This is a genomic window from Enterobacter cloacae complex sp. GYL001 (assembly GCF_049237125.1).
Classification (GTDB): domain Bacteria; phylum Pseudomonadota; class Gammaproteobacteria; order Enterobacterales; family Enterobacteriaceae; genus Enterobacter; species Enterobacter hormaechei_C.
In genome coordinates this window covers 114,404-171,107 of sequence record NZ_JBMKGW010000006.1, presented here as the reverse complement: position 1 = coordinate 171,107, position 56,704 = coordinate 114,404, and the positions used below count along the sequence as shown (strand labels likewise).

Below are 56,704 nucleotides of genomic sequence, written 5' to 3'. Positions count from 1 at the left end.
GTATCTGCTGATGCGGTACGTGTTCGATACCCTGGGCTACCGGCGTTATGAATGGAAGTGCAACAGCCTGAACGAACCCTCCCGCAAAGCGGCTCTGCGTCTGGGCTTTCAGTTTGAAGGGCGTTTTCGCCAGGCGCTGGTCATTAAAGGCCGAAACCGGGACACCGACTGGTTTTCAATTCTCGACAAAGAGTGGCCAGCGCTGGCGAGCGCGTTTGAAAGCTGGCTTGCCACCGACAATTTTACCGCCGATGGCAAACAGAAAAGCTCCCTGGAAAGCTGGCGAGAGACGCGCGTTTAGCGTCTTTTTTTACGTCCCTGCACCGCCTTAAAGCGCGGGTTAGATTTGCAGATCACGTATAAGCGTCCCTTGCGTTTGACTATCTGGCAATCCGGGTGACGCTGTTTTGCACTGCGTAATGAGTTCAGCACCTGCATGATTAGCCTCGCTTCGCATCAAGAAAGCCACCAAAACGCTTGCGGAAGCGTGCCGCGCTGCCATCCGTCGAGAAGGTCTTCTGCTTCCCGGTATAAAACGGATGTGATTTAGAGGAGACATCAAGGGTAACGTAGGGATACGTTTTCCCCTCCAGCTCAATTTCACGGTCTGTCTTAATTGTTGAGCCGACTTTAAAGTATTCATTAGCCGTGGTGTCGTGAAACACAACGGTGCGATAGGTTGGATGGATATTCGGTTTCATCTCTGGCCTTCATGTATTGTTATAACATAACAAAATACTATCTGAGCTTTGCTGCAAAAACAACCCCTGTCACGCACAGCCTGTTTTTGAAAGGTTGATTCAGATACCTGCCTGAGACTGTCACATGCTATAACTATATCATTTAGCGATAAAAAACTTTTTCTTCTGGCGCGCAAACTCCAGGCCCAAGGTGGGCATATGGAAAGGATAAAGCAGCATGCGAACCCGACATCTGGTCAGCCTGGTAACAGGCATACTGATCTTCTCTGTGCTGGTCCCTGTGTGCCTCAGTATCTGGCTGGCGCATCGTCAGGCAGAGGATAAATTTGTGGACGCTCTGGACAGCTATGCCTCGCGCGTCCTGATCCGTACCGACAGAGTCGTTGCGCAGGCAAAACAGGCGCTCACGCACCTACAGACATTCCACGCCCCACCCTGCACTCCCCCGCATTTACGCGAAATGCGTCGGGTTGAATTCTCATGGCGCTATATTCAGGAAGTGATGTATATCGATAACCTGAAGCCGCTCTGCTCATCCCTTGAACAATCCAGTAATACGGCGATCTTACCGCCCCCGATGCGGATCACCGCAGACGGGTATAGCGCGTGGCTCACCTCGCAAAACGACCTCGGCATTCACCGCTATATGGCCGTTCTGGGGAAAGGACATTATCTGGTGATGGTTGATCCTGCCTCGCTTGTGGATGTTGTCCCGTTTGGTGAAATTTCGATGGATGCCGCCCTGGTGGGCAGTGAAACCCATCGGATATTTGCCAGAAGCAATATTGTCGACCCGTATATTCTTTCTGTCGTTAAGGAGCAGCAGGACGTTACGCGCGTACAATACAACGGCTCGATGTACGTGTTGAAACCTGTACCCGAACTGGGGTTTACGGTGATCGCGTGGGCGTCGTTAAAACCGCTGGCGGAATCCTGGCACCAGCAGCTGATCATCTGGCTACCGGCTGGCATCTTGCTAAGCCTGGCTGCTGCCCTTATTGTCCTGCGCATCCTCCGCCGTTTGTTATCCCCGCGTAACCGCCTGATCGACGCAATCAACAACCGGGAGATCGAGGTTTACTATCAGCCCATCGTGGCGCTGTGCAGTGGAAAACTGGTGGGTGCTGAAGCGCTGATGCGCTGGCCGCAGCCAGATGGCAGTCACCTGTCGCCCAATCTCTTTGTGCCGCTGGCTGAGCAGACGGGGCTTATTTCAACGCTGACGCAGCTGGTGGTGAATAAGGTGTTTGAGGATTTAGGCGCCTGGCTGCATCATCATCCGGAACTGCACATTTCTGTCAACCTTGCGCCATCGGATTTAACGTCCCCCGAGCTGCCTCGCCAGCTGAGTCAGTTGCTCAACAAATGGGGCGTCCACCCGCGCCAGATCGCCCTTGAATTAACCGAGCGCGGCTTTGCCGATCCCGCCGTCAGCGTGCCTGCCATCGCTGCGTTTCGCCGCGCCGGGCACGCTATCTACATTGATGATTTTGGTACGGGTTACTCCAGCCTGAGCTATTTGCAGGACCTGGATGTCGATACCCTGAAGATTGATAAATCCTTTGTGGATGCGCTGGAGTACAAGAACGTGACTCCCCACATCATCGAAATGGCCAAATCGCTTAAACTGGCGATGGTCGCAGAAGGCATTGAAACTGAAGGGCAGATTGAATGGTTGCATCGCCACGGCGTGCAGTACGGCCAGGGCTGGTATTTCAGCAAGGCACTGCCTAAAGAGGATTTCATTCTCTGGGCCGGGCACAACCTGGAGAAGCACATTACTTAAGGTACGATTTGATCACCTGCATCACGACCCCGAGATCGGCCTCGCGCTGCGCTTCCTCTGGCTCTTTCACCACGTGATCGGTTAAATGTCCCTCAATTACTTGCATCATCATGCCGTTTACCGCGCCCCTGATCGCCGCCAGCTGCTGTAACACCTCGGCGCATTCATGATCGCTGTTGAGCATTTTTTCCAGCGCAGCGCTTTGCCCCTGAATTTTTTTCAGGCGGGTCAATAACTTCTTTTTATCACGAACTGTGTGTGACATCGCTTAGCTCCTCTTTGGTGGCGTAAAAAGCATATCACGCTCTACTCCCCCTGGGTATTTTTCTACTGGGGGGTAGTATTATACTACTGGGGGGGAGTAGTATTCTCGGCATGTTTTCCACCCCGGAATGTTCAATGAACGCTTTTTCTTCTCTTCTTCAGCAGGGTAACGCCTGGCTGTTTGTCCCCAGCGCCATCCTGCTTGGCGCGCTCCACGGCCTCGAGCCAGGCCATTCAAAAACAATGATGGCGGCTTTCATTGTGGCGATCCGCGGTACGCTGAAACAGGCTGTGTTGCTTGGGTTGTCCGCAACGCTGTCTCATACGGCGGTCGTCTGGATCATTGCGATGGCAGGATTAGGGTTTGGTCGGGGATGGGATGCAGATACTTCTGAGCCCTGGTTTCACTTGATTTCCGGGGTTCTGATCGTGTTGATCGCCCTGTGGATGGCGTGGCGAACCTGGCAGGAGAGCCAGCCGCATCACCACCATGATGATCATCATCACCATCATGATCATCACGACCACGCGCATCATCACGACCACACGTCTCCTCTGGTTGAAGAGGAGTGGCAGGATGCCCACCAGCGCGCACACGCCCAGGACATTAACCGACGCTTCAACGGTAAAGAGGTCACCACCGGGCAAATCGCGCTATTCGGCCTGACCGGTGGGCTTATCCCCTGTCCGGCCTCCATTACGGTGCTGCTGATCTGCCTGCAACTGAAACATTTCGCGCTCGGCGCCACGCTGGTGTTCAGTTTCAGTATCGGACTGGCGCTCACTCTCGTCGCCTCTGGCGCAATTGCCGCATTAAGCTTGAAACATGCGGCGAAGCGCTGGCCCGGCTTTAGCGCCTTTTCGCGCAAGGCGCCGTGGATCTCAGCGGCACTGATCGCGGTAGTCGGGATTTATATGAGCATTCACGGCGCAAGCGGGATCCTGAGATAAGCATTGCGGCCACGGCAGTGGCCGCACGTGTCGGCTCAGCCGTTCTGCTGCCAGCTAAACGTGTAGCGCAGCCGGCGGTTTTGCAGAATGAAGGCCGGGGCTACGCTCGGGCTCCATGAGTCGTCCCCCCCTACGCCCATGTGAAACGCATCAAGATTCAACCAGCAGCCAGCCTCTTCCCGCAGCAAATGCTGATGCGTTGTCTCATGCAGCTGCCGCTGGCTATAACGGCTCAGGGAGAAATGGAACTGTCCCTGCAACTGATGGGAGCCAAACGTCAGCTCGCGGGTGTCGCAGCGCAAACCGTTCTCCGTCGGGAAGATATACGGCGTCTGCATCTCTTCCAGCGGTAACGCCCAGCGCCCCTGCTGCGCCGCCAGTTTTCTGTCCGGATAGTTCTCCAGCGGGCCTAGCCCCAGCCAGCGCACCGTTTCCGGGATATCCGCCAGCATAACGCTCAGGCCCACGCGAGCGGGCTCCGGAATGTCAGACGCCACCGTCACCTGCACATCACCGTGCAGCACCCCGTGGTCATCAATCCGCCAGAGCTTGCAGCTGATAAACAGCGCTTTACCCTGATGCTCCCAGACGTGCTGCGTGGTCACCACCACCTCACGGGCATGCTGCTCCGCTTCACACTGGAGGAGGCGCGCGGACATCCCATACATCCCTGCCGCTTTCCAGCGTTCCACCCACGCGTTCGGATCGATGCGGGTCGCCTCGCTGACACCAATGTCATTGTCCAGCGGCGCGCGGGTGAAGTTATCCGTTAGCGGGGAACGGAGCGTTTCAGCGCCCTCGTTCCACCACTGGGTCAGGTTTCCGGTGAGACGGCTAAACTGCCAGCGCTGCTGCTGATGAGTAATGTCCAGCGCTTCGTCCTGCACCGTTAGCTGCGGAGGGGTTCCGCCTGCTTTCGGTGGCGCAAGGTACAGCGGAGCCGGGAGCGGCCACTGATCCCAGGCACAACGGTGGCCGGGCGGCGACCACGGCGTGGCCTGCGGCTGAACGATCTCCACGTTGAGCCAGACCTCGCCCGGCTCAGCGTCAAGCTCAGGCAGCGGGATCTCAACGCGCTGCGTCTCCTGAGGCGCAACAGAAAGGGGTGTTTCGCCGGAAGCCAATACCGCACCGTCACGCGCCACTGACCATCGCAGATGCTCGTTGTCAGTATGACGGAACAGATAATCGCTCTGGATATCGACGACCAGCGGAACGGTGCTCACCAGCGTAAAGGTAAAGAACTGCTGGGCACGCTGCGCCTCGTAAAGGGCGGGGTGCGGAGTGCGATCGGGAAACACCAGCCCGTTGAGGCAGAACTGACGGTCGTTGGGCTTATCGCCAAAATCGCCGCCGTAGGCCCAGTATGCCGTGCCGTCTTCCGCTTTTTTCGTCAGCGCCTGATCGACCCAGTCCCAGACAAACCCGCCCTGCAACCGGGGATGGCTGCGGAATGCCTGCCAGTAGCTGGCAAAGCCGCCAAAGCTGTTGCCCATCGCGTGGGCATACTCGCACAGGATCAGCGGACGGGTTTCGTCCGGCATGCCGATCCACTTTTTAATCGACCACTTTGGCACCGCCGGGAACGGCTGATCCTGATCGACGCGGGCATACATCGGGCAGACAATATCGGTAGCGGCCGTACTGGCGCCACCGCCTTCGTACTGCACCGGCCGCGTGGGATCGGCGGTTTTCAGCCAGCGGTACAGCGCATCGTGATTCGCCCCATGCCCGGACTCATTCCCCAGGGACCAGATGATGATGGACGGATGATTCCGGTCCCGCTGCACCATACGCGTTACGCGTTCGCTCATGGCAGGCAACCAGCGCGGATCGTCCGCCAGGCGGCTCATCGGCACCATGCCGTGGGTTTCAATATTCGCCTCATCGACCACGTACAGGCCGTAGCGATCGCAAAGCGTGTACCACAGAGGATGGTTCGGATAATGTGAGCAGCGCACGGCGTTGAAGTTATGCTGCTTCATCAATTCGATGTCGCGGCGCATGGTCGCCTCATCCATCACCTGCCCCTTCTCAGGATGATGTTCGTGACGGTTCACGCCGCGGATCAGCAGCGGTTTGCCGTTAAGCTTCAGCAGGCCGTTGCTGATTTCGACGCGTCTGAAACCGACATCGCAGGCTTCAGTCTCCAGCACGTTACCCTGCGCATCCCGAAGCGACATTGTCAGCCGATAGCATTCCGGTGTTTCAGCGCTCCACAGCACGGGAGCGTTCACGCGGATCGCCACCGTGAGCCGTTCTGCCCAACTGCCGCGTTCGTCCACGATGGCCGATCCGGGCTGCTGCGTGGTTTGCGCGCAGGCTTCGCCGTTACGCCACAGGGTAAACGCCACCTCGCATTCGGCGTAGCGTGAGCCTTCCAGCGCAACGTCAACCTGGAGTATCGCCCGATCGCATTCGGCATTCAGATCGGTCACGATCTGATAATCGGCAATTCGCGTTTCCGGCTTGTGCAGCAGCGAGACGTCACGGAAAATGCCGCTCATCCGCCACATGTCCTGATCTTCCAGGTAGCTTCCGTCGCACCAGCGTAACACCATCACCGCCAGACGGTTCTGCCCCGGTCGCAGCACCGCGCTGAGATCGAACTCCGCAGGCAGACGGCTGTCCTGCGAATAGCCCACCCACTGGCCGTTACACCACAGATGAAAAGCTGAATTCACCCCGTCAAAAATAATGCGGGTTTGCCCGCTGCACAGCCAGGCGTCATTCATCTCAAATGTGAGCGAGTAACAACCAGTTGGGTTTTCAGCCGGAACATACGGCGGGTTCACATTTATCGGATAGGTGACGTTGGTATAGATGGGAGTGTCAAATCCCTCCATCTGCCAGTTCGACGGCACGGGCATCCCAACGGCGTCAGCCAGATCGTCCGTTATCCATGCCTCGGGAACCTGCTCTGGCGCCGGGAAAAAGCTGAATCGCCAGACGCCGTTAAGCAGACGCTTGCTTAGCGAAAGTTTATCCTCGCGGGCGAAGGTTTCATCGCGCCAGCTATGAAAAGGCGCGTGTGTAGCCAGACGATTCCACTGCGTCACGCCCGGGTTTTCCCAGTCACGACGCGCCAGAAGTGCGCTGAGGGTCAGCGGCAATGTAGAAGACATATCAACCTCTTTGCGAAGCGCTCACAATTTCAGCCAACATGCCCTGGTAAACGGTGGCGGTAAAGACTTTGATCGTCACCAGGCGAGCACGATCACAAAAGTGCTAGCTGCGCGCCAGTTTCTCCGCCAGCAGCGCCAGCGTTCTGAGCTGTTGTGCCAGATCTTCACGATCGGCCTGCCGTGCGGCGCGCGGCGCGGTGGAATGACGCACGACCAACGTAACGGGAAGTTGTTCCTGCCAGCGTTCGTCGTGATGGTCAGGTGCCATCAGCCACTCCACGCTGCGCTCACCGGCCTCGCGGAACGCCTGCCGAACGGTGGTGAGCGGAGGTGAAAACCACGCGCTGTCAGCCGTATCATCAAACCCGACAACCGAGATCTGCCCCGGTACCGCAACGCCTTTTTCCGCACAGGCGCGTAAAACGCCAAGCGCCATCTGATCGTTAGCGACGAGGATCGCCTCCGGCAGCTGCGCGCCCGCCAGGAGCTGATGCCCTTTCTCATAGCCCGAGGCCGCGCTCCAGTCGCCCTGCGCCACCGCAAACGCCTCCACGCCGGCCCGGGCCAGCGTGGTTTTCCATCCCGCCAGACGAGCCCGGGCAGAGACAGAACTTTCCGGCCCGGCGAGCAGCGCAATTCGCTGGTGCCCCAGCGAAAGCAGATGCTCTGCCCCCAGGCCAGCGCCCTGTTCGGCATTGAAAACAAGGCTGTTAACCCGAGCTGTGGGGGAAACATCGAGAAAAAGAACCGGGGTCGGCGAGGCCATTTCCTGAAGCATTTCTGCCTGTGCATCTTCCAGCGGAACGTTCACCAGCAGCGCCTCCACGCGCTGCGCCAGTAATTCCTGCAAAGCAGCCTGACACTGCGCGGGTTGCTCCACCATGGAGATGAGTACGCTAGCCCCCTGCTCCACTGCCCGGGATTTTACAGCTGAGGCGATTTGCGACGGCGCATGCAGCGCCAGATCGCTGGTCATTAGCCCCAGCGTGCGGGTACGTTTCCCGGCCAGCTGCTGCGCGCCACGGTTAGGCACATAGTGTAGCGCCGCCATGGCCTGCCGGACCTTTTCCCGCGTACGGGCAGAAACGTGTTCTGCGTCGTTAATCACCCGGGAAACGGTCTGATAGGAAACGCCCGCCACGCGGGCAACGTCATAAAGAGTGATCGCTTTCATACATTCTGGCGTCGTAAAAAGAGAAGTCTCTATTCTGACACAGTTACGCCATCATAGCCTGTGAGCGCTTCGCAAAATTAAACAATCCGCTCCGGCCGCGCGGCTTTCTGAATGCGCGGTCCCTGACGAAACCACGGCAAACAGAGCTGGATCAGCGGGCCGATGGTTAATGCATACAGTACGGTTCCAACGCCAAACGCTCCCCCGAGGAGGTAGCCGACGATCAACACGGTCACCTCGATAGCGGTACGCACGCTGCGGATCGACCAGCCCAGCCGGGCATGTATGCCGGTCATCAGACCGTCGCGCGGGCCTGCGCCAAAACCCGCGCCGATATACATCCCGGTGGCAAGGGCGTTAACCACAATGCCGGAAACCAGCAGGGTGATGCGCACGGGCAGCGAGGTGAGCTCAGGGATCAGCGCCATTGACGCATCGGCCGCCAGACCAATACAAATCACATTACTGATAGTACCCAGTCCCGGCAGCTGACGCAGCGGGATCCACAGCAGCAGCACCGCGGCCCCGGTTAAAATAATCACCGTGCCGATGCTCATCCCGGTCTGGATGGCGACGCCAAGGTGAAAGACATCCCACGGGTCGACACCCAGATCCGAACGAATAAACATCGCGGTTGAAAGCCCGTACAGGCCTAAACCGACATAAAGTTGTACCAGACGACGTACCATTTTCTCTTCTCCGAAGAACCAGGTTCCATCTTCGGTGAAAATGGCACTATGATTAATGTCCAGTTTTCAAATAGTGGACTGCATATGTCATCACGTCGTTTTGGAAGCCAGTCTCTGGTACGCCTGTTAGGGCACTGGCAGCAAGCCTCTTCCCGCACCCCGCTGTGGCGCCAGCTGGCTGACGCGTTACGCCTGTTAATTCTGGATGGCAGGCTGGCGTTAAACACGCGCCTGCCCGGAGAGCGGGAACTGGCCGCCGCTCTGAGCGTAAGCCGCACCACCATCAGCAGCGCGCTGGCGCATCTGCGGGAAGAGGGTTATCTGGAGAGCCGTCACGGCAGCGGTTCGCGGGCGATCCTGCCAGACCGCCGCGCCGTGCCCACGCTTTCTACTGCCAGCGCGGCGCTGGATCTCTCAACCGCCGCACTCAACGCGGGACCAGAGATCCACCAGGCCTACGCCCACGCGCTGACGGCCATCACGCCGAATCTGGCGCTGACCGGGTACGATCAGCTTGGGCTTCCGGTGCTGCGTGAAGCTATCGCCGCCCGCTACACCGCACGCGGTCTGCCCACCCGGGCAGACGAAGTGATGGTGGTGAACGGCGCCGTCAGCGGCTTCGCCCTGATCTTAAGAATGATGACCGGTCCCGGGGATCGCGTGGTGGTGGATCATCCCACCTACCCGCTGGCGATAGCCGCTATTCAGGGGGCGCTATGCCGGCCCGTGGGCGTCTCGCTGCCTGAAACGGGCTGGGATACCGACGGTTTTGCCGCAACGCTTGCCCAGACCGCCCCGCGTCTGGCCTATCTGATGCCGGATTTTCATAATCCAACCGGACGTTGCATGGATGCCGCGACGCGCCAGACCATAACCGACATCGCCGCGCAGACCCGCACCACGCTGGTGGTGGATGAAACCATGGTCGATCTCTGGTTCGATGTTCCCCCGCCGCCGCCGCTGGCCGCCTTTAACCCGGAGGCCACGGTGATGACGCTGGGTTCCGCAGGCAAAAGCTTCTGGGGTGGGCTGCGTCTCGGCTGGATCCGCGCCTCGTCACGCACTATCGCCACCCTCGCGCAAACGCGCGACACGCTGGATCTGGGCTCTCCGGTGCTGGAACAGCTGGCCACGCTGTGGCTTATCGAAAACAGTGCAACCTTCCTGCCTGCCCGGCGGCAAATGCTGGCAGAACGGCGCGACCGCTGCGGCCAGATGCTGCGGGAACATTTCCCCGAATGGCGGTTTCAGGAAGCGGAGGGAGGGCTTTCATACTGGATTGAATTACCCGGCATGCTGGCGACACAGCTGGCGGCACGCGCCGAAACGACAGGCATCATTATGGGCACCGGCACGCGTTTTGGACTATCAGGCGCGTTTGACCGCTACCTGCGTATGCCCTTCTCACTCAGTTCACCAGAACTTGAAGAGGCATTATTGCGGATCAAACCGCTGTGGCGTGCATTAAATAAAAGTGTAGCGCCAGTAAAACGGAGCCTGGTGTAAATTATTCGCCAGAAACAATAAAAACTGCTGACTGTATCGCATGCAGTCAGCAGTTTTCATGAAGAACAACTTAATGTTGAGGTGGAATCGGGAAGCCTTTCAGCGAAATAATGAAATTATCCCCTTCTTTCTTTATTTTTGCACCGGTATCACACCAGTCAGACGCAATACGAAAGAACTCATCACTTCCTACATTCCAGCCAAGACGAACATGTTTCACGTAGCCGGAACGTAACAGATTGCAGGCCTCGTTGTAGTCACTGGCAGTCGATAGTTGTTGTTTCATTTTCTCTTCTTCAGAAGTTTACGTAGTGCTTTGATTTCTTTAGGAGTAAATGGAGTTACGCTCTCTTCTTCCGTATGCTGATTATCAACATCCTCTTCCGATACTCCCGCCTCTTCTACTGCTTCAAATGCCAGCAGCAGCAGTTTCTCTGTGGTCACGCTTAAATTCTCATTATTGTCTTCCGCATAGTGGCGAAGTCTTTCTTTTAGCGCTTCATCAATTTTAACGTTTAAAACCGCAGTAACCATGATTGTCACATCCTTTCGGAACACGTGTTTAATTTAATACACGAAGATAAGTTTGTTATCCAGATATATATTTTTTAGCTTATGACAGAATAAAGGCATCGAAAAATAAAATGACAGTCTATTATTACAGGTTTATGACATTATTATTTCAGTTAAATGAAGGTTGCATTACAAAAAATACAATAGTCACATAATTTAGAAGGTTTATTCAGGGGAACGACTGGAGAGGAGCACAAATGGGTGGGGGCCCTGCCAGCTACATCCCGGCACCCACGTCGTCTGCCCTGGCTGCTTCCTTCCGGACCTGACCTGGTGAACAGAGTAGCGTTGCGGGAGAACCAACAGAGCCCCCATTGAGAGCGTTGATAACCAACGCGCTGGCGCATTATCCCTGTGGAGCACCTCAATTGCAAGCCGCTGGCAACCGGATGCTGGATTATTGCGCAAACTGCCCCGACAATCTTCTTTATCTTCGTATAACATTACCCTTCGCTGATTTCCCGCAGGAGAAACAATGGACGAACATGACACTTTCCCACAGCGAGTGTGGCAAATCGTAGCCTCGATCCCGGAAGGCTGTGTCACGACCTATGGGGAAGTCGCCCGGCTGGCGGGTTCTCCACGCGCGGCGCGTCAGGTAGGCGGCGTGCTAAGGAGGCTACCAGAAGGAAGCACGTTACCGTGGCACCGGGTCGTCAATCGCCATGGCGCCATTTCCCTCACCGGGCCAGACTTGCAGCGCCAGCGTCAGGCTTTACTTTCAGAAGGGGTGCAGGTGTCCGGGGCAGGACAAATTGATATGCAGAAGTATCGCTGGGAGTACTGACGCCCTCTCCCGTCAACATGGAGAGGGCGAAAGAGAATTACAGCTGTGTTGGCGGTGTAGGCAGAGTCGGCTGATTGGTCTGCGTTGCAACAGGCACTTCAGTTTGCTGCACCGGTACCAGGTTCAGGTCGATTTTGGTGCCGCCTTTGTTGACCGCTTCCTGCACGGTATCGGTGATAAAGACCAGCTTATCGTTGATCGTTACCGCCGCGCTCAGGAGGATACGCGCATTGGGTTGCACGTCAGACGGGTTGTACGGCAGCACAAAGCTGAACGGCGCCTGTTTACCCTCTGTACGAACCGCGCGCTGCGCAAGCACTTTAGACGGCGCATCCGCCAGGGAAGCATCAGACAGCGTGACCGTTAAAACCGCATCCGGCGGCAGCGCAACCTTCTGTTTGATCCAGATCGTACCGGAAACATTTGGCTGCTGAATAGCTTGCTGTGAAAGGGTGTTAATCCCGTTTGCGCTTGCTGTTGGCACCGGTACATCGGCACTCTTACCAGCACAGGCGGACAACGCTACCGCAATTGCTACACCACTGAGCATAGGCACGAGTTTCATTGAAGTCTCCTTATCATCAATGCACCAGCGGGATCGATCCCATCTGATGTCGTTTTATTCACATAACGAATACAAGTGTGGCACAAATCACGGATTTATGCCTAATTTCGTCCGGATATTAAGATTATTCTACCCATCGGACCACTTTCATTTCTGGGTTATACTCAGCGTATCTTTCGCCACGGCGTTTATTGAGGACCACTATGAGTCAGGCACTGAACAATCTGCTGACATTACTGAACCTGGAAAAAATAGAAGAAGGGCTATTTCGCGGACAGAGCGAAGATTTAGGCTTACGCCAGGTTTTTGGCGGCCAGGTCGTGGGGCAAGCGCTGTATGCCGCCAAGGAGACCGTCCCGGCAGACCGTCTGGTGCACTCGTTTCACAGCTACTTTTTACGCCCCGGTGATAGCGCTAAACCGATTGTTTACGACGTGGAAGTTCTGCGTGACGGTCAAAGCTTCAGCGCCCGTCGCGTGGCGGCCATCCAGCATGGCAAACCCATCTTCTACATGACCGCCTCGTTCCAGGCGCCAGAGCCGGGCTATGAGCATCAAAAAAAGATGCCGTCTGCCCCGTCGCCGGACGATCTGAAATCGGAAACCGAAATTGCCCGCGCTCTCGCGCATCTGCTGCCGCCGCAGGTAAAAGAGAAGTTTCTGTGCGATAAACCGCTGGAGATCCGCCCGGTCGAATTTCATAACCCAATGAAGGGGCATACCGCTGAGCCCGCCCGCCAGGTGTGGATCCGCGCCAACGGCAGCGTACCCGCAGATTTACGCGTGCATCAGTACCTGCTGGGGTATGCGTCGGATTTCAACTTCCTGCCGGTTGCGCTACAGCCGCACGGTGTGGGCTTCCTCGAAAAAGGGATGCAGGTAGCCACAATTGACCATTCCATGTGGTTCCACCGTCCATTCGATATGAATGAATGGCTGCTTTACAGCGTGGAAAGTACCTCTGCGTCCAGCGCGCGCGGCTTTGTACGCGGGGAGTTTTACACTCAGGATGGCGTGCTGGTGGCTTCTACCGTGCAGGAAGGTGTGATGCGTAATCGCGGATGATGTAAAAAGCCCGGTGGCGCTGCGCTCACCGGGCCTGCGAATTGTGCTTTTTCAGGCCGGGTAAGGCGAAGCCGCCGCCCGGCAAGGCACTCAAATTATGCGTTATAGGCATTCTCGCCGTGGCTGTTGACGTCCAGGCCTTCGCGCTCCTGCTCTTCCGGCACGCGCAGCCCAACGGTCATATCAGCCAGCTTGTAACCGATAAAGGCCACAACACCGGACCAGACAACGGTGATCGCGATGCTTTCCAGCTGTACCAGCATCTGATGCATCATGGTCACGCCTTCTGCGTAACCTACTCCGCCCAGAGATTGGGCAGCAAAGATACCGGTCATGATACAGCCGACGATGCCGCACACACCGTGTACGCCGAATACATCACACGGATCGTCAACGCGCAGAACACGTTTCAGTGCGGTAACGCCCCACAGCCCCGCCAGTCCTGCGACGATACCGATCAGCAGCGCACCGCCCACGCCCACGTAACCGCACGCTGGTGTAATACCTACCAGACCGGCAATCGCCCCGGAACAGGCACCCAGCAGCGATGGCTTGCCGCGAACGGCCCACTCGCCAAATACCCATGAGAGGATAGCGCCGGCGGTTGCCACAACGGTATTCACGAAGGCCAGCGCGGCGATTTCGTTAGCGGCGCTGGCTGAACCTGCGTTGAAGCCGAACCAGCCAAAATAGAGGATGGCGGTGCCGGTAAAGACCATCGGCAGATTGTGCGGCTTGAATGCTTCCTTCCCGAAGCCCACGCGCTTACCAATCAGGTATGCGCCTACCAGACCTGCTACCGCGGCGTTGATGTGCACAACGGTACCGCCCGCAAAGTCCAGCGCGCCATGGGAAGCCAACAGACCACCTCCCCAGACCATATGCGCAATCGGGATATAGGAGAGCGTCAGCCAGACCACCACGAAAATCAGTACCGCAGAGAAGCGGATACGCTCAGCCAGCGCGCCCACAATCAGCCCCACGGTGATGCAGGCGAATGAGCCCTGGAACGCGACATGAATATACTGATAAAAACTGCCCATCACCGCGGTCAGTTCGATATTTTTCAGCATCGCCCAGTTAACGTTGCCGAAGAAGGCGTTGCCCTCCCCGAAGGCCAGCGAGTAACCGTAAACCACCCACAGCACGCACACCAGCGCGAACGTGACGGCAACCTGCGTCAGCATGGAGAGTACGTTCTTGCCGCGGATCAGGCCGCCGTAAAACAGCGCGATCCCCGGAATCGTCATGAACAGCACCAGCGCGGTGCAAATCATCATAAAGGCGTTATCGGCTTTGTCTGCCACAGCAGGTGCAGCCATTGCCAGGCCCGGCAGCAGTGCCAGCGAACCCAGACCTGTTTTCATTGTTGCTTTCTTCATTTTCTCGATCCCTATCACTGTGTGCCAGGAGTTACTTACAACGCCGCTTCGTCAGATTCGCCGGTACGGATGCGAATGACGCGCTGTAGTTCGGCAACGAAAATTTTGCCGTCGCCAATTTTTCCGGTGTAGGCTGCTTTGCTGACGACATCAATCACCTCATCAAGCTGATCGTCGGCAATCGCCACATCAATCTTCACTTTTGGCAGGAAGTTAACGCTGTATTCCGCCCCGCGATAAAGCTCGGCATGACCTTTCTGACGCCCAAAGCCTTTCACTTCGGTGACAGTCAGTCCCTGAATACCCATGGAAGACAGCGCTTCACGCACGTCTTCGAGTTTGAATGGTTTGATTACCACCGTAACCAGCTTCATATATCCCCTCCAGTCAGAATTCGGTAATGGCCGCAGCTAACACGAAAGGGATATTGCAAAGGGTGTGCCAGAAGTGAAAGGTGAGGAGGAAAGCGCCGCGGCGCGCATGCGCCGGGTAGGGATGAAAAAAAACGCACCATGGCAGTGCAGGGTGCGTTTCAGTTTTGCACCAACGGTTAAGTCTGTTAGCGCATTGCCTTGTTATGGTGCATCAGGCGCTGAGTGACTCTTCCTCGCGCGCGCTGGCGGCCAGTTCGTCGCCTGCCAGCTGCAACTGATACATCTGCCAGTAGCGTCCTTTTGCCTCAAGCAGCGCTCTGTGCGTCCCCCGTTCAACGGCCTGGCCACGGTGCAGCACCAGAATGGTATCGGCATCGACGATGGTTGAGAGGCGGTGGGCGATTACCACCAGCGTAGTGCGATCCCGCACGGCAGCCAGCGCCTGCTGGATCGCCTGCTCGGTACCGGAGTCAATGCTTGCGGTCGCTTCATCCAGAATTAACACCTGTGGCGTCTCAATCAGCACGCGCGCCAGCGCAAGAAGTTGCTTTTGCCCGACCGAGAGATTATTGCCCTGCTCACCCAGCCGGGTATGGATCCCCTCGCTTAACCCGCGCGCCAGATCCGCAAGCTGCACCGTTTCCAGCACCTCCCATACCTGCTCAGGCGTGAAAGGTCGTCCCAGCGTCACGTTGGCATAAAAGGTATCCGCCAGTACCACCGGATCCTGCTGCACCATCGCGACGCCCTTACGTAACGCGTTGTGGCTAAGCGCGGCAAGCGGCCGTCCGTCCAGACGGATCTCCCCCTGCGTCAACGGATAGTAGCCCATCAGCAAACTGGCGAGCGTGCTTTTGCCGCTGCCGGTATGCCCAACCAGGGCGACAAAACCGCGCGACGGTACCTCGAGGTTGATATCCTGCAAGACAAGCTGGTCGTCGCGGTAGGCAAACGAGACATGATCAAACGCTATGGATCCACTTTCCAGCGGGCGTTCGTCATCGCCATAGGTCTGACGCGGCCTGTCCATCAGCTCGAATACACGCTCGCCCGCAACCACCGCCTGTTGCAGCATCGATTGCTGCGTGGTGAGTTCAATCAGCGGTTCGTTAAGGCGTCCAAGGTAGCTGATAAATGCGTACAGTACCCCCACCTCGATGGTTCCGCGCGTCGTCAGGCCAAACAGCATCAACAGCCCGCACAGCACCAGCGCAGAGAAGAGGCTCAGCAGCGGGCGTAACAGGAAGCCATCCAGCCGTAACGTCTGCATCCGCGCCATATAGTGCGAGCGGCTGGCTTCTCCCATTCGCTCGCCAAAACGCGCCTGCTGGCGAAACTGCTGGATAACGCTCATGCCGTTGATCACTTCGTTGAAGCCATCATTGATATCTGCGAGGTAAGCGCGCACGCGACGAACAATCGGCGTGCTGTAGCGCTGGTAAATTACCATCACAATCAGCACCGCCGGGAAAATAGCGATCGCCACCAGCGCCATACGCCAGTCCAGGCTGAACATCGCCACCAGCATCGCGCCAATCAACGCGGCACTGCGCAGAACCGTTGCGACAACGGTTACATAGAGGTCGCGGATCACCTCGGTGTCATTGGTGACGCGCGAAATAACCTGCCCGACCGGCTGAGTATCAAACTCGCTCAGCGGCTGGCGCAGCGCGGCATCCATCACATCCGTGCGAAGCTGCTGGACCACGCCCACGGCGGCCCGGTTAAACAGCAGCGACTGCGCATAGTGCAGCCTCGCCGCCGTCAGCTGTAGGCCGACATACGCCACGCCCAGCCCCGCCACCAGCCCCAGCGGCAGATAGTTTTTCGCCACCATATTGTCGATGAAATAACTGATAAGCAGCGGACCGGTCACCTCCGCAATCGCGGCGATCCACAGCAACAGCACGGCGATGGAAAGCGGTTTGCGCCACGGTGAGCCATAGGCCAGCAGCCGTTTTAACGTCGGCCACATCTGTCCAAACTTACGCATCGGCGACCTCCTCATCCAGCGCGGCTTCAAGCTGTTGATAGCGGTACATATCCCGATACCATCCGGTCTGCCCGGCAAGCTGCTCATGCTGACCACGCTGAGCAATATGCCCGTGCTGAAGCACCAGAATTTCACTGGCTTCGGTAAGGGCCGACAGACGGTGCGCGCTGATGATGACCGTGCGCCCCTCTCCCCACTGGCGAAGGTTATGCAAAATTTGATGTTCAGTACGCCCGTCAACTGCGGACAGCGCATCATCCAGTATCAGGATCTCAGCGTCCAGCAGCAGCGCGCGGGCAATAGAGATACGCTGTTTTTGTCCGCCGGAGAGCATAACGCCCCGCTCACCCACTTCCGTATCGTAGCCCTGCGGCAGGCGCAGAATATCCTCGTGGACGCTGGCCAGACGCGCCACGTGCTCGATCTGGTCCTGTGTCGCCGTCGGACACCCGAGCGCGATATTGTTGGCAATGGTGTCTGAAAACAAAAACGGCGTCTGGCTGACGACCGCCAGGCGGCTGCGCCAGTCATCCAGCAGCAGACGTGGCAGAGGGACGTCGTGGAAACGGATATCGCCTTCGCTCACGTCAAAATGGCGCTGAATCAGTGACAGAATGGTGCTTTTACCGGAACCCGTCGGGCCACAGATGCCCAGCATCTGACCAGGACGCAGCGTGAAACTGACGTTCTCAAGCACCGGATGTTCCGTTTGCGGGTAGATAAAGGCGCGGATATCAGCCTTGAGAATACCCGGACCTTCCGCCACCGGCTCGCTGCCATCGTTCACGACCGGCACTTCCGCCAGCATGGCGCGGATACGGCTGTAAGCGGCGCTCCCGCGTTCAACGATATTAAACATCCAGGCCAGCGCCAGCATCGGCCAGATCATCAGCCCAAGGTACATCGCAAAGCTGGTTAACTGCCCGAGGGTCATCGTGCCTTGCACCACCATCCAGCTGCCGCCGCCCACTGCCAGCAGGTTCGCCATGCCAATCGCAATATAAATTGTCGGATCGAAACGGGCATCAATACGCGCCACGCGCATGTTTTTCGCGCCGGTATCGGCGGCGTCGGCGGCAAACAGCGCGGACTGGCGGTCTTCCAGACCAAACGCTTTGATCATGCGGATGCTGGTCATGCTCTCCTGGGTGCGATCGTTCAGCGACGAGAACGCCGCCTGCGCCAGCTTAAAGCGTTCATGGAGCTGCTCGCCGTAGCGGTTAATTGCCAGCGCCATCAGCGGCATCGGCAGCAGCGCCAGCAGCGTGAGCTCCCAGCTAATTTGCGTAGACATCACAATCAGTACCGCACAGCCCATCACCAGGGAATCCACCAGCGTTAGCACCCCTTCACCGGCGGCAAACACCACGCGGTCTACATCGTTAGTGGCGCGGGCGATGAGATCCCCGGTACGGTGACGCAGATAAAACTCAGGGTGCTGGCGGCTCAGCTGGCGGTAAAAGTCCTCGCGCAGCTCAACGGCAAGCTGATAGGACGCGCCGAACAGCAGCACGCGCCAGACATAACGCAGCAGGTAAACCACCACGGCCGTCAGCACCAGCGTACCGCCCCACATCATCACCCGTGCGGCGGTGTAATGTTGTTCCGTAACGCCATCCACGACGTAACCCACCACTTTGGGCGGGATCAGTTGCAGAATGGCAATGATAATAAGCAGGGCCACCGCGCCGAGGTAGCGTTGCCACTCCCGACGAAAGTACCAGCTTAATTGGGCAAATAATCGCACGCGGTCTTTTCCTGAAGGTATTTTTAGAAGTTATTCAATGGGTAACGCTGTGGTGTATTTAATCTGTTCCATGGCGAAACTGGAGGTGACATCGGACAAGCCTGGTACGCTATTGACCAGCCGCTTGTAGAAATCATCGTAGCGCTTCATGTCTGCCACCTGAACGCGCATCAGATAGTCGTATTCCCCCGCCATGCGCCAGAAGCCGAGCACTTCGGGCATGTCGGAAACCTGGGTGACGAAGCGGCAGTACCATTCGCTACTGTGATGCTGCGTTTTTATCAGGACGAAGGCGGTCAGTCCAAGCCCCAGTTTTTCGGGATCCAGCAACGCCACGCGTCCCAGCAGAATGCCATCATCTTCCAGCTTCTTGAGGCGCTTCCAGCACGGTGTGGTGGTCAGATTAACGGCATCTGCCAGCGCCTGCAAAGAGAGGGTGCAGTCGCTTTGCAGCAAAGAAAGCAGCTTACGATCAATTTTATCTAACATAGCCACCTCGAAGAGAAAATTATTCTCCTTACATTCTATTTTAAAGGTCAGATAGCAACAATTTTTTCTGTGCTTTTCGCTATGCTGGGCACAAAATGACAAACGGATAACTACGATGAATAGCACCTGGGTTAAACATGCCATCAGCGAAATAAATGCCGACTATCAGCGCTCGGCAGACACCCACTTGATCCGCCTGCCTCTGCCTGGATTTCCCGGCATTCAGCTTTACCTGAAGGATGAAAGCACCCATCCTACCGGCAGCCTGAAGCATCGCCTGGCGCGTTCACTCTTTTTATACGGTTTATGTAACGGCTGGATCAAAGAAGGCACCACGATTATTGAATCGTCGTCCGGATCAACTGCCGTCTCCGAAGCCTACTTTGCCCGCCTGCTGGGCCTCCCGTTTATCGCCGTGATGCCCTCCTGCACGGCGAAACGTAAAGTCGAACAGATCGAATTTTACGGCGGACGCTGCCACTTTGTGGAAAGCGCCTGCGAAATCTATGCGGCCTCCGAAATGCTGGCCCGCGAACTGAATGGTCACTATATGGACCAGTTTACCTTCGCCGAGCGCGCCACCGACTGGCGCGGCAATAATAACATTGCGGACAGCATTTTCCGCCAGATGACCCACGAGCCGCATCCTGTTCCCTCTTACATTGTCATGAGCGCGGGCACGGGCGGAACCTCCGCCACCATCGGACGTTATATCCGCTGTCAGGGTTATGATACGCAGCTGATGGTGGTTGACCCGCAAAACTCGGTGTTCCTCGATTACTGGCAATCCCGCGATGCCAGCCTGCGCAGCCCCGTGGGGAGCAAGATCGAAGGGATTGGTCGCCCGCGCGTCGAACCCTCGTTCATTCCGGACGTTGTGGATGAGATGCTCCGCGTGCCGGACGCCGCCAGCGTCGCGACGGCGCACTGGCTGGAGACACAGCTTGGCCGTAAAGTCGGGGCTTCCACCGGCACCAATATGTGGGGCGCGCTACAGCTGGCCGCGAGGATGCGCGAAGAAGGCCGTACCGGCTCTGTCGTCACGCTGCTGTGTGACAGCGGGGAGCGCTACCTGGACACCTATTACAACGCAGAATGGGTGCAGGCAACTATTGGCGATGTAGAACCGTGGAAAGCGCAGATTTCGCAGCTGGTGAAATAAAAAAAAGCCAGGCTAAAGCCTGGCTTGCTGGAAGGGTCTCACTATTCGGGGGAATATGGGAGGTTATTTTTGTCCAGCCAATGCGTCAAAAAATGGGACACCGCTTCGTTACGACAGTGTCCGATAACCGGTAAATGCGGGAGCGCGGCAATAAGTTGCGGCATCGCGTTCCCCATAATCAGTCCACGACCCACGCTGCTCAGCATCTCGTGGTCGTTCATGGCGTCACCAAAGGCCATACAGTCCTGCATCGTCAGCCCCAGATGATCGCTCAGCACCGCCAGCGCAGATCCTTTGTTACAGCCCACCGGCAGCACTTCAAGGCAGTCCACCGCCGAGAAGGTCAGGTGCGCCCGGTCGCCCAGCGCCTCGTTAAGCTGAATACGCAGGCGGCAGAGATCGTCGTGATCGCCACAGAAGCAGATCTTGGTCACCTTGTGTGCCGGAATGCGGCGCAAATCGATAAGCTGATATTTAAAGCCGCTGTAAACGTGAGCGTGCAGCAATGCCGGGATCTCACGCCCGGTAAACCAGCCTTCATCATTAAAAACATGCACGCTGGCCTGCGTATCCCAGGTGCTGTGCAGGACAATGTCCGCCACTTCCGGATTCAGATCCTGACGGTGCAGCATATTGCCGTCGACGGAGTGAATGCGCGTCCCGTTGCCGGTGATCAGGAACGCATCGAGGGCAAATGTTCCCAGCAGATGGCGCATCTCGAGAACATGACGACCAGTGGCAAACGTCAGGGTGACTTCACGCTCGCGCAGGCGCTTAAGTGTGTTCAGGGTTTTCTCCCCTAAACGGTGATCCGGCATTAACAGCGTGCCGTCCATATCAAATGCAGCGAGCCGAGCCATAATTACTCCCGAAATGTGATGCGGTTAACTTGTGCATCAGTATTACGTGAGATATACGGAAGTAATAGTGAATAGATGATAATTATTGTTCCGGGTTTTTCATGCGCCAGCTTAATCGTCTTAACCAGTATCAGCGTCTGTGGCACCCCTCCGCCGGCGCACCGCAGCAGGTTACCATCAGTGAACTTGCCAGCCGCTGCTTTTGCAGCGAGCGACATGTTCGCACCCTGCTGCGCCAGGCGCAGGAGGCGGGCTGGCTAAGCTGGCACGCCCGCTCCGGACGAGGTAAGCGTGGGGAATTACGCTTTCACGTCACCCCGGACTCGTTGCGTAATACGATGATGGAAGAGGCCCTGAAAAGTGGACAGCAGCACAACGCGCTGGAGCTGGCCCAGCTCGCGCCTGAAGATTTGCGATCGCTGCTGCATCCGTTTATGGGCGGGCAGTGGCAGAACGATACGCCGACGCTGCGTATTCCCTACTATCGCTCGCTGGAGCCGCTCCAGCCAGGGTTTCTCCCTGGCCGGGCGGAGCAGCATCTGGCGGGACAGGTATTCTCTGGTTTGACGCGTTTTAATGGTAACAGCAGTGAACCCACGGGCGATCTGGCGCATCACTGGGAAATCTCCGCTGACGGCCTGCGCTGGCATTTCTACATTCGCTCCACCCTGCACTGGCATAACGGCGATAAAATAGAGACGGCACAGCTCCGGCAAAGCCTGACGGCGCTGTTATCGCAGCCCGGCTTGGGCACGCTTTTCCGCAGCGTCTTACGTATCGAAACCACGCATCCGCAGTGCCTGACGTTTATTCTCCATCAACCTGACTACTGGCTGGCGCACAGGCTGGCAACCTACTGTAGCCGTCTGGCGCATCCCGATTACCCCGTGGTGGGCAGCGGTCCCTTTCGACTGAGCGTTTTTGAGCCTGAACTGGTGCGTCTGGAAAGCCACGAGCAGTATCACCTTGGCCATCCGTTGCTTAAGGCTATCGAGTACTGGATCACGCCCCAGCTTTTTGACTACAGTCTGGGCACCAGCTGTCGCCACCCGGTGCAAATCGCCATTGGCGAGGCCGACGAGCTGGCCAGCCTGCGGCTGGTGAGTAACAGCACCAGTCTGGGTTTCTGCTACCTCACGCTGAAACAGAGCCCACGTCTGAGCGAACTTCAGGCAAAGCGGCTGATTAATATCATTCATCTCTCAACGCTGCTGCACACGCTTCCCCTGAACGAAGGGCTCATCACCCCTACCGAGGAACTGCTTCCCGGCTGGGCGATCCCCCAATGGCCTGATTTAACCGACGTTGCGCTGCCAGAGGCATTGACGCTCGTCTACCACCTGCCGGTTGAGCTTCACACCATGGCCAGCCAGTTAAAAGCATACCTTGCGCGGCAGGGTTGTGAACTGACCGTCATCTTTCACGACGCCAAAACGTGGGACGGGTGCCAGCAGCTTGCCGATGCAGACATCATGATGGGAGACAGACTGATTGGCGAAGCGCCAGCGTACACGCTTGAGCAGTGGCTCCGCTGCGATGCGCTCTGGCCGCATCTGCTGAGCGCACCGGCATACGCCCATTTGCAGGCCACGCTGGATGCGGTGCAGACGCAGGCCGACGAACGTGACCGACACGCAGGACTTCAGGCTATCTTCAGCCGGTTAATGGAGACAGCCGTCCTGACGCCGCTCTTTAACTACCAGTATCAAATCAGCGCGCCTCCGGGCGTCAACGGCATACGCCTTAACACTCGCGGCTGGTTTGACTTCACCGAAGCCTGGCTTCCTCCCCCAAACGCGTGAAGAAGCTGGTCGCCGCTTTAGCCAGGCGTTAACATGACGCTTTTACTGTAACTGTCGAGATGATCTATGAAACGTGCCGTCGTCGTGTTCAGCGGAGGACAAGATTCCACAACCTGCCTGATTCAGGCGCTTCACCAGTATGATGAAGTGCACTGCGTCACTTTTGATTATGGTCAGCGTCATCGCGCTGAAATCGATGTCGCTCGTGAACTGGCCCTCAAACTGGGCGCCCGCGCTCATAAAGTGCTGGACGTGACGCTGTTAAATGAACTGGCCGTCAGCAGCCTCACCCGCGACAGCATTCCGGTGCCTGATTACGAACCGGATGCCAGTGGCATTCCGAACACCTTCGTACCGGGCCGCAACATTCTCTTCCTGACCCTGACGGCGATCTATGCCTACCAGGTGAAAGCCGAAGCGGTGATCACGGGCGTGTGTGAGACCGACTTCTCTGGCTACCCGGACTGCCGGGATGAATTCGTGAAAGCACTCAATCACGCCGTCGATCTGGGAATGGCAAAAGAGACCCGCTTCGAAACGCCGCTGATGTGGCTGGATAAGGCTGAAACCTGGGCGCTGGCCGACTACTGGGGCAAGCTGGATGTTGTTCGCAACGAGACCCTGACCTGCTACAACGGCATTAAAGGGGACGGCTGTGGGCAGTGTGCCGCCTGTAACCTGCGCGCGAACGGTCTGAATCATTACCTTGCGGATAAACCTGGCGTGATGGCCGCAATGCAGAAAAAGACCGGTCTGAAATAAGGGCTACCTGACCGTGCTGTCGAACGGTAAGTGTCGACAGCACAGTTATCCCTGAACATTTCTTACGCGATCATCTGCTCCAGCTTTTCGCGCAACTCCCCTTCCAGCGGCAACGCTTTCTGGGTTTTGAGATCGATACAGACAAAGGTGATCAGCGCATCGGCCACCACCTGCCCTTCTGGCTCCAGCGTAACGACCTGGCTCAATACACCACTTTTGCCATTCAGTTGTTGGACCTCACTGGTCACGGTGAGCACATCCCCCAGCACAGCCGGGCGGCGGTAGTTAATGTTGATATTGACGACCACAAACGCGATGTTGTGTGCGGTCAGCCACTGGAAGCTTTCGCTGTTCTCCAGACCGTCCCAGCGCGCCTCTTCAAGAAATTCAAGGTAGCGGGCGTTATTGACGTGCTGGTAAACATCGAGGTGATAACCACGGACTTTGATTTGTGTCTGCATAGCGCAATAGCCTTTCGTTGTTATAGGTTCAGAGGTCATAACTGGTATGACCTCTTTATCCTGGCAAATTTTTGCCGCAGTGCAAGTGATTACGCGATTACAGCGTCAGGTGTGCGAGATTGCGCTCAACCAGCGCGCTGCCCATACCCGGCACCTGCTTGAGATCGTCAAGGGTTTTGAAAGGGCCATACTCTTCACGATAGCTGACGATGGACTGCGCTTTTTTTAGACCCACACCATTCATAACGCGGGCAAGATCGTCCGCAGAGGCAGTATTGATACTGACCCGCGTACCCTCGTCCTCAATGGCTTTCGTGCTGGCCGTCGCGTTGGCTTTAACATGACCTTGTGACGTTGCATCGGCCTGGTTTTGTGCAGCCTGCGCTTTAACCGAGGGGGACGCCGCCAGCGCGCCCGCACTCATCCCGGAAGTGGCAATAGCCAGTGTAATTAACAGTGCTTTGATTCCACATTTCATGCTGTTTTCTCCTTGTTTGTTGACAGCCACGCCACGATAACCGCACGGGAAAACAGGGACAAACAACAGATTGCAGAAATGGAAAAGGCCGCGAAAGCGGCCTTTAGTTTTTGCAGAGCGTTACTAAAATCTGCGAGCAGATACGTAATTATTGCTCCTGAGTGACCACATCACCCAGTTTGATTTTGGCTTCTTTACGCAGGTTGCTCATCATCGCTTCGAAAGCAATCTGGGCATTGTTCTGGGTAATTCCCTGAACCATGGCCTTCTTCTGCGCGTCTGGCAGCGTACCGGCTTTTACTTCATCCAGCGCCAGAAGCACCACATTACCCTGCATATCGGTCGTGGTACCATAGACAGGTTTGTCTTTCGCCGGCAGGCTCAGGCCAAACGCCGCCTGGCTGACAGGATCCTGACCGGTACGGCTCAGCGTTTTTGCTTCGCCAAAGCTCAGGCCAGCCGCTTTCAGCGCATCGTTCTTACCGGCTTTCAGATCGGCCAGAATTTTCTCTGCATCCAGTTTTGCCTGCTGTGCCGCTTTGTTGTGTTTGACCAGCGCCACCACCTGATCTTTCACTTCCGCCAGGGGCTTCACTGCCTCGGCTTTGTGCTCGCTGACGCGCAGTACGAACGCACGGTCACCGTCAACGGTAATGATGTCTGAGTTGCTGCCCGGCGTACCGTTCTCACCGACCAGACCACCATTGAAAATGGCATCTGAAACTGGTTTGAAGTTCAGTTCTTCCGGCAGGTTTTCGTGGCTGAACCAGCCCGTCTCAACCGCTTTAACGCCAGCAGCCTGCTCAGCACCCGCCAGTGATTCGTTGTCGTTGCTTGCGGCATCGCTCACTTTCTGTTGCAGAGCATAGAAGGCGTCCAGCGCTTTCTCCTGCTTCACTTTCGCAGCGATATCATCACGAACGTCAGCCAGCGGCTTGGTTTTCGCCGCCACAACATCGTCCAGACGCGCCACCAGGAAACCAACGGAGGATTTGATTACACCAGACAGTTGGCCTTTCTCTTTCAGGCCTGCATTTTTCAGCTCGTCCGGGGTAGTGGACTCTTCCAGCCAGCCCATATCACCGCCGTTTTTGGCAGAAATAATGTCGGTGGATTTTGCTTTCGCTAAGGTGGCGAAATCAGCGCCTTTGTTCAGCTCGTCCAGCACGGCTTTCGCTTCTGCTTCCGTTTTGGTCTGGATCACGCTGTAACGGTTACGCTGCGGCTGAGTGAACTGATCCTGATGCTGGTCGTAGTAAGACTGGATCTCGGCGTCAGTCGCGTTTTCCTGCATCGCAGCTGCATCCAGCTTGATATAGCTTACGCGGAACTGTTCCGGAGAGATGAAGTTGTTCTTGTTTTGCTCGTAGTAAGCATTAACTTCAGCGTCGCTAACCTGCTGTTTCGCTGCCAGTGCGTTGACATCAATCGTCGCTTCACGCACCACGCGTTGCTGCGCCACCAGTGCCGCCAGCTCTTCAGTTTCGCCTTTCAGCATGAAATCGGTGCCCACCACCGCGTTGATCAGCTGTTGCGTGGTCAACTGGTTACGCAGCGCCTGAGCGTACTGGTCAGCCGTCATACCCATCTGGTTAACAATGCTGTTGTAACGCGCGTTGTCGAACTTCCCATTAGACTGGAAAGCCTGCGTCGAGAAGATGGCTTTTTTAACCTGCTCATCGCTGATGCCCAGACCCAGGCTTTTAGCGTACTGATCCAACAGCGCTTCGTCGATAAGGCGGTTCAGCGTCTGCTGACGCAGGTTTTTCATATAGCCTTCGTTGGCTGCAAGTTCAGAGTATTGGTCGCCCAGTTGCTGCTGCATGCGGTTACGTTCACCAGCAAAAGCGTTCTCGAACTGCCCACGGCTAATTTCCTGGCCATTCACTTTTGCGGCGTAGTTCGCGCCACCGCCGATGAGGTAACTACTCACACCGGTCAATATGAACGACACGATAATGATACCGAAAATAATCTTGAGCACGAGACTGTTAGCAGCCGTGCGTAAGCTGTCCATCATGGTGTAACAACACTCCGCTGTAGGTGACTGGTTACCTGACGCTGACGGAAAATCCTGACCGTCGCGCGTAAAGGCGTATTGTGACAAGAAAACAGGGCAATTGTCAGCCCACAACTCGCATAAACTCGCACAAATCAGGTCTGGACAAACAAAAAAGGCACATCAAACGATGCGCCCTTGTACTTTTCAGCTTCCCTGGAGCGGGAAAGCAATCAGTTTACTGCGTCTTTCAGCGCTTTACCTGCACGGAAACCCGGCACTTTAGCGGCAGCAATGGTGATCTCTTTACCGGTTTGAGGGTTGCGGCCAGTACGGGCTGCACGCTCTTTAACCGCAAAAGTACCGAAGCCTACCAGTGCAACGTCGTCCCCAGCTTGCAGAGATTCAGTAACAGAAGCAATTAAAGCATCTAAAGCACGTCCCGCTGCAGCTTTAGAAATATCAGCACCCGCAGCAATTTTGTCAATCAGTTGAGATTTATTCACTGTTCTCTTCCTCTCTTTATAATTTATATCGCACCTGAATCCTTCACAGCGCGACCGCGCAGCAGTTATATCAGTCCTGCTATGACCTTACAACACCCGTTGTTGATGGCTAACCCAATCAGCAATCTAAATTAGCTATACAAAAAAAGGCTGGCAAGTACGAAATGACTTACCAGCCTTGTTTTTATTGGCGCTCTTTGCGCGAGGTCACTATTTTGCGGTTACAACCTGCATTCCGGACGGTTCATTTTGCAGTGCGAGAGTCAGAACTTCCTCAATGCGTTTCACCGGATGGATCTGCAAATCGGCAATAACGTTGTCCGGAATCTCTTCCAGATCGCGTTTATTTTCGTAAGGGATCAATACGGTTTTGATCCCACCGCGGTGTGCCGCCAGCAGTTTTTCTTTTAACCCGCCGATAGGCAGTACCTGACCACGCAGCGTAATTTCACCGGTCATGGCCACATCAGCACGAACCGGGTTCCCTGTCAGGCAGGAAACCAGCGCCGTACACATGGCAATACCCGCGCTTGGGCCATCTTTCGGCGTCGCCCCTTCCGGAACGTGAACGTGAATGTCGCGTTTTTCGTAGAAATCCGGGTTGATACCCAGTTTTTCCGCGCGCGCGCGCACCACGGTCAGCGCCGCCTGGATGGACTCCTGCATCACTTCACCCAGTGAACCGGTGTAGGTCAGCTTGCCTTTGCCCGGGACACAGGCGGTTTCGATGGTCAGCAGATCGCCGCCCACTTCCGTCCATGCCAGACCGGTCACCTGACCAACGCGGTTTTCGTTGTCTGCACGACCGTAGTCGAAGCGCTGAACGCCAAGGTACGCATGCAGATTGTCGCCGTTAATCACAATGTGTTTCAGGCTCTTATCCAGCAGCAGCTGTTTCACCGCTTTACGACACAGTTTGGAGATTTCACGCTCAAGGCTACGCACGCCCGCTTCACGGGTGTAATAGCGAATGATGCCGATAATCGCGCTGTCCTCGACGGTCAGCTCGTTGGCTTTCAGCGCGTTACGCTCAATCTGTTTCGGCAGCAGGTGCTGCTTAGCAATGTTCAGCTTCTCATCTTCGGTATAACCGGAGAGACGGATCACTTCCATACGGTCCAGCAGCGGGGCCGGAATGTTCATGGAGTTGGAGGTCGCCACGAACATCACATCGCTCAGGTCGTAGTCCACTTCCAGGTAGTGATCGCTGAACGCCACGTTCTGTTCTGGATCAAGCACTTCCAGTAGTGCAGACGCAGGGTCGCCACGCATGTCCGAAGACATTTTGTCGATCTCATCGAGCAGGAACAGCGGGTTTTTAACCCCCACTTTCGCCATCTTCTGGATCAGCTTGCCCGGCATAGAACCGATGTAGGTACGGCGGTGACCGCGGATTTCCGCTTCATCGCGTACGCCGCCCAGCGCCATACGGATATACTTACGTCCGGTCGCTTTGGCGATGGACTGGCCCAGAGAGGTTTTACCCACGCCTGGAGGCCCTACCAGGCACAGAATTGGGCCTTTGATCTTGTTCACACGGCTTTGTACCGCGAGGTACTCAAGAATGCGGTCTTTCACGCGTTCCAGGCCGTAGTGGTCGGTATCGAGGATTTCCTGCGCCTGACGCAGGTCTTTTTTGACCTTGCTGCGGGCATTCCACGGAACCTGCACCATCCACTCAATATAGCCGCGCACGACGGTCGCCTCTGCCGACATCGGAGACATCATTTTAAGCTTCTGCAACTCAGCTTCGGCTTTCTCTTTCGCCTCTTTCGGCATCTTCGCCGCGTCGATCTTACGCTTCAGCGCTTCGTTTTCATCCGGCGCATCGTCCATCTCGCCGAGCTCTTTCTGAATGGCTTTCATTTGCTCGTTCAGATAGTACTCACGCTGCGATTTTTCCATCTGCTTTTTGACGCGGTTGCGAATGCGCTTCTCAACCTGGAGCAGATCGATCTCAGACTCCATCATCGCCATCAGGTATTCCAGACGTTCGTTAACGTCGGACATTTCCAGCACGGACTGTTTGTCAGCAAGCTTCAGCGGCATGTGCGCAGCGATGGTATCCGCCAGACGTGCAGGATCGTCGATGCTGTTCAGCGACGTCAGCACTTCAGGTGGGATTTTCTTATTCAGCTTGATGTAGCCTTCGAACTGGCTGATCGCGGTGCGTACCAGCACTTCCTGTTCGCGCTCATCAAGTTCCGGTGAATCAAGGTACTCTGCCTTCGCAGAGAAGTGCTCGCCATCGTCTGACAGAGTGGTAATACGCGCACGCTGTAAGCCTTCCACCAGCACCTTCACGGTGCCGTCTGGCAGCTTCAGCATCTGCAAAATAGAGGCCACGGTCCCGACGGTGAAAAGATCGTTTACACCCGGCTCATCCGTTGATGCTTCCTTCTGCGCGACCAACATGATTTTTTTATCATGATCCATGGCGGCTTCGAGGCAACGGATAGATTTTTCCCGCCCTACAAATAAGGGTATGACCATGTGCGGATAAACCACCACATCGCGCAACGGCAATACGGGGATTTCAATGCGTTCAGAACGCTCAGGATTCATAGAGCTCTCTCTTAGTTTAGTGTCCGCCAGGTAAACTGGTCATGTAACTGTGCTTCACACAACCATTAACATGTAATCCAGTATATGGGGATGTTTCCCATACATTCAACGCCATGAATACGGAAAAAGTAAAGGGGAGATAAAATCCCCCCTTTTTGATTAACTGATTGTATGAAATGGTGAATTATTCGCCAGATGCCTGCTGCGCTTCCGGTTTACCGTAAATCAGTAACGGCTTGGACTGGCCACCAATGACGGACTCGTCGATCACGACTTTTTCAACGTCTTCCATAGAAGGAAGATCGTACATCGTGTCGAGCAATGCTGCTTCTACGATAGAACGCAGGCCACGGGCACCGGTTTTACGCGCCATCGCTTTCTTGGCAATCGCGTCCAGTGCTTCGTCACGGAATTCCAGCTCAACGCCTTCCAGATTAAACAGCGCCTGATACTGCTTGGTCAGCGCGTTTTTCGGCTCTTTCAGGATCTGAATCAGCGCGTCTTCGCTCAGTTCGTTCAGGGTCGCCACAACCGGCAGACGGCCGATAAATTCCGGAATCAAACCGAATTTGATCAGATCTTCCGGTTCAACCTGCGCCAGCAGCTGGCCTTCGTTTGGTTTTTCAGACGTGGCTTTCACCGTTGCGCCAAAACCAATGCCGGAGCCGGTTTCCACACGGTGAGAGATCACTTTATCCAGGCCTGCAAACGCACCACCACAGATAAACAGGATCTTGGAGGTATCAACCTGCAAGAATTCCTGCTGCGGATGTTTACGCCCACCCTGCGGTGGAACAGCCGCAACCGTACCTTCGATCAGCTTCAGCAGCGCCTGCTGCACGCCCTCGCCCGAGACGTCACGGGTGATCGACGGGTTGTCTGATTTACGGGAGATTTTGTCGATCTCATCGATATAGACGATCCCGCGCTGGGCTTTCTGTACGTCGTAATCGCACTTCTGGAGCAGCTTCTGGATAATATTTTCAACGTCTTCACCCACATAACCGGCTTCGGTCAGGGTGGTGGCATCCGCCATGGTGAACGGAACATCCAGCAGGCGCGCCAGCGTTTCCGCCAGCAGGGTTTTACCAGAACCCGTAGGCCCGATCAGCAGAATGTTACTTTTGCCCAGCTCTACGCCATTGCTGGTATCGCCGTTACGCAGACGTTTGTAGTGGTTGTATACCGCCACCGCCAGCACTTTTTTCGCCTGCTCCTGACCAATGACATAGTCGTCCAGGTGGTGGCGAATCTCGTGTGGCGTTGGTAACGCGCTGCGCTCACGGTGCGGCGCGACTTCTTTAATCTCTTCGCGAATGATGTCGTTACATAAATCGACGCATTCGTCGCAGATATACACGGACGGCCCGGCAATCAGTTTACGCACTTCATGCTGGCTTTTGCCGCAAAAAGAGCAGTACAGCAGTTTGCCCGAACCATCTTTGCGTTTATCTGTCATGAGTCCAAACCTCTTTTTAAGTTCTATGTGCCGCACATGACGACGCAAATGCCATTCTCAGACGCAAGCTGCTTACAGGCAACGTTCCGCCCTACCTTAGTATAGCGGCACACTCGCGTCGCGGGCATCAATTACGATGGGTCAAAATGGAGTCGACTAAGCCGTACTCAACTGCCTCTGGTGCAGAGAGGAAGCGATCGCGCTCGGTATCGCGCTCGATCTGCTCGAGAGGTTGACCCGTATGCTGCGCCATAAGTTCATTCATGCGCGCTTTTACTTTCAGAATTTCTCGGGCGTGGATTTCAATATCCGTCGCCTGGCCCTGGTAACCACCCAGCGGCTGGTGAATCATCACGCGGGAGTTAGGCAGGCAGAAACGCTTACCTTTCGCCCCTGCGGTTAACAGGAAAGCACCCATGGATGCCGCCTGCCCCATACAGATGGTACTGACATCCGGCTTGATGAATTGCATGGTGTCATAAATTGACATGCCCGCCGTAATCACACCGCCTGGCGAGTTGATGTACAGGTAAATGTCTTTTTCCGGGTTTTCCGCTTCCAGGAACAGCATCTGCGCCACGATCAGGTTAGCCATATGGTCTTCCACCTGGCCGGTCAGAAAGATAACGCGTTCCTTGAGCAGACGGGAATAGATATCGAAAGAACGCTCACCGCGTGAGGTCTGTTCAATAACCATTGGCACCAGCGCCATATGGGGTGCAAAGTTATCTCGTTCGCCACTGTATGACATTTCCGTCTCCTGGTTCAAAATTGAAAACACCTGCTGTACTGATTGTAACCTTATGGACGGATTATCAGCCAGTCTCAATCATCGTGATTACATACTAATGGGGGTCGTCATGCCCTATTTCAAGCATAACAACGTTTTGTTGTAACGCTAACACTGAAAGGGCGTTTTAGCACCCTTCCAGCACTAAAGCTGTGATAAAAAAAACCCGTCGCCGGAGGGCAACGGGTTTTTTGTTCAAACTTTAAACCGTCGGGGCAAAATTACGCCTGCTGGTTCATCAGTTCGGTGAAAGAGGTCTCTTTTTCGGTCACTTTCGCTTTCGCCAGTACCGCTTCAACAGCCTGCTCTTCCAGTGCGACGTTGCGCATGTTGTCCATCAGCTCTTTGTTCTTACCGTAGAACTCGATCACTTCTGATGGATCTTCGTATGCAGAAGCCATCTCTTCGATCAGGCCTTTCACACGCTCTTCGTCAGCTTTCAGCTCGTGGGTACGAATCACTTCGCCCAGCAGCAGGCCGACAACAACGCGACGTTTCGCTTGCTCTTCGAACAGCTCGCGTGGCAGTTCCATCGCTTGCTGCTGGTTGCCACCGAAGCGCTGTGCAGCCTGACGGCGCAGAACGTCGATTTCGCTGTCGATCAGGGCAGCAGGAACGTCGATGTCGTTCGCTTTCACCAGACCTTCAATCGCCTGAGACTTCACGCGGTTACGTACAGCGCCGTTCAGCTCGCGCTCCATGTTTTTACGCACTTCGGTACGCAGGCCCGCAACAGAACCATCTTCCACGCCGAAACGCTTGATGAATTCTTCGGTCAGTTCTGGCAGTTCGCGCTCTTCCACTTTCTTCAGGTTGATAACGAACTTCGCTGCTTTACCTTTCAGGTTTTCAGCGTGGTATTCTTCAGGGAAGGTCACGTCAATGGTGAACTCTTCGCCAGCTTTGTGACCTTTGATACCGTCTTCGAAGCCTGGGATCATACGACCCTGGCCCATCGCCAGTACGAAGTCAGACGCTTTACCGCCTTCGAACTCTTCGCCGTCTACAGAACCGGTGAAGTCGATGGTTACGCGGTCTTCCGCGTCAACAGCGCCTTCTTTCTCTTTCCAGTTCGCCTGCTGCTTGCGCAGGGTATCCAGCATGCCGTCAACGTCTTCGTCAGTCACGGAAACGATCGGTTTTTCAACTTCGATAGATTCCAGACCTTTCAGCTCAACTTCCGGGTACACTTCGAACTCTACGGAGTAGGTGAAGTCTTCGCCCTGCTTGTATTCACCTGGAACGTAGTTCGGCGCGCCGGCTGGATTGATTTTTTCTTTGATGATCGCGTCGATAAAGTTGCGGCTCATCAGTTCACCCAGCACATCCTGACGCACGGAAGCGCCATAACGCTGAGCAACAACATTCATTGGTACTTTGCCCTTGCGGAAGCCGTCAATACGTACTTTTTTTGCTACGTTGACCAGCTCGCTTTTCACAGCAGTTTCGATGCTGTCAGCAGCGATAGTAATCGTTACACGGCGGCCAAGGCCTTGAGTGGTTTCAACTGAAACTTGCATCTTGTTACCTCAAAAAAATCACAGTGCTCGGTCAACTCTGAATCTGTCTGTTATACCGGGATGCTCTCTTATGTGCAGATTCACATTCCCTGTCGCCAGAATCATCCCGAAGACATTCAATAAGACGCGGCATTATAGCGGCATCACTTAGGTGAGTCGAGAACGGTTGGAGCATGTTGCTGCGGCTTTTTTCACACTTTAAGGCTATTTTTAGCCTTAAAAACGCGCCATCCGCTCAAAACTCAGACAAAACAAAACGGCCCGAAGGCCGTTTTGACGAAATCTGTAAGCAACATACTGGAAAAACTCCGGCGGTTGCAAATCCGATTTATCAGGCGATGGTGCCTGCACCCCGACAAGGCGGTGATGCGAATACCGTATCCTGTAGCCCTTCCCATTCCTTAATGGTGTAGGTATGCAGCGCCAGCGCATGTACGGTTGTGGAGAGTTCTTCCGTCAAGGTGCTGTAGATCAAGCGGTGTCGGTTCAGGAAACGTTCTCCCGTGAAGCGATCGCTGACCAGAACCACTTTAAAGTGGCTTTCAGAACCTGCCGGCACGTTATGACGATAGCTTTCGTCGACAACTTCGAGAAACACAGGGTTGAACGCTGCCCTTAATTTTTCTTCTATCTGTTCACGTATCATCATGAAATCACTCCTCCGACAACGCTAAGGTGTCACCCATCCCTTTCAATATTAGCCGCTTTTACCGGTTCCATTACACCTTGACAACAAATATTTAGCTTTCGTCTGATTTTCTCATCCAAACGAATGAAGTTCACTATGAGGTTCATACGTTTTGTCACTTACAGGCAGAGAAAAGCGGAAAGGTGGTCAGTTTTCGGACAAGGCGATGAATTTACATGCGTTGACCACTTCCCCTGGCCGTTAGCGATGTTATGATGGCGGCAATTTTTCTCTCTTTGCTTACGATTCGTTGAGAACCCGAAAATGTTAAAAAAACTCTTCTTTCCGTTGGTAGCACTCTTTATGCTCGCTGGCTGCGCGACTCCGCCGACGACCATTGACGTTTCACCAAAAATTACCCTGCCTCAGCAGGATCCAAGCCTGATGGGCGTCACGGTCAGCATTAATGGCGCCGATCAGCGTCAGGACCAGGCGCTGGCGAAAGTGACTCGCGACAACCAGCAGGTCACGCTGACCGCCTCCCGCGACCTGCGCTTCCTGTTGCAGGAAGTGCTGGAGAAACAGATGACCTCCCGTGGCTACATGATTGGCCCAAGCGGCGCGGTTGATCTGCAAATCATCGTGAACAACCTGTACGCTGACGTCTCCCAGGGTAACGTTCGCTACAACATTGCGACCAAAGCCGATATCGCCATCATTGCTACCGCGAAGAACGGCAATAAAATGAACAAAAACTACCGTGCAAGCTATTCCGTTGAAGGCGCATTCCAGGCCTCCAACAAAAATATCGCTGACGCGGTTAACAGTGTGCTGACTGATACCATTGCCGACATGGCACAGGACACCAGCATTCACGACTTCATCAAGCAGAACGCCCGTTAATCCTGCTGACTGACCCGGTGCTTCACCGGGTCAGTTCATAAGAACATGTCCAGTCACTACTTACGCATTTTCCAGCAACCGAAATCAGCTATTCTGCTGATCCTTGGTTTCGCCTCCGGTTTACCCCTTGCGCTCACCTCCGGCACGTTACAGGCGTGGATGACGGTTGAGAACATCGATCTTAAAACCATTGGTTTCTTCTCGCTCGTCGGCCAGGCTTACGTCTTTAAGTTCCTGTGGTCGCCGGTGATGGATCGCTATACCCCACCGTTCCTCGGGCGCCGTCGCGGCTGGTTAGTGATGACGCAGGTGCTGCTGTTGCTGGCCATTGCCGCAATGGGTTTCCTTGAGCCGTCAACACAGCTGCGCTGGATGGCCGCGCTTGCGGTGGTCATCGCCTTCTGCTCCGCTTCGCAGGACATTGTTTTTGACGCCTGGAAGACGGACGTCCTGCCAGCAGAAGAGCGTGGCGCCGGTGCGGCAATTAGCGTGCTTGGCTACCGCCTGGGTATGCTGGTTTCCGGCGGGCTGGCCCTCTGGCTTGCCGACCGCTATCTCGGCTGGCAGGGAATGTACTGGCTGATGGCCGCTCTGCTGATCCCCTGCATTATTGCCACGCTATTCGCGCCTGAACCGAGCGATGTGATTCCGGTCCCCCGCTCGCTGGAGCAGGCCGTCGCCGCACCGCTCCGCGACTTCTTTGGTCGCAATAATGCCTGGCTGATCCTGCTGCTGATTGTCCTTTATAAGCTTGGCGACGCTTTCGCCATGAGTCTGACCACCACCTTCCTGATCCGCGGCGTCGGGTTTGATGCGGGCGAAGTCGGCGTGGTGAACAAAACCCTGGGACTGTTTGCCACGATCGTCGGCGCGCTGTACGGCGGCGTATTGATGCAGCGCCTGTCGCTGTTCCGCGCTCTGCTGATCTTCGGCATCCTTCAGGGCGCATCGAATGCCGGTTACTGGCTGCTGTCGATCACCGACAAGCATATGATCAGCATGGCGACGGCGGTATTCTTTGAAAACCTGTGTGGCGGTATGGGCACTGCGGCATTTGTCGCCCTGCTGATGACGCTGTGCAATAAGTCATTTTCCGCCACCCAATTTGCGCTACTGTCTGCCCTTTCTGCCGTCGGGCGCGTATACGTTGGCCCCGTCGCGGGCTGGTTTGTTGAAGCTCACGGCTGGCCGACGTTTTATCTCTTCTCGGTGGTGGCGGCGGTGCCGGGGATTTTATTGCTGCTGGTCTGTCGCCAGACGCTGGAATATACCCAGCGGACGGAACACTTCATGCCGCGCACGGAATATCAGGCTGCCTATCGGTTTGCCCTGCGTCTGCTGATGGCTGGTTGTCTTGCGCTGGTAGTGTGGCTCGCGGTACTCATCTTGAATGCGACGACCACCTTGTCGCTTCCGTTTGAAACCCAGCTGCTTGATGCAGGGGTGTTACTCGCTATCGTGGGTATCCTGACCGGTGGGATGCTGGATTTCATGTCATTGCGGAAAACGCAGATGACATGAAGTAAAAAGCGAAAGGTTATTTCCCGTTGTAATAACGACACGAAATTATAACGGCGAAATAACCGCCATCGGCAAAAAAAATATTTGTTGTTTTGTGCGGGATAGCATTCGGAAATTATTGGAGCTTATTTCGCTACGCTATTTTCCGTTAAACGATTCAGCATTCGAAAGATTGAATTTTCGTTTTTTAGTTGTCTTTTTATTGATAATTAATTGTTAATTATTTGTGTATTTTTCACAATGGTTATACCAATTGTCCCTTTTGCGGTATGCTGGGGCACCCTTTCGTTATAACGCCCGCTCCGTGCGGCTTCCCCCGGAAAACGCGACATAATTTGCAACACTTGTGACATGTGCGGCAGAACCCGGTAACACCTTCCTGACACAGGGCTAATGATGTTTACAGTAATGTAACCTTCCCGTAAAATGCCCCCACACTTTAAACGCCACCAGACTCCCGTGGAATTGAGGTCGTTAAATGAGACTCAGGAAATACAATAAAAGTTTGGGATGGTTGTCATTATTCGCAGGCACTGTATTACTCAGTGGCTGCGATTCTGCACTACTAGACCCCAAAGGACAGATTGGACTGGAACAACGTTCATTGATACTGACGGCTTTTGGCCTGATGTTGATTGTGGTTATTCCTGCCATCTTGATGGCTGTTGGTTTCGCCTGGAAGTATCGTGCGAGCAATAAAGATGCGAAGTATAGCCCTAACTGGTCACACTCCAATAAAGTGGAAGCTGTGGTCTGGACGGTACCTATTCTGATCATCCTGTTCCTTGCTGTACTGACCTGGAAAACCACTCACGCACTTGAGCCGAGCAAACCGCTGGTTCACGATGAAAAACCTATTACCATTGAAGTGGTCTCCATGGACTGGAAATGGTTCTTCATCTATCCAGAACAGGGCATTGCTACCGTGAATGAAATCGCCTTCCCGGCGAACACTCCGGTTCAGTTCAAAGTGACCTCCAACTCCGTAATGAACTCCTTCTTCATCCCACGTCTGGGCAGCCAGATTTACGCGATGGCCGGTATGCAGACTAACCTGCACCTGATCGCGAATGAAGCAGGCACCTACGACGGTATCTCCGCCAGCTATAGTGGCCCGGGCTTCTCGGGTATGAAGTTCAAAGCTATCGCTACGCCAGACCGCGCGACTTTCGACCAGTGGGTTGCAAAAGCGAAGCAGTCTCCAAACACCATGTCTGACATGGCGGCGTTCGAAAAAGTGGCTGCACCTAGCGAATACAACAAGGTGGAGTACTTCTCTAACGTGAAACCGAATCTGTTCAAAGACGTTATTGGCAAATTTATGGATCACGGCATGAGCATGGACATGACCCAGCCTGAAGGCGAGCACAACACGCACCAGGGTATGGAAGGCATGGACATGAGCCACGCGGAAACCGCTCACTAAGGGGCCGAGGAAGAAAATGTTCGGAAAATTGACACTGGATGCAGTGCCCTACCATGAACCGATTATTATGGTTACGGTGGCTGCAATTATCATTGGTGGCGCGGCCTTAGTTGGCCTGATCACTTACTTCGGTAAGTGGAGCTACCTGTGGAATGAGTGGCTGACTTCGGTTGACCACAAAAAACTCGGTATCATGTACTGCATCGTCGGTATCGTCATGTTAATTCGTGGCTTTGCGGATGCAATCATGATGCGTAGCCAGCAGGCGCTTGCGTCTGCGGGCGAAGCCGGCTTCCTGCCACCGCACCACTACGATCAGATCTTTACCGCCCACGGCGTTATCATGATCTTCTTCGTGGCGATGCCGCTGGTAATCGGTCTGATGAACGTGGTCGTTCCGCTGCAAATCGGCGCGCGCGACGTTGCGTTCCCGTTCCTGAACAACCTGAGCTTCTGGTTCACGGTTGTCGGCGTTATCCTGGTTAACCTGTCACTGGGTGTGGGCGAATTTGCTCAGACTGGCTGGCTGGCCTACCCGCCGCTGTCGGGAATTGAGTACAGTCCGGGCGTGGGCGTTGACTACTGGATTTGGGCGCTTCAGCTCTCCGGTGTCGGTACCACCCTGACCGGTATTAACTTCTTCGTGACCATCCTGAAGATGCGTGCACCAGGTATGACGATGTTCAAGATGCCAGTATTTACCTGGGCATCTCTGTGCGCCAACGTCCTGATTATCGCGTCGTTCCCAATTCTGACCGTCACCATCGCGCTGCTGACCCTGGATCGCTATCTGGGTACCCATTTCTTCACGAATGATATGGGTGGCAACATGATGATGTACATCAACCTGATTTGGGCCTGGGGTCACCCGGAAGTGTACATCCTGGTTCTGCCGGTGTTCGGTGTGTTCTCCGAAATCGCGGCAACCTTCTCGCGTAAACGCCTGTTTGGTTACACCTCTCTGGTGTGGGCAACCGTATGTATTACCGTCCTGTCGTTCATCGTCTGGCTGCACCACTTCTTCACCATGGGTGCGGGTGCCAACGTAAACGCCTTCTTCGGTATTACCACCATGATTATCGCGATCCCGACCGGGGTTAAGATCTTCAACTGGCTGTTCACCATGTACCAGGGTCGTATCGTGTTCCACTCAGCTATGCTGTGGACCATCGGCTTCATCGTGACCTTCTCCGTAGGTGGGATGACCGGCGTACTGCTGGCGGTACCAGGTGCTGACTTCGTTCTGCACAACAGTCTGTTCCTGATTGCGCACTTCCATAACGTTATCATCGGTGGCGTGGTCTTCGGCTGCTTCGCTGGTGTGACCTACTGGTGGCCAAAAGCGTTCGGTTTCACCCTGAACGAAAAATGGGGTAAACGCGCGTTCTGGTTCTGGATCATCGGCTTCTTCGTGGCGTTTATGCCGCTGTACGTGCTGGGCTTCATGGGGATGACCCGTCGTCTGAGCCAGCAGATCGATCCGCAGTTCCACCCAATGCTGATGGTTGCAGCGGGCGGCGCAGCGCTGATTGCCTGCGGTATTCTGTGCCAGCTGATTCAGTACTACGTGTCTATCCGTGACCGTAACCTGAACCGCGACCTGACCGGTGACCCATGGGGTGGCCGTACGCTGGAGTGGGCGACCTCTTCTCCGCCTCCGTTCTATAACTTTGCCGTAGTGCCGCACATTCACGAGCGTGATGCATTCTGGGAAATGAAAGAAAAAGGTGAAGCGTACAAGCAACCTGAGCATTACGAAGAGATCCATATGCCGAAAAACAGCGCCGCGGGCATGGTTATTGCCGCTTTCGCAACGGTATTTGGTTTCGCAATGATCTGGCACATCTGGTGGATGGCGATTGTTGGCTTCGCTGGCATCGTAATCAGCTGGATTGTGAAGAGCTTTGACGAGGACGTGGACTACTACGTACCAGTCCGTGAAGTTGAAAAGCTGGAAAACCAGCATTTTGACGAGATTTCTAAAGCGGGGCTGAAAAATGGCAACTGATACTCTGGCGCACTCAACTGCCCACGCGCATGAACATGCGCACCATGATACAGGACCGACGAAAGTCTTCGGTTTCTGGATCTACCTGATGAGCGACTGCATCCTGTTCTGCTGTCTGTTCGCAACCTATGCCGTTCTGGTGAACGGCACAGCGGGCGGCCCGACCGGTAAGGACATCTTTGAACTGCCGTTCGTTCTGGTTGAAACCGCACTGCTGTTATTCAGCTCCATCACCTACGGCATGTCGGCTATCGCCATGTACAAAAACAACAAGAGCCAGGTTGTCTCCTGGCTGGCGTTGACCTGGCTGTTTGGTGCTGGCTTTATCGGGATGGAAATCTATGAATTCCATCACCTGATCATGGAAGGTTTCGGCCCGGATCGTAGCGGCTTCCTGTCAGCGTTCTTCGCGCTGGTAGGCACCCACGGTCTGCACGTGACCTCGGGTCTGATCTGGATGGCGGTGCTGATGTTCCAGATCTCCCGTCGCGGCCTGACCAGTACTAACCGTACCCGTATTATGTGCCTGAGCCTGTTCTGGCACTTCCTGGACGTGGTATGGATCTGTGTGTTCTCTGTTGTCTATCTGATGGGGGCGATGTAATGAGTCATTCTAACGATCATGGCGCTTCCCACGGCAGCGTAAAAACCTACATGACAGGTTTCATCCTGTCGATCATTCTGACGGTGATCCCGTTCTGGATGGTGATGAACGGTTCTGCATCTAAGCCGGTTATCCTGGGCGCAATCCTGGTGACCGCGGTGATTCAGATTCTGGTGCATCTGGTTTGCTTCCTGCACATGAACACCAAGTCCGATGAAGGCTGGAACATGACGGCCTTTATCTTTACCGTGATTATCATCGCTATCCTGGTAGTCGGTTCCATCTGGATTATGTGGAACCTTAACTACAACATGATGGTTCACTAAGAGCGGCGAGTATGTTTAAGCAATACCTGCAAGTCACGAAACCAGGCATCATCTTTGGCAACCTGATCTCCGTAATCGGAGGGTTCCTGCTGGCCTCTAAAGGCAGCATTGATTACACCCTCTTTATTTACACGCTGATCGGTGTGTCACTGGTGGTTGCGTCCGGTTGTGTATTTAACAACTACATCGACATGGATATCGACAAGAAGATGGAAAGGACCAAAAATCGGGTGCTGGTTAAAGGCCTGATTGCTCCTTCCGTCTCGCTGGTGTACGCCACCTTGCTGGGTATTGCTGGCTTTATGCTGCTGTGGTTTGGTGCTAACCCGCTGGCCTGCTGGCTGGGGGTGATGGGGTTCGTGGTGTATGTGGGCGTCTACAGCCTGTATATGAAACGTCACTCCGTCTACGGCACGCTGATTGGTTCTCTCTCCGGCGCGGCGCCGCCGGTGATTGGCTACTGCGCCGTCACGAACGAGTTCGACAGCGGTGCGCTGATCCTGCTGGCTATCTTTAGCTTGTGGCAGATGCCGCACTCCTACGCCATCGCGATTTTCCGCTTTAAGGATTATCAGGCGGCGAACATTCCGGTTCTGCCGGTCGTGAAAGGCATTTCGGTTGCCAAGAACCACATCACGCTCTACATCATCGCTTTTGCCGTAGCAACGCTGATGCTCTCTCTGGGCGGTTACGCCGGATATAAATATCTGGTGGTAGCAGCTGCGGTGAGCGTATGGTGGCTCGGCATGGCCCTGCGCGGTTACAAAGTGGAAGATGACAAGGTCTGGGCACGCAAGCTGTTTGTGTTCTCGATTGTCGCCATCACCTCCCTGTCCGTGATGATGTCCGTAGACTTCATGGTGCCAGATTCACAACACCTGCTGACTTACGTCTGGTAAGAAGACTGATGTAAAAACGCCGGGTTTAGCCCGGCGTTTTTTATTGGTACGGCGTAACCCCTTTCTTTAACAGTATATTGCCGTATTTCGCGGTCTCGCCCGTCACCACGATGGCGTACGCTTTCTGTGCCCGCGCATAAAACGCATAACGGTCAATACGCGTAATCCCCTCCCCTTCCGCCTCACCAAAGAGTGCGTTGCGATAGCGCGCTTCGACCTGGATATCGAGCGTATCCCCGTCGACAGGGGCCATCATCACCAGCGGTGGCGCATAGCTGTCGAGTTCAAACAGCGGTATCACCGCGGCCAGCAAATCGCTGATGAGCAGGCCATCTGCGCGGATCGTCTTTGGCCCCAGGCTATGCGCGGGAAAGTGAGCATCTGCAAAAATAATCTCGTCACCATGACCCATTTCTGCCAGCGTTTTCAGCAGCTCGGGTGAAATCAGAGGGGATATCGTTTTAAGCACAAGGTTGCTCCTCAGGATAGAAATAACGGTAACGATAGTGGACCCGATCGCGAGCAGCCTCAGCGCTGGCCGTTTCTCCGACGCCCCACCATCCGTACAAAGACGCCCCCAGCACGGTCGTATCAGCCTCTTCAAGAACCTTCACCGGGATCCCAAGCGCATTGGACTTGAGCTGATTCCACAGCATATTGCGGCTACCTCCCCCCACCAGCAGGAGTTCACGCGCCTTAAATTGCGCGATCGCCTCCAGCGCCAGGCATTTTTCTTGCAGATGCACCGTGAGTCCTTCCAGGGCTGCGCGGTAAAAATGGGCTGGCGTTGTGGTGAGCGTAACGCCCTGCCAGCCGGCGAGTGGAGAATCGAGCAGTTGGGTATTCATCGTGACGCCATCCGCGCCGTTCGGAATTGCCGCCGCCTGAGCCAGAATAGTGTCCCAGTCGGTACCAGGCGACCAGAACAGCGCGCGGATCCACTCCAGTACGCCAGACGCCAGATATTGCATTCCCGGATTATAGAGCCCCGTCCGGCTATCCAGTTCGCAGGTTGCGCCCGGGTATTGCCCCAGCAAAGCGGTATCAACCTGCGTGGTGCGCGCCATTAAAATCTCCCAGGTACCCGAAGAGAGAACTGGCTCATTAATTCCCGCCCCGGCGCCAAAAAGGGCAAACTGCGTGTCGTGCCCGGCGGAGATCACCGGCACACCGCAAGGCAATCCGAGCCTGGATGCAGCGTCGGGCCGCAATTCACCAATCCTTTCTCCGGGGGAAACCAGCGGCGGGAAAAGGGAATGAGGCACGCCGATCTTGCTTAAGATCGTTTCACTGAAGCGCTGCTGATGCAGATCGAACATCTGACTGGTACCGGCCATCGTGAGATCGGTCGTCATCTTTCCGGTCAGGCGATGGTTGATTAGCGAGGAGATAAAAAGCCAGGCGTGAGCACGCTGTAACAGATCGGGATGGTTGTCCTGAAGCCAGCCTAGCTTATACAACGTGTTAAAACTAAACTGCCCAACGCCGGTGATCTGCTGTAGTTCTGCCGGGGAGCATGAACGGGCAACCGCTTCCATCACCGGCACGGTTCGCGGGCACTTCCAGCTGATGATCGGGTAAAGCAGTTCTCCCCGCTCATCTACCAGTGCGCCATCCACGCCAAAGGTCGTCACACTCATTCCGCACAGGTTATGCTCGCTCAGCGCTGCGCTGATTTTCTGACAACAGACGGCAAACCGTTGCATGATGGCGTCGAGCGACCACTGGTGCCAGGCCGGATTTTCAGCGGCGCTTTCGCTTTCGTTCGCCACCGCGGCGCGCGCCACAATATTCCCTTCGGGATCCAGCGCAATGGCGCGCACGTTCGTCGCGCCACAATCGAGAACCAGAAAACATTTTTTCATCGCGGTCCCCACAGGCTGCCAGCCCGCCGGAGCAGGCTGGCAGGCCGGATTAATGTTTGTATAACGGTCCGTAATTTTCACAGGCGCGGTAATCCTGCCCTTCCGGATCCATACCGTGAGCGCCCCAGGCCGTCGGCCGATAAATCAGCGCCTCCGGTACGTTATGCATGCATACAGGGATGCGCAGCATGGACGCCAGGGTGATGAAATCAGCGCCGACGTGCCCGACGGTTAATACCCCGTGGTTAGCGCCCCAGTTCGCCATCACTGAATAGACGTCGCTGAACGGGCCTTTACCGGTCAGGCGTGGGGCAAACCAGGTGGTGGGCCAGGTTGAATCGGTGCGCTTATTCAGAATGTCATGTACGTGTTCCGGCAGCTCAACACTCCAGCCTTCCGCTATCTGTAATACCGGACCCACACCCTTGATGAGGTTTACGCGGGTCATGGTAAATGGCACGCCACCCCGGGTGAGGAAGTTTGATGAGAAACCGCCCCCGCGGAAGTATTCATGCACCGCCGGACACCAGTGGGTTGCGGCCAGGCACGCGCTGGCTTCCTGCTCAGTAATGTCCCAGTGTGGTTTCAGGGTCGGTTTCCCCTCGGCGTCTTTCTGCTCCGCTGTACCGTCCAGCGCCGCCGAGCCGGAGTTGATCAGATGAATAATGCCGTGCTCAGCCCGTCCAGTGAGCTTCTGGCCTGTAACACGCTCAACCGACTCCGGCGACCAGTAGGTGCGTACATCAGCAAAAATCTGCGCGGTGCCGGTCATCAGATGCCCAAACAGCATCGCTACCCCGTTAAGGCTGTCATTTTCCGTCGCCACTACCAACGGCTGGCGAATACCGTTCCAGTCGAAAGAGCTGTTCAGCAGCGCCTCTGCGGTATCACCATTTGGATACTGATCCGTCCAGTGGCGCTGCCCCTGGAAACCGGACGCAATGGCGTTATAGCCCAGCGATTCCTCCACGCGGCCCATCGCAGCGAGTTTAGGGTTGCCCTGCATCATGTCGCGGATGCACATCGCCATTAGCAGGCTCTCCCGCAGGATCGCGGCATTTTCCTGTTCATTGCGACGATACTGCTCTGCGTTTTTATCCTCGCCGAAACGGAAATGTGCCTTCGCCCAGCTCAGGGCCAGCTCAAGTTCTTGCTCGTCGTAAATCTTATGATCGATGCGGCGACGCAGTTCGGTCATATCCACCGCCTGCACCTTCATCCCCAGCCAGGATTCAAAGAAGTTGTGATCGACAATCGAGCCCGCGATCCCCATTGAGACACCGCCCACCGACAGATAACTTTTCCCCTTCATGCTGGCGACCGCCAGGCCCGCCCGGGCGAAGCGCAACAATTTTTCCTCAACGTCTGCCGGGATGGTCTCGTCGCCCGCATCCTGTACATCGTGGCCGTAAATGGAAAACGCCGGGATCCCTTTCTGGTTATGCGCTGCCAGCGCCGCTGCGAGGTATACCGCCCCCGGACGCTCGGTGCCATTAAAGCCCCAGATCGCTTTCGGGCGCAGCGGATCCATATCAATGGTTTCACTCCCGTAACACCAGCAGGGGGTGATGGTGATCGTCAGACCAACGTGGCACGTGCTGAACTTCTCTTCGCAAGCGGCGGATTCCGCCATTCCGGCAATGCAGCTGTCGGCAATTACGCACTCTACGGGCGTACCGCAGGGGTGGCGTAATTTTTCACTGAGTAGCGCCGCCGTGGCTTTCGCCATGTTCATGGTCTGCTCTTCCAGAGACTCGCGTACGCCCATTCGGCGGCCATCAATAACAGGTCGAATGCCAATCCGGGGTAACGCTTTTATCGTTTTCATAGCCCTTCCTCACGTTGGTTAACCTATCCGTCTCAGGGGCATAGCCGTGAAAAAGCGCCCGGGCAGCACCGTGAACGGAAAGCGGTGAAATTTGCTAACTCGAATTAGCTTAGGGTTCTCACTAAAAATGAGACAAGATAAATGTGCAGGATCTGTGAGCAGTTTCACGATGAGAGGTCAAAATTCGATCAGTGTCAGGTATTACGATTCAGCAAAATCTAAACATATCGTTTGAATTCAATTAAATAACAAAATACCTTTGCACGACGTCACAATTTGAATACAAATGATTTGGCTAAATTATGACCCTAAAATAGCTTTTAAGGACGAAAGCTAAGTCGAGTTAGCTTAATAACTAAATCACTGTGGCTTGTGATTCATTGCCTTTCCAACACAGGAATTTTGCAATGTCAGAGACTCTTATTCAGATGACGCGCATCACCAAACGCTTTCCCGGCGTGCTGGCGCTGAATCAGGTTGATTTCGATTTACGCCGCGGCGAAGTTCATGCCCTGTTAGGTGAAAACGGTGCCGGCAAATCGACGCTGATGAAAATATTATCCGGTGTTTACCAACCCGATTCCGGTGAAATTCGCTTTGAAGGGCAATCCGTATCATTCAGCGATCCGCTAAGTGCTCAGCACGCAGGTATTACGATTATCCATCAGGAATTTAATCTCTTTCCCGATTTAACCGTGGAAGAGAATATCTTTATTGGCCGTGAATTCTGCAAAAATAGTCGCTGGCAGTTAGATAAACGCGCCCAGCGACAGGCGGTTGAGAAAATACTGCACACGCTGAATTTAAAAATCGCCCCGGACGCCCGCGTCAGTGAATTAACCGTAGCCCAGCAGCAGATGGTGGAAATTGCCAAAGCGATTTCGGTCAATGCCAAAGTGCTAATCATGGATGAACCCACCGCCGCGCTGACCGAAAGTGAAATCGAGAGTTTGTTTGACGTCACGCGGATGCTCAAGGCTCAGGGCACGGGGATAGTCTACATCTCGCACCGTCTGGAAGAATTGGCGCTGATCGCCGATCGCGCGACCGTCATGCGCGACGGACAATACATCGCCACCGTAGATTATGAAACGGTTCAGATCGGCGAGCTTATCGCCATGATGGTTGGCCGCAATCTCGATAACATCTACCCAAAACGCCCGCCGCCTCAGCGCAGAGAAAAAGTGCTGGAGGTGAATGGCCTGACGCGAAATGGTGTACTGCACGACATCAACTTTACCCTCTGGCGCGGTGAGATCCTCGGCCTCGCTGGCTTAATGGGCGCAGGCCGAACGGAACTGGGCCGGGCCCTGTTTGGCGCCGATGCGATCGACGCCGGTACCCTGACGCTGAACGGCACCCCCACACGGATTAAAGACGTGGCTGACGCCATTGAGAAAGGCATCAGCTATTTAACAGAAGACCGCAAAAAAGAGGGACTCGCCCTCGGCCTTTCCGTTGAGATGAACATTATGCTCGGCAATTACCCGGACTACGCCGGCGCCGCGGGTAATGTCGATGAAAAACGCTGCCGGGAGTCCAGTCAGAAACTGGTGGATGCGCTGCGAATAAAAACGCCGCATCTGGAACAGGCGGCACTGAATTTAAGCGGCGGTAATCAACAGAAGATCATTATTGCCCGCTGGGTCTGTAAAGATACCGATATTTTAATTTTTGATGAGCCAACCCGGGGAATTGATGTTGGCGCCAAGCTGGAAATTTATGAACTAATGAACCGCCTTGTCGCTAAAGGTAAATCGATCATCATGATTTCATCCGAACTGCCGGAAGTATTAGGAATGTGCGACCGCATACTTGTGATGCGCAGCGGCCACATTGCCGGCGAAATAGAGGCTGAGCACGCCACCCAGGAAAAAATCATGCAATACGCCACGCTGGAGGATTAATCATGTCCGTTACCGTTCCATCGCCGCAAAGCGGAAGTCATACGATGAAAATAAATAAAGCGCTCCTGATGCGTCTGGCGCCTCTTTTTAGCCTGGTATTGCTGGTTCTGTTTTTCAGCTTCAGCTCACCGTTCTTCTTTAATACTGAAAATATCATGACTATCGCCTTGCAAACGGCGGTGATTGGCATCATGGCCATTGGCGTAACCTTTGTGATTATTACCGCCGGGATCGACCTGTCGCTCGGATCGGTGGTGGCGTTCTCAGGGGTTGCGGTGGGCATCGCCGCCGGGTTTGGTATGCCGCTGCCGGTCTGTATTCTGGCAGGCGTGCTCGCCGGCGGGCTTTGCGGCTATGTGAACGCGTTTCTGGTCACCAAAATGACCATACCACCGTTTATTGCCACCCTCGGCTTAATGATGTCGGTACGCGGCATCAATATGGTGATGACCGATGGCCGCGCGATTTATTTTTCTGACTACCCGCAGTTCAAGCTGCTAGCGCAGGGTCGCCTGTTCGACGTCCTGCCTTACCCGGTGTTCTACCTGGTCATCGTGGCACTGATCGCCATGTGGATCCTGAAGAAAACGGTGATGGGCCGCTATATCTACGCTGTCGGCAGCAATGAAACGGCGGCACATCTTTCCGGGATTAAAGTCCAGCGAGTGAAAATTTTCGTTTACGCCTTATGCGGCCTGTTAACCGGCGTGGCCGGGGTGATCCTCGCCTCTCGTCTCAATTCAGGCCAGCCAACCGTAGGCGTGGGTTATGAGCTGGAAGCCATTGCGGCGGTAGTGATCGGCGGTACCAGTCTGATGGGCGGCGTGGGCACGATTGGCGGCACCATCATAGGCGCGTTCATTATGAGCGTGCTGAAAAACGGCCTCAATCTCATGGGCGTGTCCCAGTTCTGGCAGATGGTGGCGATGGGCGTGGTCGTCGTTGCCGCCGTCTACCTGGACACGTTACGTAAAAGAATGCGTTAGGTTCTCGATACAACAAGCCCTGCCAACCCTACAACGGAGCAAAATAATGAAAACCAGCCATATCCTGAGCGCCCTGTCGCTCGTTGCCATCCTGTCCAGCAGCGCGCTGGCAAAAGATTTAAACCTGCCGGTAGTCAGTAAAGGTTACCAGCACGAATTCTGGCAGACGGTCAAAATGGGGACGGAAGCTGCCGCAAAAGAGTTGGGTGACAAAACCAGCTACGTTGGCCCTGCCGATGAAACGCAAATCGCCGAGCAGATCCAGTTAGTCGAAAACACCATGGCACAAAAGCCAAACGGCCTGTTGCTGGCCGCGCTTGATGCAAACGCCCTTGCCCCGCTGGTCGAAACCGCCAACAGCCGGGGGATCAAAGTGGTGACCTTCGACTCGGGCGTGAACTCCGATATCCCGGCCAGCTTTGTCGCCACCAATAACCGTAAGGCGGGCGCACAGGCTGCGGATGCGCTGGCGGAGCAGGTAGGCCAGCAGGGGAAAGTGGGTATTATCGCCCACGTAGCCGGAACGACGTCCGCCATTGAGCGCTCTGAAGGATTCAGCGAGCGAATGAAAGAGAAGTACCCGAATATTCAGGTACTGCCGGTGCAATATAGCGATGGCGACCCGCAAAAGGCGATGGATAAAACCATTGATATGGTTCAGGCCAACCCGGATATCGCCGGTATTTATGCCACCAACGAAGGCTCAACCCTGGGCGTTGCGAACGCTATCGACAGCCAGAATCTGAAGGGCAAAGTGAAAGTCATCGGTTTTGACAGCACCGAAGCCATCATTAACTTCCTCAAAAACGGCGTGATTCAGGGCTTCGTGGTGCAGGACGCGTACCAGATTGGTTATCAGGGCATAAAGGCGCTGAACGCGGTAATTTCCGGACAGACGGTGGCTAAAGAAATTGATATTCCAGTGAAATATGTCAATGCGCAGAATATCAACACCCCTGAAATTGATAAACTGTTACATCCGTTTGGTAAAAAATAAGGAAGTTTATGATGAGTGACGGCTATTTCCTCGGGGTCGATGTGGGTTCAGCCAGCGTTCGTGCTGGGCTTTACTCTGCGCAAGGCGAGCGTTTGAGCTTCGCGACCCGTCCGATTTCGCAGTTTCACGCCAGCAACGCGCGCGTGGAACAGTCCTCCGCGGAGATCTGGCAGCAGGTTTGCGCGGTGGTGCGGGAAGCCGTCGACTCCTCTGGGATCTCACCCGACGCCATTCGTTCGATTGGCTTCGACGCCACGTGCTCGCTGGTCGCGCTGGATGCTGAGGGTAACGGCCTGAGCGTGTCCCCCGACAGTCCGGCATCGCAGGACATCATTATGTGGATGGATCATCGTGCTCACGAAGAAACTGTTCGCATCAATGCCACACGCGATCCTGCCCTGTGCTACGTGGGCGGCGAGGTGAGTATTGAAATGGAACTGCCAAAACTGCTGTGGTTGCAGCGACATCATCCTGAAACATGGAATCAGGCCTGGCGCTTTTTCGACCTTGCCGATTTTCTTGTCTGGAAAGCGACGGGCCAGGACGCCGCCAGCCTGTGCACCCTCACCTGCAAATGGAACTACCTTGCGCATGAGGCGCAGTTCAGCGAATCGCTGCTCAGGGAGGTGGGGCTGGAGACCTTACTGACAAAAATTCCCGATACTATTCTGGACGTCGCTGAATGCGTCGGGAAACTCAGCCCACAGGCAGCGCAAGCTCTGGGGTTGCCCGAAGAGGTGGTTGTGGCAAGCGGCATGATCGATGCCCACGCGGGTGGCGTGGCGCTGACGGGCTCACACCCGGAGGGCACGCTGGCGCTCATCAGCGGAACCTCGAACTGCCATATGCTTGCCAGTCAGACGGAGATCCATACGCCCGGCGTTTGGGGGCCTTACTGGAGCGTCATGCTGCCGGGCTACTGGCTGACGGAAGGCGGGCAAAGTGCTGCCGGGGCGCTGGTCGACTGGACGTTGCGCGAGCACGGAGCCAGCGCAGACCTGTTTGCAAAAGCAGAAGCGGCGCAACGCCATCCGGTGGCGCTGCTCAACGACTGGGTAGCCGCGCTTGAACAGGAAGAAAAATATCCCACCCGCAACCTGCACATTCTGGCCGATCACCACGGCAACCGCTCGCCGCGTTCGCGTCCGGATGCGCGGGGCAGCGTGGTTGGTCTGACATTAGAAACCGGTGAACGTGCGCTGGCGAGGCTCTATCTGGCCACGCTACAGGCCATAGCCTATGGCACACGACATATTATGGATACCCTGAAACATCACGGGCACACCTTGTCGCGCATTGTCATTTGTGGAGGAGCCACCCATAACCGGCTCTGGCTGCGGGAGTATGCCGATGCCACGGGCTGCGATATTCATCTCTTAGCCGAAGAAGATGCCGTCACTCTCGGCGCGGCCATTTGCGGCGCTGTGGCGAGCGGTGCATGGGCAACGCTCACCGATGCCACCCGGGAAATGGTCAAAGCCGGCGACATCATCACCCGTCGGCCGGAAACCGCGGCTTTCCACAGGCAAAAATATGAGGCGTACCTGATGCTGTGGACCCAGCAGCAGGCGCTTAATCTCCTGATGCAACAGGAAATGTAATGGCAGGATGCGTATGCTTTATCAGCAGTTTTTTACGTACGTTAAGGATTGAGGCGTAGCGATGGCCAAAACAGTTGAACAGATAGCGAAGGATCTGAATTTATCCGTCACCACCGTGCGGCTGGTACTGAGCGGGAAAGCCGAACAGTATCGGATCAGCGTGAAAACACAGTCCCGAATTAATGAACACGTCGAGCGCTTCGGCTATACCCTCAACCATTCGGCGCGCAGTCTTAAGCTAAACAAAACCGAGACGCTGGGACTCATCGTGCCCAACATCTCGAACGTGTTCTTTGCAACGCTCGCCGAGAAACTCGAACTGCGCTGCCGCCGTTCGGGCTACCAGCTGATGATCAGCTGTACTTACAACGATGTGGATTACGAAAATAAGCTGGTCAAAGCCCTGATGGCGCGCAACGTGGACGGCTTGTTTATCGTTCCCTCGACGCTGGAAAACCAGCAGCATCATTTGCGGCAGATCCAAAAACCACTGGTGCTCCTCGACCGGGATTTTGGCTTTACTGACAACGCGCTGGTTGAGAGTCATAACGAGGCCGGGGGGGATGAACTGGCCCGCAACATGCTGGCAGAGAGAAAAACGCCGCTCTGGTTCCTTGTGGGCGATACCGCACTGCCCAGTATTACGGACCGTCTGAACGGCTACTTACAGGCCCTGAAAACAGCCGGTATTCACCATCGCGAGTGGGTCATCGAAGGGCCGGACAATACGCCGGAGGGCGGATATGCCCTGATGGATTCGCTTATCGACAGCCAGGGTGTTCCGCAGGCGTTTATCGCCTCATCGTTACCCGTTCTGGAAGGGGCAATTGAAGCCCTGCGGACGCGTACCGGCACCGTGCCCCAACACATCAATATCGGCACCTTCGATGAGCACCCCATGCTGGGGTTCCTGCCTAACAGCGTCTGGTCCATGCAGCAGGATGAAGATACCTGGGCGGAAAAAGCGTTTGAACTGATGCAGCGAGCCATCGACGGCGAAGCGGTTAACGAGACGGCGAAAGTCGATATGAAGCTGGTCAAACGTTCCCGCCAGTAAAAATAAAACTGTACCCGGAGAATAAAAAATGGAACGAGCCCGATTAGCCAGAGACATTATCGACACCTGCCTTGAGATGACCCGCATGGGGTTAAATCAGGGCACCGCCGGCAATATCAGCGTTCGCTATCGCGACGGCATGCTGATTACGCCGACCGGAATTCCCTACGAGCATCTGACCGAAGAGAGTATCGTCTATGTAGATGCACAGGGGCGACACGAAGAAGATAAACTGCCCTCCAGCGAATGGCGTTTTCATCAGGTTGTGTATCAGACCCGCCCGGATGCTAACGCCGTCGTCCATAACCATGCGGTTAACTGTACCGCCGTCTCGATACTCAACCGCCCCATTCCTGCTATTCACTATATGATTGCCGCCGCCGGGGGAAACTCCATTCCCTGCGCCCCTTACGCGACCTTCGGGACGCGCGCGCTGTCAGAGCATGTCGCGGTCGCATTACGCGATCGCAAAGCGACGCTCTTACAGCACCACGGCCTGATAACCTGCGAAGAAAATCTTGAAAAGGCACTGTGGCTGGCGCAGGAGGTAGAGGTGCTGGCAAAACTCTACCTGGCCACGCTGGCGATAGTAGATCCCGTTCCTGTACTCAGTGACGATGAAATTGCCATTGTTCTTGAGAAATTCAAAAGCTACGGATTGCGCGTCGAGGCGTAATTTTTTATCCGGGGGTGCTTTTATCACACCCTCGTAATATCTCTTAAACAAACACCTATTTACCGCACTTATCACCCCGCCTAAACTATGGCCTGCTTTTTGGTAGAGGTGGTAATGAACGATTATAAAATGACGCCAGGCGAACTGCGTGCGACCTGGGGTTTAGGGACTGTTTTCTCGCTGCGGATGCTTGGCATGTTTATGGTCCTGCCCGTTCTGACCACATATGGCATGGCGTTACAGGGTGCCAGCGAAGCGCTGATTGGTCTGGCGATTGGTATCTACGGCCTGGCGCAGGCGATATTCCAGATCCCCTTTGGCCTGCTCTCCGACCGCGTAGGTCGCAAACCGCTGATTGTCGGCGGGCTGCTGGTGTTTGTACTTGGCAGCATCATCGCCGCCCTCTCCCACTCCATCTGGGGAATTATTCTTGGGCGCGCCCTGCAAGGTTCCGGGGCGATTGCCGCCGCCGTGATGGCGCTGCTGTCAGACTTAACCCGCGAGCAAAACCGCACCAAAGCCATGGCGTTTATCGGCGTCAGCTTCGGCGTCACGTTTGCCATTGCCATGGTGCTGGGGCCTGTCATCACTCATGCGCTCGGCCTGCACGCCCTGTTCTGGATGATTGCGGTGCTGGCGACCATTGGGATCGCACTCACGCTGTGGGTTGTGCCTGACAGTAAAAACCACGTCCTCAACCGTGAATCCGGGATGGTGAAAGGCTGCTTCAGCAAAGTCATCGCCGAGCCGCGCCTGCTTAAGCTGAACTTCGGCATTATGTGCCTGCACATTCTGCTGATGTCCACCTTCGTCGCCCTGCCCGGTCAACTTGCCGCAGCCGGTTTCCCGGCGGCAGAGCACTGGAAAATTTATCTGGTCACAATGCTGATCTCGTTTGTCTCCGTTGTGCCCTTCATTATTTACGCCGAAGTGAAGCGCAAAATGAAACGCGTCTTCATGGGCTGCGTGGCGTTATTGCTGATTGCCGAGATTGTGCTGTGGGGCGCTGGCCCGCATTTCTGGGAACTGATCGCCGGCGTACAGCTGTTCTTCCTGGCGTTTAATCTGATGGAAGCCCTGCTGCCGTCGCTTATCAGCAAAGAGTCTCCGGCAGGATACAAAGGCACCGCGATGGGCATTTACTCCACCAGCCAGTTTCTCGGCGTGGCGATCGGCGGGTCGCTCGGCGGCTGGGTGGACGGTCTGTTTGACTCCCAGACCGTTTTCCTCGCCGGTGCGCTGCTGGCGATGCTCTGGCTGTTTGTTGCCAGCTCCATGAAAGAGCCGCGCTATGTAAGTAGCCTGCGGGTAGAAATTCCCGATGACGTGGCAATCGGTGACGCGTTAAAACAGCGTCTGGAAGCGACAGAGGGCGTGAGCGAAGTGCTGATTGTCCCGGAAGAGCGCAGTGCGTATGTCAAAATTGACAGCAAAGTGACTAACCGCTTTGAGGTGGAGCAGGCGCTGAAGGCCTGAAAAAATGCCCGGTTTAGCCGGGCATGATTGTCTTAATCGCGGAAGTTTTTAAACTGGAATGGCTGACCGAGATCGCCGCCACGCACCAGCGCCATCACGGATTGCAGGTCATCACGGGATTTTCCGGTCACGCGGATCTCTTCACCCTGGATCTGCGCCTGCACTTTGAGCTTACTGTCTTTGATAAGCTTAACGATTTTTTTCTGTACCGCGCTCTCAATCCCCTGCTTCAGCTTCGCTTCCACAAACCAGGTTTTGCCGCTGTGAACAAAATCTTCCGGTACATCGAGTGAGGTCCCTTCAATGCCGCGCTTGAGCAGCTTGGCGCGCAGGATATCCAGCAACTGGTTGACCTGGAAATCAGACTCGCTCAGGACTTTGATCGTCTTGTTCGCGTCGTTCAGTTCAATGGTCGCCTCAACGCCACGAAAATCGAAACGTGACTCAACCTCACGGACAGCATTTTCTACGCCGTTACGCGCTTCCTGCAAATCAACTTCAGAAACAATATCGAAAGATGGCATCTTTTCTTCTCCCTTCATTTTTGTTGCGTTGCATAATACCCGCAACGAGGCATAACGAGAAGCTTAGCTGATGGCGCTATACTTAGCGTCATAGCACCTGGCGCCGTTGCAGGTGAGGAGGAACGATGAAAGTAACAGTGCTTGGATGCGGAGCCCTTGGCCAACTCTGGCTTACAGCGCTATGCAAACAGGGACACGACGTTCAGGGCTGGCTGCGAATTCCCCAGCCCTATTGCAGTGTGAACGTAATTGGTACAGACGGTTCAATTTTCAACGAGTCTTTGACGGCAAACGATCCGGAATTTCTTGCCACCAGCGATTTGCTGCTGGTCACGCTGAAGGCCTGGCAGGTCTCCGATGCGGTGAAAAGCCTGGCCGCCCAGTTACCTGAAAGCACGCCAATCCTGCTGATTCACAACGGTATGGGTACCATTGAAGAGCTAAAATCTGTCCGGCAACCGCTGCTGATGGGGACAACCACCCACGCGGCACGTCGCGACGGTAACGTCATTATCAATGTTGCCAGTGGTATCACCCATATCGGTCCTGCGCGTGAACAGACCGGCGATTACAGCTATCTTGCGGATACCCTGCAAAGCACGCTGCCTGACGTCGCCTGGCACAATAACATTCGCGCGGAACTGTGGCGCAAACTGGCGGTCAACTGCGCGATCAATCCGCTGACCGCCCTGCTGGATTGCCCTAACGGTGAGCTGCGCAAGCATCCCGATCGGGTAGCGCTGATTTGCCGGGAAGTTGCCGCCGTCATTGAACGCGAAGGCTACCACACCTCAGAGTCCGATTTACGTTATTATGTCGACCAGGTCATTGAGAGTACGGCAGAAAATATCTCCTCAATGTTGCAGGATATCCGGGCTATGCGGCATACCGAAATTGATTACATTACCGGTTATCTGTTAAAACGCGCCCGGGCACACGGTATTACCGTTGCGGAAAACAGCCGTCTGTTTGAGTTAGTAAAACGAAAGGAGAGTGAGTATGAGCGCATCGGCACTGGTATGCCTCGCCCCTGGTAGCGAAGAGACAGAAGCGGTCACCACCATTGATTTGATGGTGCGTGGTGGTATTAAGGTTACTACCGCCAGCGTCGCCAGCGACGGAAGTCTGGCGATTACCTGCTCGCGTGGGGTGAAGATCCTGGCGGATGCACCGCTTGTACAGGTGGCGGACGGTGATTACGACATGATCGTTTTGCCGGGTGGGCTGAAGGGTGCAGAGTGTTTCCGCGACAGCCCGCTGCTGGTTGAAACCGTTCGTCAGTTTCATCTTTCCGGGCGTATCGTCGCGGCAATCTGTGCGGCCGCAGGTACGGTGCTGGTTCCGCACGACATTTTCCCCATCGGGAATATGACCGGCTTTCCTGGCCTGAAGGACACTATTCCGCAAGACCAGTGGGTGGATAAGCGCGTGGTCTGGGATCCACGCGTTAACCTGCTCACCAGCCAGGGGCCGGGCACCGCCATTGATTTTGGCCTGAAGATTATTGACCTGCTGGTCGGGCGCGAGAAGGCCTACGAAGTGGCTTCGTCGCTGGTGATGGCGGCGGGTATTTATAATTACTATGAAGAGTAGTGCATAAAAAAAGCCGGGTGGCGGCTACGCCTTACCCGGCCTACAAATGCACGGTACCGTAGGCCCGGTAAGCGAAGCGCCACCGGGCGAGAAACTACGGGCGATACACCTTCACGTTCGCAAAGCCCTGCTCACGCAGATACAGCGCCTGCAAACGGCTCATGACCCCACGTTCGCACCACAGCAGATACGTTTTGCTCTGGTCGAGATCGCCAAACTGGGTGCTCAGCTTGTAGAACGGCAGCGAAACCACCTCGACGCCTTCCACCTGCAACGGCTTGTCATCCTGCTCATCAACAGAACGGATATCCAGAATCGTATCGTTAGCACCGAAGCCGCTGACCG

At 55.3% G+C, this 56,704-nt stretch carries 54 protein-coding genes and 1 other RNA gene (2 of these 55 cut by a window edge); 25 read left to right on the top strand and 30 right to left on the bottom strand.

The genetic code is table 11. The features are described 5' to 3' along the window. Positions 1 to 301: the final stretch of a GNAT family N-acetyltransferase gene (locus ACOTWU_RS13420; protein WP_032670463.1), read on the top strand. 410 nt of this gene lie to the left of the window's left edge; the window shows 301 of its 711 coding nt (coding positions 411-711); its start codon lies beyond the left edge, outside the window; its stop codon occupies positions 299 to 301. Here ACOTWU_RS13420 and ykgO read toward each other — a convergent pair. Both ykgO and ACOTWU_RS13410 read right to left on the bottom strand, forming a co-directional pair. Next, on the bottom strand, positions 298 to 438 hold the full coding sequence (gene ykgO / locus ACOTWU_RS13415) for a type B 50S ribosomal protein L36 (protein ID WP_003859006.1): 141 nt from the start codon (positions 436 to 438) through the stop codon (positions 298 to 300). The two genes, ACOTWU_RS13420 and ykgO, sit on opposite strands and share 4 nt — an antisense overlap. 2 nt (positions 439 to 440) lie before the next feature. Next, positions 441 to 701: a type B 50S ribosomal protein L31 gene (locus ACOTWU_RS13410; protein WP_015571255.1), complete on the bottom strand. Its 261-nt coding sequence runs from the start codon at positions 699 to 701 to the stop codon at positions 441 to 443. 217 nt (positions 702 to 918) lie between these two features. On the opposite strand from ACOTWU_RS13410, the gene ACOTWU_RS13405 reads away from it, so the two are divergent. Then, positions 919 to 2,487, top strand: coding sequence for an EAL domain-containing protein (locus ACOTWU_RS13405; RefSeq protein WP_015571257.1), 1,569 nt, complete (start codon positions 919 to 921; stop codon positions 2,485 to 2,487). On the opposite strand, the gene ACOTWU_RS13400 is transcribed toward ACOTWU_RS13405, so the two are convergent. Continuing rightward, on the bottom strand, positions 2,480 to 2,752 hold the full coding sequence (locus ACOTWU_RS13400; RefSeq protein ID WP_015571258.1) for a metal-sensing transcriptional repressor: 273 nt from the start codon (positions 2,750 to 2,752) through the stop codon (positions 2,480 to 2,482). The two genes, ACOTWU_RS13405 and ACOTWU_RS13400, sit on opposite strands and share 8 nt — an antisense overlap. Positions 2,753 to 2,886: 134 nt before the next feature. Here ACOTWU_RS13400 and ACOTWU_RS13395 point away from each other — a divergent pair, with 134 nt between their 5' ends. After that, a complete protein-coding gene (locus tag ACOTWU_RS13395; RefSeq protein ID WP_047637552.1) occupies positions 2,887 to 3,702 on the top strand; it encodes a nickel/cobalt efflux protein RcnA in 816 nt (271 codons plus the stop codon). Between the two features lie 35 nt (positions 3,703 to 3,737). On the opposite strand, the gene ACOTWU_RS13390 is transcribed toward ACOTWU_RS13395, so the two are convergent. The 3 genes from ACOTWU_RS13390 to ACOTWU_RS13380 form a co-directional block, all read right to left on the bottom strand. After that, complete coding sequence (locus ACOTWU_RS13390) at positions 3,738 to 6,827, bottom strand: beta-galactosidase (protein ID WP_048973760.1); 3,090 nt, start codon at positions 6,825 to 6,827, stop codon at positions 3,738 to 3,740. 103 nt (positions 6,828 to 6,930) lie between these two features. Further along, positions 6,931 to 8,001, bottom strand: a complete 1,071-nt coding sequence (locus ACOTWU_RS13385; RefSeq protein ID WP_126499174.1) for a LacI family DNA-binding transcriptional regulator — start codon at positions 7,999 to 8,001, stop codon at positions 6,931 to 6,933. A gap of 77 nt (positions 8,002 to 8,078) precedes the next feature. Further along, on the bottom strand, positions 8,079 to 8,690 hold the full coding sequence (locus tag ACOTWU_RS13380) for a YczE/YyaS/YitT family protein (protein ID WP_015571261.1): 612 nt from the start codon (positions 8,688 to 8,690) through the stop codon (positions 8,079 to 8,081). Positions 8,691 to 8,774: 84 nt separating this feature from the next. On the opposite strand from ACOTWU_RS13380, the gene ACOTWU_RS13375 reads away from it, so the two are divergent. After that, positions 8,775 to 10,196, top strand: a complete 1,422-nt coding sequence (locus tag ACOTWU_RS13375; protein WP_040117271.1) for a PLP-dependent aminotransferase family protein — start codon at positions 8,775 to 8,777, stop codon at positions 10,194 to 10,196. Between the two features lie 70 nt (positions 10,197 to 10,266). Here the strand turns inward: ACOTWU_RS13375 and ACOTWU_RS13370 are convergent, their stop codons facing one another. From ACOTWU_RS13370 to ffs, 3 genes are all read right to left on the bottom strand, one after another. Then, positions 10,267 to 10,482 (bottom strand): hypothetical protein, encoded by a 216-nt coding sequence (locus ACOTWU_RS13370; protein WP_015571263.1) that lies wholly within the window; start codon positions 10,480 to 10,482, stop codon positions 10,267 to 10,269. After that, positions 10,479 to 10,730: a hypothetical protein gene (locus tag ACOTWU_RS13365; RefSeq protein ID WP_006809862.1), complete on the bottom strand. Its 252-nt coding sequence runs from the start codon at positions 10,728 to 10,730 to the stop codon at positions 10,479 to 10,481. The genes ACOTWU_RS13370 and ACOTWU_RS13365 overlap by 4 nt, the downstream gene beginning before the upstream one ends. 247 nt (positions 10,731 to 10,977) lie before the next feature. Next, positions 10,978 to 11,074: signal recognition particle sRNA small type (gene ffs, locus ACOTWU_RS13360), an RNA gene on the bottom strand. A 170-nt stretch (positions 11,075 to 11,244) separates the two neighbouring features. On the opposite strand from ffs, the gene ACOTWU_RS13355 reads away from it, so the two are divergent. Continuing rightward, complete coding sequence (locus ACOTWU_RS13355; RefSeq protein ID WP_003859016.1) at positions 11,245 to 11,556, top strand: MGMT family protein; 312 nt, start codon at positions 11,245 to 11,247, stop codon at positions 11,554 to 11,556. A 37-nt stretch (positions 11,557 to 11,593) separates the two neighbouring features. Here ACOTWU_RS13355 and ACOTWU_RS13350 read toward each other — a convergent pair whose 3' ends face one another. Further along, positions 11,594 to 12,121 carry a YbaY family lipoprotein gene (locus ACOTWU_RS13350; protein WP_040117270.1) on the bottom strand — a complete coding sequence of 176 codons (528 nt, stop codon included), beginning with the start codon at positions 12,119 to 12,121 and terminating at the stop codon, positions 11,594 to 11,596. A 203-nt stretch (positions 12,122 to 12,324) separates the two neighbouring features. Between ACOTWU_RS13350 and tesB the strand changes: the two genes are divergently transcribed. Next, a complete protein-coding gene (tesB, locus tag ACOTWU_RS13345; protein WP_015571264.1) occupies positions 12,325 to 13,185 on the top strand; it encodes an acyl-CoA thioesterase II in 861 nt (286 codons plus the stop codon). A gap of 95 nt (positions 13,186 to 13,280) precedes the next feature. Here the strand turns inward: tesB and amtB are convergent, their stop codons facing one another. From amtB to ACOTWU_RS13320, 5 genes are all read right to left on the bottom strand, one after another. Beyond that, on the bottom strand, positions 13,281 to 14,567 hold the full coding sequence (gene amtB / locus ACOTWU_RS13340; protein WP_126499175.1) for an ammonium transporter AmtB: 1,287 nt from the start codon (positions 14,565 to 14,567) through the stop codon (positions 13,281 to 13,283). Between the two features lie 35 nt (positions 14,568 to 14,602). Further along, on the bottom strand, positions 14,603 to 14,941 hold the full coding sequence (glnK, locus tag ACOTWU_RS13335) for a P-II family nitrogen regulator (protein WP_006809867.1): 339 nt from the start codon (positions 14,939 to 14,941) through the stop codon (positions 14,603 to 14,605). Between the two features lie 211 nt (positions 14,942 to 15,152). Further along, complete coding sequence (locus ACOTWU_RS13330; RefSeq protein ID WP_252049333.1) at positions 15,153 to 16,934, bottom strand: SmdB family multidrug efflux ABC transporter permease/ATP-binding protein; 1,782 nt, start codon at positions 16,932 to 16,934, stop codon at positions 15,153 to 15,155. After that, entirely contained in the window at positions 16,927 to 18,681 is a 1,755-nt protein-coding gene (locus tag ACOTWU_RS13325; RefSeq protein WP_039271554.1) for a SmdA family multidrug ABC transporter permease/ATP-binding protein, read from the bottom strand. Before ACOTWU_RS13325 ends, ACOTWU_RS13330 begins: the two co-directional genes overlap by 8 nt. 30 nt (positions 18,682 to 18,711) lie before the next feature. Then, positions 18,712 to 19,170, bottom strand: a complete 459-nt coding sequence (locus tag ACOTWU_RS13320) for an Lrp/AsnC family transcriptional regulator (protein ID WP_015571267.1) — start codon at positions 19,168 to 19,170, stop codon at positions 18,712 to 18,714. Between the two features lie 115 nt (positions 19,171 to 19,285). Between ACOTWU_RS13320 and ACOTWU_RS13315 the strand changes: the two genes are divergently transcribed. After that, a complete protein-coding gene (locus ACOTWU_RS13315) occupies positions 19,286 to 20,332 on the top strand; it encodes a PLP-dependent cysteine synthase family protein (protein WP_017383196.1) in 1,047 nt (348 codons plus the stop codon). Between the two features lie 41 nt (positions 20,333 to 20,373). On the opposite strand, the gene cof is transcribed toward ACOTWU_RS13315, so the two are convergent. Continuing rightward, complete coding sequence (gene cof, locus ACOTWU_RS13310) at positions 20,374 to 21,192, bottom strand: HMP-PP phosphatase (RefSeq protein ID WP_017383195.1); 819 nt, start codon at positions 21,190 to 21,192, stop codon at positions 20,374 to 20,376. A gap of 101 nt (positions 21,193 to 21,293) precedes the next feature. On the opposite strand from cof, the gene ACOTWU_RS13305 reads away from it, so the two are divergent. Both ACOTWU_RS13305 and queC read left to right on the top strand, forming a co-directional pair. After that, positions 21,294 to 22,994 carry an SgrR family transcriptional regulator gene (locus ACOTWU_RS13305; RefSeq protein ID WP_045327599.1) on the top strand — a complete coding sequence of 567 codons (1,701 nt, stop codon included), beginning with the start codon at positions 21,294 to 21,296 and terminating at the stop codon, positions 22,992 to 22,994. Positions 22,995 to 23,060: 66 nt separating this feature from the next. Then, positions 23,061 to 23,756, top strand: a complete 696-nt coding sequence (queC, locus tag ACOTWU_RS13300) for a 7-cyano-7-deazaguanine synthase QueC (RefSeq protein WP_047355296.1) — start codon at positions 23,061 to 23,063, stop codon at positions 23,754 to 23,756. Between the two features lie 62 nt (positions 23,757 to 23,818). Here queC and ACOTWU_RS13295 read toward each other — a convergent pair whose 3' ends face one another. The 9 genes from ACOTWU_RS13295 to bolA all read right to left on the bottom strand — a co-directional run bounded on the left by ACOTWU_RS13295 (position 23,819) and on the right by bolA (position 34,183). Then, positions 23,819 to 24,217, bottom strand: coding sequence for a YbgC/FadM family acyl-CoA thioesterase (locus tag ACOTWU_RS13295; RefSeq protein WP_059294829.1), 399 nt, complete (start codon positions 24,215 to 24,217; stop codon positions 23,819 to 23,821). Between the two features lie 97 nt (positions 24,218 to 24,314). After that, the gene (locus tag ACOTWU_RS13290) at positions 24,315 to 24,695 is read right to left on the bottom strand and encodes a helix-hairpin-helix domain-containing protein (RefSeq protein WP_110292619.1); all 381 of its coding nucleotides are present in this window, start codon (positions 24,693 to 24,695) and stop codon (positions 24,315 to 24,317) included. A gap of 148 nt (positions 24,696 to 24,843) precedes the next feature. Then, on the bottom strand, positions 24,844 to 26,715 hold the full coding sequence (gene ppiD / locus ACOTWU_RS13285) for a peptidylprolyl isomerase (protein ID WP_032670485.1): 1,872 nt from the start codon (positions 26,713 to 26,715) through the stop codon (positions 24,844 to 24,846). 212 nt (positions 26,716 to 26,927) lie between these two features. Beyond that, positions 26,928 to 27,200 (bottom strand): nucleoid-associated protein HU-beta, encoded by a 273-nt coding sequence (gene hupB, locus ACOTWU_RS13280; RefSeq protein WP_002444653.1) that lies wholly within the window; start codon positions 27,198 to 27,200, stop codon positions 26,928 to 26,930. Positions 27,201 to 27,410: 210 nt separating this feature from the next. Then, positions 27,411 to 29,765, bottom strand: a complete 2,355-nt coding sequence (gene lon / locus ACOTWU_RS13275) for an endopeptidase La (protein ID WP_014882775.1) — start codon at positions 29,763 to 29,765, stop codon at positions 27,411 to 27,413. A gap of 184 nt (positions 29,766 to 29,949) precedes the next feature. Beyond that, positions 29,950 to 31,224, bottom strand: coding sequence for an ATP-dependent protease ATP-binding subunit ClpX (clpX, locus tag ACOTWU_RS13270; protein WP_015571275.1), 1,275 nt, complete (start codon positions 31,222 to 31,224; stop codon positions 29,950 to 29,952). Positions 31,225 to 31,351: 127 nt separating this feature from the next. Then, the gene (clpP, locus tag ACOTWU_RS13265) at positions 31,352 to 31,975 is read right to left on the bottom strand and encodes an ATP-dependent Clp endopeptidase proteolytic subunit ClpP (protein ID WP_006809880.1); all 624 of its coding nucleotides are present in this window, start codon (positions 31,973 to 31,975) and stop codon (positions 31,352 to 31,354) included. 260 nt (positions 31,976 to 32,235) lie between these two features. Beyond that, the gene (gene tig, locus ACOTWU_RS13260; protein WP_015571277.1) at positions 32,236 to 33,534 is read right to left on the bottom strand and encodes a trigger factor; all 1,299 of its coding nucleotides are present in this window, start codon (positions 33,532 to 33,534) and stop codon (positions 32,236 to 32,238) included. Positions 33,535 to 33,865: 331 nt separating this feature from the next. After that, a complete protein-coding gene (gene bolA, locus ACOTWU_RS13255) occupies positions 33,866 to 34,183 on the bottom strand; it encodes a transcriptional regulator BolA (RefSeq protein ID WP_003859051.1) in 318 nt (105 codons plus the stop codon). Positions 34,184 to 34,486: 303 nt separating this feature from the next. Between bolA and ACOTWU_RS13250 the strand changes: the two genes are divergently transcribed. The 7 genes from ACOTWU_RS13250 to cyoE all read left to right on the top strand — a co-directional run bounded on the left by ACOTWU_RS13250 (position 34,487) and on the right by cyoE (position 41,849). Further along, complete coding sequence (locus ACOTWU_RS13250; RefSeq protein WP_003859052.1) at positions 34,487 to 35,065, top strand: lipoprotein; 579 nt, start codon at positions 34,487 to 34,489, stop codon at positions 35,063 to 35,065. A gap of 45 nt (positions 35,066 to 35,110) precedes the next feature. Beyond that, on the top strand, positions 35,111 to 36,586 hold the full coding sequence (gene ampG / locus ACOTWU_RS13245; RefSeq protein WP_045347526.1) for a muropeptide MFS transporter AmpG: 1,476 nt from the start codon (positions 35,111 to 35,113) through the stop codon (positions 36,584 to 36,586). A gap of 478 nt (positions 36,587 to 37,064) precedes the next feature. Further along, positions 37,065 to 38,012 (top strand): cytochrome o ubiquinol oxidase subunit II, encoded by a 948-nt coding sequence (cyoA, locus tag ACOTWU_RS13240; protein WP_006809886.1) that lies wholly within the window; start codon positions 37,065 to 37,067, stop codon positions 38,010 to 38,012. A gap of 16 nt (positions 38,013 to 38,028) precedes the next feature. Next, positions 38,029 to 40,020: a cytochrome o ubiquinol oxidase subunit I gene (gene cyoB, locus ACOTWU_RS13235; protein WP_017383189.1), complete on the top strand. Its 1,992-nt coding sequence runs from the start codon at positions 38,029 to 38,031 to the stop codon at positions 40,018 to 40,020. Then, the gene (locus ACOTWU_RS13230) at positions 40,010 to 40,624 is read left to right on the top strand and encodes a cytochrome o ubiquinol oxidase subunit III (RefSeq protein WP_017694411.1); all 615 of its coding nucleotides are present in this window, start codon (positions 40,010 to 40,012) and stop codon (positions 40,622 to 40,624) included. Before cyoB ends, ACOTWU_RS13230 begins: the two co-directional genes overlap by 11 nt. Further along, positions 40,624 to 40,950 (top strand): cytochrome o ubiquinol oxidase subunit IV, encoded by a 327-nt coding sequence (locus ACOTWU_RS13225; protein WP_006809888.1) that lies wholly within the window; start codon positions 40,624 to 40,626, stop codon positions 40,948 to 40,950. Before ACOTWU_RS13230 ends, ACOTWU_RS13225 begins: the two co-directional genes overlap by 1 nt. Before the next feature lie 11 nt (positions 40,951 to 40,961). Next, complete coding sequence (gene cyoE / locus ACOTWU_RS13220; protein WP_126499176.1) at positions 40,962 to 41,849, top strand: heme o synthase; 888 nt, start codon at positions 40,962 to 40,964, stop codon at positions 41,847 to 41,849. A gap of 40 nt (positions 41,850 to 41,889) precedes the next feature. Here the strand turns inward: cyoE and fucU are convergent, their stop codons facing one another. Genes fucU through fucI form a run of 3 tightly spaced genes read right to left on the bottom strand, consistent with a single transcriptional unit; the run spans position 41,890 to position 45,542 of the window. Further along, the gene (fucU, locus tag ACOTWU_RS13215; RefSeq protein WP_022647241.1) at positions 41,890 to 42,318 is read right to left on the bottom strand and encodes an L-fucose mutarotase; all 429 of its coding nucleotides are present in this window, start codon (positions 42,316 to 42,318) and stop codon (positions 41,890 to 41,892) included. After that, a complete protein-coding gene (gene fucK / locus ACOTWU_RS13210) occupies positions 42,311 to 43,714 on the bottom strand; it encodes an L-fuculokinase (protein WP_206513928.1) in 1,404 nt (467 codons plus the stop codon). The genes fucU and fucK overlap by 8 nt, the downstream gene beginning before the upstream one ends. Before the next feature lie 49 nt (positions 43,715 to 43,763). After that, positions 43,764 to 45,542 (bottom strand): L-fucose isomerase, encoded by a 1,779-nt coding sequence (fucI, locus tag ACOTWU_RS13205; RefSeq protein WP_045327588.1) that lies wholly within the window; start codon positions 45,540 to 45,542, stop codon positions 43,764 to 43,766. A gap of 407 nt (positions 45,543 to 45,949) precedes the next feature. Here fucI and ACOTWU_RS13200 point away from each other — a divergent pair, with 407 nt between their 5' ends. The 7 genes from ACOTWU_RS13200 to ACOTWU_RS13170 all read left to right on the top strand — a co-directional run bounded on the left by ACOTWU_RS13200 (position 45,950) and on the right by ACOTWU_RS13170 (position 54,242). Further along, positions 45,950 to 47,449 carry a sugar ABC transporter ATP-binding protein gene (locus tag ACOTWU_RS13200; RefSeq protein ID WP_077580001.1) on the top strand — a complete coding sequence of 500 codons (1,500 nt, stop codon included), beginning with the start codon at positions 45,950 to 45,952 and terminating at the stop codon, positions 47,447 to 47,449. A gap of 2 nt (positions 47,450 to 47,451) precedes the next feature. Further along, positions 47,452 to 48,435: an ABC transporter permease gene (locus ACOTWU_RS13195; RefSeq protein ID WP_017383183.1), complete on the top strand. Its 984-nt coding sequence runs from the start codon at positions 47,452 to 47,454 to the stop codon at positions 48,433 to 48,435. A gap of 46 nt (positions 48,436 to 48,481) precedes the next feature. Next, a complete protein-coding gene (locus ACOTWU_RS13190; protein ID WP_126499179.1) occupies positions 48,482 to 49,432 on the top strand; it encodes an ABC transporter substrate-binding protein in 951 nt (316 codons plus the stop codon). Positions 49,433 to 49,443: 11 nt separating this feature from the next. Then, on the top strand, positions 49,444 to 51,033 hold the full coding sequence (locus ACOTWU_RS13185; protein WP_058689258.1) for an FGGY-family carbohydrate kinase: 1,590 nt from the start codon (positions 49,444 to 49,446) through the stop codon (positions 51,031 to 51,033). Positions 51,034 to 51,094: 61 nt separating this feature from the next. After that, entirely contained in the window at positions 51,095 to 52,090 is a 996-nt protein-coding gene (locus ACOTWU_RS13180; RefSeq protein WP_015571284.1) for a LacI family DNA-binding transcriptional regulator, read from the top strand. A gap of 28 nt (positions 52,091 to 52,118) precedes the next feature. Next, the gene (gene fucA, locus ACOTWU_RS13175) at positions 52,119 to 52,766 is read left to right on the top strand and encodes an L-fuculose-phosphate aldolase (protein ID WP_017383181.1); all 648 of its coding nucleotides are present in this window, start codon (positions 52,119 to 52,121) and stop codon (positions 52,764 to 52,766) included. Between the two features lie 114 nt (positions 52,767 to 52,880). Then, a complete protein-coding gene (locus tag ACOTWU_RS13170; protein ID WP_045344600.1) occupies positions 52,881 to 54,242 on the top strand; it encodes an MFS transporter in 1,362 nt (453 codons plus the stop codon). 32 nt (positions 54,243 to 54,274) lie between these two features. Here ACOTWU_RS13170 and ACOTWU_RS13165 read toward each other — a convergent pair whose 3' ends face one another. After that, positions 54,275 to 54,766 (bottom strand): YajQ family cyclic di-GMP-binding protein, encoded by a 492-nt coding sequence (locus ACOTWU_RS13165; protein ID WP_017383179.1) that lies wholly within the window; start codon positions 54,764 to 54,766, stop codon positions 54,275 to 54,277. A gap of 125 nt (positions 54,767 to 54,891) precedes the next feature. On the opposite strand from ACOTWU_RS13165, the gene panE reads away from it, so the two are divergent. Beyond that, entirely contained in the window at positions 54,892 to 55,803 is a 912-nt protein-coding gene (gene panE, locus ACOTWU_RS13160) for a 2-dehydropantoate 2-reductase (protein WP_252049335.1), read from the top strand. Then, positions 55,766 to 56,359: a protein deglycase YajL gene (gene yajL / locus ACOTWU_RS13155; protein WP_126499180.1), complete on the top strand. Its 594-nt coding sequence runs from the start codon at positions 55,766 to 55,768 to the stop codon at positions 56,357 to 56,359. The genes panE and yajL overlap by 38 nt, the downstream gene beginning before the upstream one ends. A 94-nt stretch (positions 56,360 to 56,453) precedes the next feature. Here the strand turns inward: yajL and thiI are convergent, their stop codons facing one another. After that, positions 56,454 to 56,704: the 3' portion of a tRNA uracil 4-sulfurtransferase ThiI gene (gene thiI / locus ACOTWU_RS13150; RefSeq protein ID WP_006809903.1), read on the bottom strand. 1,198 nt of this gene lie beyond the right edge of the window; 251 of the gene's 1,449 nt are visible here — the last part of the coding sequence; the start codon falls outside the window, past its right edge; it ends in the stop codon at positions 56,454 to 56,456.

Bases quoted from the DNA above. Each gene is read 5' to 3' on its own strand.
- ykgO (WP_003859006.1), bottom strand. From the start codon at position 438: ATGCAGGTGCTGAACTCATTACGCAGTGCAAAACAGCGTCACCCGGAT.
- ACOTWU_RS13410 (WP_015571255.1), bottom strand. From the start codon at position 701: ATGAAACCGAATATCCATCCAACCTATCGCACCGTTGTGTTTCACGAC.
- ACOTWU_RS13405 (WP_015571257.1), top strand. From the start codon at position 919: ATGCGAACCCGACATCTGGTCAGCCTGGTAACAGGCATACTGATCTTC.
- ACOTWU_RS13400 (WP_015571258.1), bottom strand. From the start codon at position 2,752: ATGTCACACACAGTTCGTGATAAAAAGAAGTTATTGACCCGCCTGAAA.
- ACOTWU_RS13395 (WP_047637552.1), top strand. From the start codon at position 2,887: ATGAACGCTTTTTCTTCTCTTCTTCAGCAGGGTAACGCCTGGCTGTTT.
- ACOTWU_RS13390 (WP_048973760.1), bottom strand. From the start codon at position 6,827: ATGTCTTCTACATTGCCGCTGACCCTCAGCGCACTTCTGGCGCGTCGT.
- ACOTWU_RS13385 (WP_126499174.1), bottom strand. From the start codon at position 8,001: ATGAAAGCGATCACTCTTTATGACGTTGCCCGCGTGGCGGGCGTTTCC.
- ACOTWU_RS13380 (WP_015571261.1), bottom strand. From the start codon at position 8,690: ATGGTACGTCGTCTGGTACAACTTTATGTCGGTTTAGGCCTGTACGGG.
- ACOTWU_RS13375 (WP_040117271.1), top strand. From the start codon at position 8,775: ATGTCATCACGTCGTTTTGGAAGCCAGTCTCTGGTACGCCTGTTAGGG.
- ACOTWU_RS13370 (WP_015571263.1), bottom strand. From the start codon at position 10,482: ATGAAACAACAACTATCGACTGCCAGTGACTACAACGAGGCCTGCAAT.
- ACOTWU_RS13365 (WP_006809862.1), bottom strand. From the start codon at position 10,730: ATGGTTACTGCGGTTTTAAACGTTAAAATTGATGAAGCGCTAAAAGAA.
- ACOTWU_RS13355 (WP_003859016.1), top strand. From the start codon at position 11,245: ATGGACGAACATGACACTTTCCCACAGCGAGTGTGGCAAATCGTAGCC.
- ACOTWU_RS13350 (WP_040117270.1), bottom strand. From the start codon at position 12,121: ATGAAACTCGTGCCTATGCTCAGTGGTGTAGCAATTGCGGTAGCGTTG.
- tesB (WP_015571264.1), top strand. From the start codon at position 12,325: ATGAGTCAGGCACTGAACAATCTGCTGACATTACTGAACCTGGAAAAA.
- amtB (WP_126499175.1), bottom strand. From the start codon at position 14,567: ATGAAGAAAGCAACAATGAAAACAGGTCTGGGTTCGCTGGCACTGCTG.
- glnK (WP_006809867.1), bottom strand. From the start codon at position 14,941: ATGAAGCTGGTTACGGTGGTAATCAAACCATTCAAACTCGAAGACGTG.
- ACOTWU_RS13330 (WP_252049333.1), bottom strand. From the start codon at position 16,934: ATGCGTAAGTTTGGACAGATGTGGCCGACGTTAAAACGGCTGCTGGCC.
- ACOTWU_RS13320 (WP_015571267.1), bottom strand. From the start codon at position 19,170: ATGTTAGATAAAATTGATCGTAAGCTGCTTTCTTTGCTGCAAAGCGAC.
- ACOTWU_RS13315 (WP_017383196.1), top strand. From the start codon at position 19,286: ATGAATAGCACCTGGGTTAAACATGCCATCAGCGAAATAAATGCCGAC.
- cof (WP_017383195.1), bottom strand. From the start codon at position 21,192: ATGGCTCGGCTCGCTGCATTTGATATGGACGGCACGCTGTTAATGCCG.
- ACOTWU_RS13305 (WP_045327599.1), top strand. From the start codon at position 21,294: ATGCGCCAGCTTAATCGTCTTAACCAGTATCAGCGTCTGTGGCACCCC.
- queC (WP_047355296.1), top strand. From the start codon at position 23,061: ATGAAACGTGCCGTCGTCGTGTTCAGCGGAGGACAAGATTCCACAACC.
- ACOTWU_RS13295 (WP_059294829.1), bottom strand. From the start codon at position 24,217: ATGCAGACACAAATCAAAGTCCGTGGTTATCACCTCGATGTTTACCAG.
- ACOTWU_RS13290 (WP_110292619.1), bottom strand. From the start codon at position 24,695: ATGAAATGTGGAATCAAAGCACTGTTAATTACACTGGCTATTGCCACT.
- ppiD (WP_032670485.1), bottom strand. From the start codon at position 26,715: ATGATGGACAGCTTACGCACGGCTGCTAACAGTCTCGTGCTCAAGATT.
- lon (WP_014882775.1), bottom strand. From the start codon at position 29,765: ATGAATCCTGAGCGTTCTGAACGCATTGAAATCCCCGTATTGCCGTTG.
- clpX (WP_015571275.1), bottom strand. From the start codon at position 31,224: ATGACAGATAAACGCAAAGATGGTTCGGGCAAACTGCTGTACTGCTCT.
- clpP (WP_006809880.1), bottom strand. From the start codon at position 31,975: ATGTCATACAGTGGCGAACGAGATAACTTTGCACCCCATATGGCGCTG.
- tig (WP_015571277.1), bottom strand. From the start codon at position 33,534: ATGCAAGTTTCAGTTGAAACCACTCAAGGCCTTGGCCGCCGTGTAACG.
- bolA (WP_003859051.1), bottom strand. From the start codon at position 34,183: ATGATGATACGTGAACAGATAGAAGAAAAATTAAGGGCAGCGTTCAAC.
- ACOTWU_RS13250 (WP_003859052.1), top strand. From the start codon at position 34,487: ATGTTAAAAAAACTCTTCTTTCCGTTGGTAGCACTCTTTATGCTCGCT.
- ampG (WP_045347526.1), top strand. From the start codon at position 35,111: ATGTCCAGTCACTACTTACGCATTTTCCAGCAACCGAAATCAGCTATT.
- cyoA (WP_006809886.1), top strand. From the start codon at position 37,065: ATGAGACTCAGGAAATACAATAAAAGTTTGGGATGGTTGTCATTATTC.
- cyoB (WP_017383189.1), top strand. From the start codon at position 38,029: ATGTTCGGAAAATTGACACTGGATGCAGTGCCCTACCATGAACCGATT.
- ACOTWU_RS13230 (WP_017694411.1), top strand. From the start codon at position 40,010: ATGGCAACTGATACTCTGGCGCACTCAACTGCCCACGCGCATGAACAT.
- ACOTWU_RS13225 (WP_006809888.1), top strand. From the start codon at position 40,624: ATGAGTCATTCTAACGATCATGGCGCTTCCCACGGCAGCGTAAAAACC.
- cyoE (WP_126499176.1), top strand. From the start codon at position 40,962: ATGTTTAAGCAATACCTGCAAGTCACGAAACCAGGCATCATCTTTGGC.
- fucK (WP_206513928.1), bottom strand. From the start codon at position 43,714: ATGAAAAAATGTTTTCTGGTTCTCGATTGTGGCGCGACGAACGTGCGC.
- fucI (WP_045327588.1), bottom strand. From the start codon at position 45,542: ATGAAAACGATAAAAGCGTTACCCCGGATTGGCATTCGACCTGTTATT.
- ACOTWU_RS13200 (WP_077580001.1), top strand. From the start codon at position 45,950: ATGTCAGAGACTCTTATTCAGATGACGCGCATCACCAAACGCTTTCCC.
- ACOTWU_RS13195 (WP_017383183.1), top strand. From the start codon at position 47,452: ATGTCCGTTACCGTTCCATCGCCGCAAAGCGGAAGTCATACGATGAAA.
- ACOTWU_RS13190 (WP_126499179.1), top strand. From the start codon at position 48,482: ATGAAAACCAGCCATATCCTGAGCGCCCTGTCGCTCGTTGCCATCCTG.
- ACOTWU_RS13185 (WP_058689258.1), top strand. From the start codon at position 49,444: ATGAGTGACGGCTATTTCCTCGGGGTCGATGTGGGTTCAGCCAGCGTT.
- ACOTWU_RS13180 (WP_015571284.1), top strand. From the start codon at position 51,095: ATGGCCAAAACAGTTGAACAGATAGCGAAGGATCTGAATTTATCCGTC.
- fucA (WP_017383181.1), top strand. From the start codon at position 52,119: ATGGAACGAGCCCGATTAGCCAGAGACATTATCGACACCTGCCTTGAG.
- ACOTWU_RS13170 (WP_045344600.1), top strand. From the start codon at position 52,881: ATGAACGATTATAAAATGACGCCAGGCGAACTGCGTGCGACCTGGGGT.
- ACOTWU_RS13165 (WP_017383179.1), bottom strand. From the start codon at position 54,766: ATGCCATCTTTCGATATTGTTTCTGAAGTTGATTTGCAGGAAGCGCGT.
- panE (WP_252049335.1), top strand. From the start codon at position 54,892: ATGAAAGTAACAGTGCTTGGATGCGGAGCCCTTGGCCAACTCTGGCTT.
- yajL (WP_126499180.1), top strand. From the start codon at position 55,766: ATGAGCGCATCGGCACTGGTATGCCTCGCCCCTGGTAGCGAAGAGACA.